The organism is Pseudomonas sp. NPDC008258 (genome assembly GCF_042956345.1).
Taxonomy (GTDB): domain Bacteria; phylum Pseudomonadota; class Gammaproteobacteria; order Pseudomonadales; family Pseudomonadaceae; genus Aquipseudomonas.
The window spans coordinates 112,865-169,386 of the sequence record NZ_JBIBGE010000009.1 but is presented as its reverse complement, the minus strand read 5'-3'; the positions used below and the strand labels follow the sequence as shown (position 1 = coordinate 169,386).

At 61.4% G+C, this 56,522-nt stretch carries 52 protein-coding genes, 1 tRNA gene and 2 pseudogenes (2 of these 55 running past the window's edge); 29 read left to right on the top strand and 26 right to left on the bottom strand.

The window, feature by feature from the left end:
* Positions 1–1,353, top strand: the 3' portion of a protein-coding gene (locus tag ACFY9W_RS09990) for a PAAR domain-containing protein (protein ID WP_391129129.1). The gene continues 48 nt to the left of window position 1, outside the view; the window shows 1,353 of its 1,401 coding nt (coding positions 49–1,401); the start codon falls outside the window, past its left edge; its stop codon occupies positions 1,351–1,353.
* A complete protein-coding gene (locus ACFY9W_RS09985; RefSeq protein WP_391129126.1) occupies positions 1,346–1,735 on the top strand; it encodes a hypothetical protein in 390 nt (129 codons plus the stop codon). The genes ACFY9W_RS09990 and ACFY9W_RS09985 overlap by 8 nt, the downstream gene beginning before the upstream one ends.
* Before the next feature lie 207 nt (positions 1,736–1,942).
* Here the strand turns inward: ACFY9W_RS09985 and ACFY9W_RS09980 are convergent, their stop codons facing one another.
* The 8 genes from ACFY9W_RS09980 to ribBA all read right to left on the bottom strand — a co-directional run bounded on the left by ACFY9W_RS09980 (position 1,943) and on the right by ribBA (position 11,531).
* Positions 1,943–3,295, bottom strand: a complete 1,353-nt coding sequence (locus ACFY9W_RS09980) for an SPFH domain-containing protein (protein WP_391129123.1) — start codon at positions 3,293–3,295, stop codon at positions 1,943–1,945.
* A gap of 141 nt (positions 3,296–3,436) precedes the next feature.
* A complete protein-coding gene (locus ACFY9W_RS09975; protein ID WP_391129120.1) occupies positions 3,437–4,498 on the bottom strand; it encodes a TerC/Alx family metal homeostasis membrane protein in 1,062 nt (353 codons plus the stop codon).
* Between the two features lie 166 nt (positions 4,499–4,664).
* Positions 4,665–5,972, bottom strand: coding sequence for a substrate-binding domain-containing protein (locus ACFY9W_RS09970; protein ID WP_391129117.1), 1,308 nt, complete (start codon positions 5,970–5,972; stop codon positions 4,665–4,667).
* Positions 5,973–6,204: 232 nt separating this feature from the next.
* A complete protein-coding gene (locus ACFY9W_RS09965) occupies positions 6,205–7,353 on the bottom strand; it encodes an ATP-binding cassette domain-containing protein (protein WP_391129113.1) in 1,149 nt (382 codons plus the stop codon).
* A 19-nt stretch (positions 7,354–7,372) separates the two neighbouring features.
* Positions 7,373–8,182, bottom strand: coding sequence for an ABC transporter permease (locus ACFY9W_RS09960; protein ID WP_132841412.1), 810 nt, complete (start codon positions 8,180–8,182; stop codon positions 7,373–7,375).
* 6 nt (positions 8,183–8,188) lie between these two features.
* Positions 8,189–9,106, bottom strand: coding sequence for an ABC transporter permease subunit (locus ACFY9W_RS09955; RefSeq protein WP_391129109.1), 918 nt, complete (start codon positions 9,104–9,106; stop codon positions 8,189–8,191).
* A complete protein-coding gene (locus tag ACFY9W_RS09950; protein WP_391129106.1) occupies positions 9,103–10,128 on the bottom strand; it encodes an extracellular solute-binding protein in 1,026 nt (341 codons plus the stop codon). Before ACFY9W_RS09950 ends, ACFY9W_RS09955 begins: the two co-directional genes overlap by 4 nt.
* A 281-nt stretch (positions 10,129–10,409) precedes the next feature.
* Complete coding sequence (ribBA, locus tag ACFY9W_RS09945; RefSeq protein WP_391129103.1) at positions 10,410–11,531, bottom strand: bifunctional 3,4-dihydroxy-2-butanone-4-phosphate synthase/GTP cyclohydrolase II; 1,122 nt, start codon at positions 11,529–11,531, stop codon at positions 10,410–10,412.
* Between the two features lie 78 nt (positions 11,532–11,609).
* Between ribBA and ACFY9W_RS09940 the strand changes: the two genes are divergently transcribed.
* Positions 11,610–11,924: a DUF1330 domain-containing protein gene (locus ACFY9W_RS09940; protein WP_391129100.1), complete on the top strand. Its 315-nt coding sequence runs from the start codon at positions 11,610–11,612 to the stop codon at positions 11,922–11,924.
* A gap of 17 nt (positions 11,925–11,941) precedes the next feature.
* Here the strand turns inward: ACFY9W_RS09940 and ACFY9W_RS09935 are convergent, their stop codons facing one another.
* On the bottom strand, positions 11,942–13,159 hold the full coding sequence (locus ACFY9W_RS09935; RefSeq protein WP_391129097.1) for a Bcr/CflA family efflux MFS transporter: 1,218 nt from the start codon (positions 13,157–13,159) through the stop codon (positions 11,942–11,944).
* A 188-nt stretch (positions 13,160–13,347) separates the two neighbouring features.
* Here ACFY9W_RS09935 and ACFY9W_RS09930 point away from each other — a divergent pair, with 188 nt between their 5' ends.
* The gene (locus tag ACFY9W_RS09930) at positions 13,348–13,944 is read left to right on the top strand and encodes a TetR family transcriptional regulator (protein WP_391129094.1); all 597 of its coding nucleotides are present in this window, start codon (positions 13,348–13,350) and stop codon (positions 13,942–13,944) included.
* A 280-nt stretch (positions 13,945–14,224) separates the two neighbouring features.
* On the opposite strand, the gene ACFY9W_RS09925 is transcribed toward ACFY9W_RS09930, so the two are convergent.
* Positions 14,225–15,313, bottom strand: a complete 1,089-nt coding sequence (locus ACFY9W_RS09925) for a type II asparaginase (protein ID WP_391129091.1) — start codon at positions 15,311–15,313, stop codon at positions 14,225–14,227.
* Positions 15,314–15,716: 403 nt separating this feature from the next.
* Between ACFY9W_RS09925 and ACFY9W_RS09920 the strand changes: the two genes are divergently transcribed.
* The 7 genes from ACFY9W_RS09920 to ACFY9W_RS09890 all read left to right on the top strand — a co-directional run bounded on the left by ACFY9W_RS09920 (position 15,717) and on the right by ACFY9W_RS09890 (position 22,768).
* Entirely contained in the window at positions 15,717–16,673 is a 957-nt protein-coding gene (locus ACFY9W_RS09920) for a substrate-binding domain-containing protein (protein ID WP_391129089.1), read from the top strand.
* Positions 16,674–16,694: 21 nt separating this feature from the next.
* Positions 16,695–18,248, top strand: coding sequence for an ATP-binding cassette domain-containing protein (locus tag ACFY9W_RS09915; RefSeq protein WP_391129086.1), 1,554 nt, complete (start codon positions 16,695–16,697; stop codon positions 18,246–18,248).
* A complete protein-coding gene (locus tag ACFY9W_RS09910; RefSeq protein WP_119370603.1) occupies positions 18,245–19,240 on the top strand; it encodes an ABC transporter permease in 996 nt (331 codons plus the stop codon). Before ACFY9W_RS09915 ends, ACFY9W_RS09910 begins: the two co-directional genes overlap by 4 nt.
* Positions 19,241–19,244: 4 nt before the next feature.
* Complete coding sequence (locus ACFY9W_RS09905; RefSeq protein WP_391129082.1) at positions 19,245–20,267, top strand: substrate-binding domain-containing protein; 1,023 nt, start codon at positions 19,245–19,247, stop codon at positions 20,265–20,267.
* 15 nt (positions 20,268–20,282) lie between these two features.
* Positions 20,283–21,191: a ribokinase gene (rbsK, locus tag ACFY9W_RS09900; RefSeq protein WP_391129079.1), complete on the top strand. Its 909-nt coding sequence runs from the start codon at positions 20,283–20,285 to the stop codon at positions 21,189–21,191.
* Positions 21,188–21,586: a D-ribose pyranase gene (gene rbsD / locus ACFY9W_RS09895; protein ID WP_391129076.1), complete on the top strand. Its 399-nt coding sequence runs from the start codon at positions 21,188–21,190 to the stop codon at positions 21,584–21,586. Before rbsK ends, rbsD begins: the two co-directional genes overlap by 4 nt.
* A 180-nt stretch (positions 21,587–21,766) precedes the next feature.
* Positions 21,767–22,768, top strand: coding sequence for a nucleoside hydrolase (locus ACFY9W_RS09890; RefSeq protein ID WP_391129073.1), 1,002 nt, complete (start codon positions 21,767–21,769; stop codon positions 22,766–22,768).
* Here ACFY9W_RS09890 and ACFY9W_RS09885 read toward each other — a convergent pair.
* The gene (locus ACFY9W_RS09885) at positions 22,740–22,952 is read right to left on the bottom strand and encodes a hypothetical protein (protein ID WP_391129070.1); all 213 of its coding nucleotides are present in this window, start codon (positions 22,950–22,952) and stop codon (positions 22,740–22,742) included. The two genes, ACFY9W_RS09890 and ACFY9W_RS09885, sit on opposite strands and share 29 nt — an antisense overlap.
* A gap of 260 nt (positions 22,953–23,212) precedes the next feature.
* Between ACFY9W_RS09885 and ACFY9W_RS09880 the strand changes: the two genes are divergently transcribed.
* Positions 23,213–23,533 carry an I78 family peptidase inhibitor gene (locus tag ACFY9W_RS09880; RefSeq protein ID WP_391129067.1) on the top strand — a complete coding sequence of 107 codons (321 nt, stop codon included), beginning with the start codon at positions 23,213–23,215 and terminating at the stop codon, positions 23,531–23,533.
* A 150-nt stretch (positions 23,534–23,683) separates the two neighbouring features.
* Here the strand turns inward: ACFY9W_RS09880 and ACFY9W_RS09875 are convergent, their stop codons facing one another.
* Positions 23,684–23,896 (bottom strand): cold-shock protein, encoded by a 213-nt coding sequence (locus ACFY9W_RS09875; protein ID WP_012273095.1) that lies wholly within the window; start codon positions 23,894–23,896, stop codon positions 23,684–23,686.
* A gap of 163 nt (positions 23,897–24,059) precedes the next feature.
* Positions 24,060–24,365: a hypothetical protein gene (locus ACFY9W_RS09870; protein ID WP_391129064.1), complete on the bottom strand. Its 306-nt coding sequence runs from the start codon at positions 24,363–24,365 to the stop codon at positions 24,060–24,062.
* Positions 24,366–24,704: 339 nt separating this feature from the next.
* On the opposite strand from ACFY9W_RS09870, the gene thrS reads away from it, so the two are divergent.
* The 9 genes from thrS (at position 24,705) to ACFY9W_RS09825 (ending at position 32,183) form a co-directional block, all read left to right on the top strand.
* Positions 24,705–26,627 (top strand): threonine--tRNA ligase, encoded by a 1,923-nt coding sequence (gene thrS / locus ACFY9W_RS09865; RefSeq protein WP_391129061.1) that lies wholly within the window; start codon positions 24,705–24,707, stop codon positions 26,625–26,627.
* Positions 26,627–27,178 (top strand): translation initiation factor IF-3, encoded by a 552-nt coding sequence (infC, locus tag ACFY9W_RS09860; RefSeq protein ID WP_012052879.1) that lies wholly within the window; start codon positions 26,627–26,629, stop codon positions 27,176–27,178. The genes thrS and infC overlap by 1 nt, the downstream gene beginning before the upstream one ends.
* A 61-nt stretch (positions 27,179–27,239) precedes the next feature.
* On the top strand, positions 27,240–27,434 hold the full coding sequence (gene rpmI / locus ACFY9W_RS09855) for a 50S ribosomal protein L35 (protein ID WP_003250667.1): 195 nt from the start codon (positions 27,240–27,242) through the stop codon (positions 27,432–27,434).
* Positions 27,435–27,461: 27 nt separating this feature from the next.
* Complete coding sequence (gene rplT, locus ACFY9W_RS09850) at positions 27,462–27,818, top strand: 50S ribosomal protein L20 (RefSeq protein WP_003250671.1); 357 nt, start codon at positions 27,462–27,464, stop codon at positions 27,816–27,818.
* 109 nt (positions 27,819–27,927) lie between these two features.
* The gene (gene pheS, locus ACFY9W_RS09845; RefSeq protein WP_016487883.1) at positions 27,928–28,944 is read left to right on the top strand and encodes a phenylalanine--tRNA ligase subunit alpha; all 1,017 of its coding nucleotides are present in this window, start codon (positions 27,928–27,930) and stop codon (positions 28,942–28,944) included.
* A 31-nt stretch (positions 28,945–28,975) separates the two neighbouring features.
* Positions 28,976–31,357, top strand: a complete 2,382-nt coding sequence (gene pheT, locus ACFY9W_RS09840) for a phenylalanine--tRNA ligase subunit beta (protein WP_391129057.1) — start codon at positions 28,976–28,978, stop codon at positions 31,355–31,357.
* Positions 31,358–31,361: 4 nt separating this feature from the next.
* Entirely contained in the window at positions 31,362–31,664 is a 303-nt protein-coding gene (gene ihfA, locus ACFY9W_RS09835) for an integration host factor subunit alpha (RefSeq protein WP_003250679.1), read from the top strand.
* Positions 31,645–32,001 carry a MerR family transcriptional regulator gene (locus tag ACFY9W_RS09830; RefSeq protein ID WP_003250681.1) on the top strand — a complete coding sequence of 119 codons (357 nt, stop codon included), beginning with the start codon at positions 31,645–31,647 and terminating at the stop codon, positions 31,999–32,001. Before ihfA ends, ACFY9W_RS09830 begins: the two co-directional genes overlap by 20 nt.
* 105 nt (positions 32,002–32,106) lie before the next feature.
* A tRNA-Pro gene (locus ACFY9W_RS09825) sits at positions 32,107–32,183 on the top strand.
* 253 nt (positions 32,184–32,436) lie between these two features.
* Here ACFY9W_RS09825 and ACFY9W_RS09820 read toward each other — a convergent pair.
* The gene (locus tag ACFY9W_RS09820; protein WP_391129053.1) at positions 32,437–32,607 is read right to left on the bottom strand and encodes a hypothetical protein; all 171 of its coding nucleotides are present in this window, start codon (positions 32,605–32,607) and stop codon (positions 32,437–32,439) included.
* A gap of 116 nt (positions 32,608–32,723) precedes the next feature.
* Between ACFY9W_RS09820 and ACFY9W_RS09815 the strand changes: the two genes are divergently transcribed.
* Positions 32,724–32,909, top strand: a complete 186-nt coding sequence (locus tag ACFY9W_RS09815) for a hypothetical protein (RefSeq protein WP_391129050.1) — start codon at positions 32,724–32,726, stop codon at positions 32,907–32,909.
* A gap of 132 nt (positions 32,910–33,041) precedes the next feature.
* On the opposite strand, the pseudogene ACFY9W_RS09810 reads toward ACFY9W_RS09815, so the two are convergent.
* The 12 genes and pseudogenes from ACFY9W_RS09810 to ACFY9W_RS09755 all read right to left on the bottom strand — a co-directional run.
* Positions 33,042–33,557: pseudogene (locus ACFY9W_RS09810) on the bottom strand (methyl-accepting chemotaxis protein); the annotation flags it as partial.
* Positions 33,558–33,899: 342 nt separating this feature from the next.
* Positions 33,900–34,880 (bottom strand): annotated as a pseudogene (locus tag ACFY9W_RS09805) (HAMP domain-containing protein); the annotation flags it as partial.
* 362 nt (positions 34,881–35,242) lie between these two features.
* Positions 35,243–36,406 carry an enolase C-terminal domain-like protein gene (locus ACFY9W_RS09800; RefSeq protein WP_391129047.1) on the bottom strand — a complete coding sequence of 388 codons (1,164 nt, stop codon included), beginning with the start codon at positions 36,404–36,406 and terminating at the stop codon, positions 35,243–35,245.
* A 49-nt stretch (positions 36,407–36,455) separates the two neighbouring features.
* Positions 36,456–37,682, bottom strand: a complete 1,227-nt coding sequence (locus ACFY9W_RS09795) for a hypothetical protein (RefSeq protein WP_391129045.1) — start codon at positions 37,680–37,682, stop codon at positions 36,456–36,458.
* 28 nt (positions 37,683–37,710) lie between these two features.
* Positions 37,711–38,205 carry a flavin reductase family protein gene (locus ACFY9W_RS09790; protein ID WP_102885534.1) on the bottom strand — a complete coding sequence of 165 codons (495 nt, stop codon included), beginning with the start codon at positions 38,203–38,205 and terminating at the stop codon, positions 37,711–37,713.
* Positions 38,206–38,251: 46 nt separating this feature from the next.
* Positions 38,252–39,688, bottom strand: coding sequence for an aldehyde dehydrogenase family protein (locus ACFY9W_RS09785; RefSeq protein WP_391129041.1), 1,437 nt, complete (start codon positions 39,686–39,688; stop codon positions 38,252–38,254).
* Positions 39,689–39,848: 160 nt separating this feature from the next.
* Positions 39,849–40,997: an MFS transporter gene (locus ACFY9W_RS09780; RefSeq protein WP_391129038.1), complete on the bottom strand. Its 1,149-nt coding sequence runs from the start codon at positions 40,995–40,997 to the stop codon at positions 39,849–39,851.
* 64 nt (positions 40,998–41,061) lie between these two features.
* Complete coding sequence (locus ACFY9W_RS09775; protein ID WP_391129035.1) at positions 41,062–42,714, bottom strand: GMC family oxidoreductase N-terminal domain-containing protein; 1,653 nt, start codon at positions 42,712–42,714, stop codon at positions 41,062–41,064.
* A 57-nt stretch (positions 42,715–42,771) separates the two neighbouring features.
* Positions 42,772–43,857 carry an ATP-binding cassette domain-containing protein gene (locus ACFY9W_RS09770; protein ID WP_391129032.1) on the bottom strand — a complete coding sequence of 362 codons (1,086 nt, stop codon included), beginning with the start codon at positions 43,855–43,857 and terminating at the stop codon, positions 42,772–42,774.
* A complete protein-coding gene (locus ACFY9W_RS09765) occupies positions 43,790–44,644 on the bottom strand; it encodes an ABC transporter permease subunit (RefSeq protein ID WP_391129029.1) in 855 nt (284 codons plus the stop codon). Before ACFY9W_RS09765 ends, ACFY9W_RS09770 begins: the two co-directional genes overlap by 68 nt.
* A gap of 2 nt (positions 44,645–44,646) precedes the next feature.
* On the bottom strand, positions 44,647–45,543 hold the full coding sequence (locus tag ACFY9W_RS09760; RefSeq protein WP_391129026.1) for an ABC transporter permease subunit: 897 nt from the start codon (positions 45,541–45,543) through the stop codon (positions 44,647–44,649).
* Positions 45,544–45,724: 181 nt separating this feature from the next.
* A complete protein-coding gene (locus ACFY9W_RS09755) occupies positions 45,725–46,831 on the bottom strand; it encodes an LLM class flavin-dependent oxidoreductase (protein WP_391129022.1) in 1,107 nt (368 codons plus the stop codon).
* Positions 46,832–47,342: 511 nt separating this feature from the next.
* On the opposite strand from ACFY9W_RS09755, the gene ACFY9W_RS09750 reads away from it, so the two are divergent.
* From ACFY9W_RS09750 to gcvT, 7 genes are all read left to right on the top strand, one after another.
* Positions 47,343–49,388, top strand: coding sequence for a sigma 54-interacting transcriptional regulator (locus ACFY9W_RS09750; protein WP_391129020.1), 2,046 nt, complete (start codon positions 47,343–47,345; stop codon positions 49,386–49,388).
* A 145-nt stretch (positions 49,389–49,533) separates the two neighbouring features.
* Entirely contained in the window at positions 49,534–50,475 is a 942-nt protein-coding gene (locus tag ACFY9W_RS09745; protein WP_391129017.1) for an NAD(P)-dependent oxidoreductase, read from the top strand.
* A 38-nt stretch (positions 50,476–50,513) separates the two neighbouring features.
* Positions 50,514–51,191 carry a 3,4-dihydroxy-2-butanone-4-phosphate synthase gene (gene ribB / locus ACFY9W_RS09740; RefSeq protein ID WP_391129014.1) on the top strand — a complete coding sequence of 226 codons (678 nt, stop codon included), beginning with the start codon at positions 50,514–50,516 and terminating at the stop codon, positions 51,189–51,191.
* 77 nt (positions 51,192–51,268) lie between these two features.
* On the top strand, positions 51,269–51,643 hold the full coding sequence (gene gcvH, locus ACFY9W_RS09735) for a glycine cleavage system protein GcvH (protein ID WP_391129011.1): 375 nt from the start codon (positions 51,269–51,271) through the stop codon (positions 51,641–51,643).
* Positions 51,644–51,648: 5 nt separating this feature from the next.
* On the top strand, positions 51,649–54,516 hold the full coding sequence (gcvP, locus tag ACFY9W_RS09730; protein WP_391129008.1) for an aminomethyl-transferring glycine dehydrogenase: 2,868 nt from the start codon (positions 51,649–51,651) through the stop codon (positions 54,514–54,516).
* Positions 54,517–54,566: 50 nt separating this feature from the next.
* Positions 54,567–55,820 (top strand): serine hydroxymethyltransferase, encoded by a 1,254-nt coding sequence (gene glyA, locus ACFY9W_RS09725; RefSeq protein WP_391129005.1) that lies wholly within the window; start codon positions 54,567–54,569, stop codon positions 55,818–55,820.
* Between the two features lie 18 nt (positions 55,821–55,838).
* Positions 55,839–56,522, top strand: partial view of a glycine cleavage system aminomethyltransferase GcvT gene (gene gcvT / locus ACFY9W_RS09720; RefSeq protein ID WP_391129002.1) — the 5' portion only. It continues 438 nt past the right edge of the window; only the first 684 of its 1,122 coding nucleotides appear in the window; the start codon lies at positions 55,839–55,841; its stop codon lies off the right edge, out of view.

Below are 56,522 nucleotides of genomic sequence, written 5' to 3'. Positions count from 1 at the left end.
ACTACAACGGGGGCGGTGTGTATTGCGACGGGTGCCGGCTATCTCGACGAGGGTCGAATGGTGCTGCGCGAAGGCGACCACACCACGGCATGCCCTGTTTGTGGGCAGGTGGGAATGGTCGCCGAAGGTGTGGACCATTTCATTTCCGATGGCCGCCGGGTGGCCATGGACGGTGCGCTGGTTCTCTGTGGTTGCTCGCCGGGCAGCAATCGGGTAGTTGCACCGGTAAATGAAGTACCGCCGTCCAGGCATTCCATTGCAGTGCGCGCGAATACCCACGTTGCCCAGCCATCAACCCCCGTTTACCCCGAACGGTTCTCCCAACCCATAGCCGTTGCGATGCCCGGTACCCTGGAGCCTGGCTTCTACGTTATTCCGCGACGCATGTCATTCGCACAGGTACTGCTGGAATTGGCCGAACACGATGCCACGTTGCCGATTTCCCGGCTGCAGCGGCTCAACCCTACGTTCGAACAGGGGTTCAAGGCCGGGGAAATTTTCGTTATCGGTGACCCTGACAATGGTGACGCCTGCACCCGCGAGGAAGGCCAGCTGATGGCGGCGGCGCAGCACGCACGCCGTGCGCTGGCGGTGCTCGATTTCGCCGAAGCGAACTTCATGATGAAGCATCAGGCCGAGATCGCGGGGTTGCTCAGCAACGCTAGCCTGTCCATGGGCGTGGGGAAGGACATGCTGGAGCAAGGCCTGAAGCAGGTCAGTCAGACGCTGACCAGTATCGAGCAACTGCACCAGCGGGAGTTCATGCGCCACGGCCACCTGAACAGTCCAAGCTTCTTTGCCGAACGGCGGCGGTTGCTAGGACTGCTGGATGGACAGTTGAAAACGGCATTGCTTAACAAACAGCTGAACTTAGGTAGCTATGAGCGGCTGAAGAAGAGCTTGAACATTTCGACCAAGAGCCTTGTGCACCACTGGTCGAAGGCCGGTGGGCCGGGGCAGATTCCGGGGTATGCGACGCATCTGGACAAGGTGGCGCGGCTGAGCAAGTACCTTGAATATGGAGGATATGCTGCGATTGGGTTAGGTGGCACTTCATCATATTTGAAAGTACAAGAGGTCTGTGGTGCAGGTGAAACTGAAGACTGCCGGAAAGTCCGATTCACCGAAACGGGTAGTTTCGCTGGTGGCTTAGGAGGAGGGATGGTGGGAGGTTACATCGCAGGTGCAGCCGCTACGACGCTATGCGGTGTTTTCGCGGTGGGTACCGGCGGCCTTGGGGTACCCGTATGCGGGATCGTCCTGGCTGGCGCCGGCTCTGCGGCAGGCTCTATTGGTATTGGCGCAGCTGGCGAGAAGATGGGTGAAATGATTTATGAGGTGAAGGGTGATTGACTTTGATAGCTGGTCGCCATACTTGCGAATAGCTTTCTTAGTTGCGCCCTTCATCATCGGCCTTGTCGGTATTGCTGTGAATGTTCAGATAGCGCTTTCGACGGATTTTGATATCGCTCTTTCAGCGATTACCAGCAATCCCTACCTGGAACAGATGAAGCCCGTATGGGGCGGAGGGAATCTGAGGTCTCGATGTCTACTGCTGAGCGCGGTAAGCGCTTTGGTCACATTTCCTTGGCTTCATTTGCGTTTGGGATGGTTGGACGAGGCGGAACTTGAAAGGTTTCCGCCCAAGTTGAGGCGAAAATTAGGGGCAGCTCTTTGGCTGATCCTGATCTCATCAGTCTGGGCGGCGGTGGGTTATTTCATTATCAAGAAATGATCACCGCTCAGGCCCGTCAATTCTCATTAGAGCGGCTTCCAGGTGGCGGTACGTCACCTGGGAGCGCTCTAGTGGTGACAGAAGTTGACTCTTCGCCAGCCCGTACTGGCCTCTTCGCGGCTTAAGCCGCCCACAGGTACTGTGCAAGTCTTGGGCGTACTCGATCCCTGTGGGAGCGGCTTCAGCCGCGAAGAGGCCAGCGAAGGCTTACTGAGTCTTCAGGTCAATCACCAGATCTTTGGCGGCCTTCGTAGCCAGTACACTCATTAGCTTGCTCATTTCATCCTGCCGCCCAATGCCTGATTCGGGGCTCCCCATCATTACGCTCGGCACTGGTGCCCTTGCAGCAGCCTCTGCCCAGGCCCGGTTGATCTTCACCATCGCATCCAGCTTGGTTTGCAGGGCGCCATCCGCCTTGAGCGTGGCCTCACGGGCGTAGGCTTCGGCATCGGCCGTGATCTTGGTCGCTTCTGCCGTGACACGGGCCTTGTCCCGAAGCAATTCGGCCGTCTGTTTGTCGATCTCGGCGCGACGCTTCTCACGTTCCGCGTTGATCAGCGCAAGCTGTTTCTCGGTCTCGGCTTCGGTGGTACGTTCGATTTGCTGGCGCAGGCTTTCCTGACGTTTGGCCTCGACGTCTTTGGCGCCACGGGCAGAGACCAGTTCCTTCTCTTCTTCTTCCTTGAGCCGGTTTTGCCGGGCCACGGCCAGTTCGGCCAGCGCCTGTTGTACGCGGACCATACGTTGCTGATATTGCGGGTTAGGGTCGATATGAGTGACACGCGCGTCGACTACTTCGACGCCAAACAGGCGGAATTGCTGTTGCTTGCGCAACTCCCGACCATCTTTGTCGAGCTTCTTTTCGATGACGAAACGGGTAGCGCTGTTGTCGCCGAAACTACCCTGTTCGGTGCCGGCCTGCAGAATCGCGGTTTGGGCCGGATGATTTTCGCGTTGAACGCGGATCTCCTTGCGGCTGGTCAAGTACAGGCCGTTGCGCAGCTGATTTTCGAACTCGGCACCGAAGTGGCTACGGTTACCCGCATAGTAATCGTCGGCACTCATCAGTGAGGCCGTGGCTTGCAGTGTTTCCTTCACCGCTGGCAACAATGCACGTTGCAGGAAGTTGTCTGGCGTGCGGTACTCTTGGGCGATTTTCAAGAAGGCTTCACCTGAAGGCAGGCGAAACTGGGTACTGAATTCTGCCTTCGCATCGACATTGCCCAGAAACACGATGGGCAGATTGTCCAGTGTGATGGACGGATGCCCGCCGCGAGTGTCCTCCGGATTGTCCATGCGCAAGGAAGATTGGACGCCGATGGTACGGCGCCAGGCTGTACTGCGGCCGAACCATTTCGTGGCGTAGCCAACGTCTTCGACCACTTTCTCTTCGCCAAAGATCGTGCGTACGTGGGTCATTTGACCCGCTTCGTTGTAGAAAAACACTTCATTGAACATTGCTGCGAGTAAGCCAGCGGCCAGGATCGGGATGCCAACGACTGCAACCAGCTTGCGGTTGATACGAAATTGGGAAAGGTCAGGAACAGACAGCTTTTGCATGGAGCACTCCTTGTGCGGAAAGTCACCATGCTGGCGAAGCTGTCCCTGTGTTCACAATCAGGCCACACGCATACCTTGCGTAGGAAAAATCGTTGGATTGATTAGGAAAAAACCACCCTCGTTAGGCGGCTTCACAGCAACTCAGACCCGCAGTTGCGGGTCTTCGTCTTTTTCTCGTGCGATGGCCGCATTCGAAACAGGATTCGGTTGCTCAGACTCGGCCGCCACTTTCTGTCCTCTGGTCTTCACCAACGAAACCACCACCCCACCAAGCAGCAACCCGAACGTCACCCCCAGCGACAGCAACGCCGGCACCTTACCTACCATGCCGTGGTAGAAAATCTTGCAGCCAATAAAGATCAACACCAACGCCAGCGCGTACTTCAGGTAAACGAACCGGTGCATCAGCGCCGACAGCGCAAAGTACAGCGAGCGCAGCCCAAGGATGGCGAAGATGTTGGAGGTGTAGACGATGAACGGGTCCTGGGTAATGGCGAAGATCGCAGGCACGCTGTCGACGGCGAACACCAGGTCGGCCAGTTCGATCAGCACCAGTGCCAGAAACAGCGGGGTGGCATAGCGCAGTGCCTTGCTGTGCCCGGGCGGGGCCTGGCGTATGAAAAAGTGCGAGCCGTGGATCTGGTCGGTGACCCGCATGTGCCGGCGCACGAACCTGATGACCGGATTGTTGGCAAGGTCCGGGTGGCTGTCTTCCTTCGACAGCGCCATCTTCACCCCGGTAAACAACAGGAAGGCGCCGAAGAGGTACAGCACCCAGGCAAAGTTCTGCACCAGCGCGGCACCCACGCCGATCATGATCGCCCGCAGGAAGACCACCCCCAGGATGCCCCAGAACAGCACGCGGTGCTGGTAGCGGCGGGGGATGGCGAAGTAGCTGAAGATCATCGCCATGACGAACACGTTGTCCATCGAAAGCGACTGCTCGACCAGGAAACCGGTGTAGAACTCCAGCGCCGACTGCGCGCCCAGCTGGTACCAGACCCCGACGCCGAACAGCACGCCGACGCTGAAGTAGCCTGAATACAGCAGCAGGCTTTCTCGCATTTCGATTTCCCGGTCGTGGCGGTGCAGCACGCCCAGGTCGAGCACCAGCAAACCGATGACGATGGCCATGAATACCAGCCACAACCAGGCGCTGGTACCGAGTACAGGGGTGGTGAGGAATGCTTGCAGAGCTGTCATGAGCCCCTCCTTGAATGTCGACGTTGCATGGCAACAGTGATCCGACATCACGGCTTGGCAGCCGTCAGAGGGGCCCGGTATCACATGAATTTGAGCCTAGACGCGTTTGCAGGGGATACCGAATGGGGAGCTGTTACATTTCTTTGCCAGGGCCCTGATCGGGCCTTCAATACACCCACACTTCGACCCGGCGGTTACGCAGCCGCCCCTGCTCAAGCTCGTTTCCGGCCACCGGCAGTTCATCGCCCATCCCGGTCACCTCCAGTACCTCTACGCCATCGCGCGCCAGTTCGCGGCGCACTGCCTGGGCCCGCAGGCGCGATAGCAGCGCGGCTCGCCCGGGTGTTTCCTTGGGGTCGCCGAACCCTACCAGCACCGCCTTGCTCTGCAACTTGCCGGCCTGGCGCAGGTATTCGACCACCCGCTGCACATCGCGCAGGGCCTTGTTGTCGAGGCTGGCGCTGCCTTCCTGGAAGCGGAAGTTCACGCTCAACCGTTGCGCTTGCTGGGCCAGGGTACGGTAGCGTGGCGGCATATCGGCCTGAAGCGAAACCGGCTGGGCGTTGATCTGCTGCGACACAAAACCCTGCTGGGCGACGATTGCCTGGCCGGCCGGGCTTTGGGCGAAGTCGGCCAGCGCCTTGGCCTGCGGCTTGGGGTTGGCTGGCAGGTACACGTACAGCCGGCGCGACAGCGGGTAGTCCTCACTGGCCACCAGCGCACGCTCTGGCAACATGGCTGGCGCGTCGCCTTCGGCCACCGCCAGCACCTTGGCACCGTGAACGGCGGCCAGGCTGCTGAAACCGATTGCCTGGCGGTCGGTGGCCACGCGCAAAGCCAGTTCGTCACTGGACTCGAAGCGCTGGGCCTTGCTCCACAGCTCAGCGTGCTGGGGCTCCAGTACCAATGCCTTGAAGGTTTCGTAGGTGCCGGAGCGGTCGTCACGGGCGTACAGGTGGATGGCACCGCCGGCAACGCCCAATTGCTCCCAGCGCTGGATCTGCCCGGAGAAAACCAGTGCCAGTTGCGCCGTGGAGAGTTGTGGTAGCGGGTTGTCGGGGTGAACGATAACCGCGACGCCATCCAGGCCGATGACCTGTTCGGCGCTGGGCGCACGCAGGTCACCCAACGCCCGCAGCTGGTGTACTTCGCTGTCGCTGACCGGGCGTGAGGCGGCGGCCAGGTCGGCGTCGCCACGGCCAAGGGCGGCGAAGCCGGTGCTGGAGCCGTGGGCGGCGATATCGATGCGCACCGGCTGGCCATTCGCGTCCTGCGCGGTGATCACGGTTTCGTTGGCAACGTTGCCAGGTTGCTGGGCAATGGCGGTGGCGTGCCGTGCGCGCAGTTGCCCCTGGACAAGCGCCGGCAGCAAGGCCGCGCCGATGGTGTTGGAGCCTTGCACGCGCAGGTGAACGGGCTCGGCCAGGGTCGCCAGTGGTAGCAAGGTAAGCAGCAAGACAAGCAGGCGAGGCATGCCGGGTGGCCTATGGCATAGAGTTGGCCGGCAGATTACGACAGTGGCGTGATGATAATGTGACAGTCAGTGGGGCCTGAATCCAAGAACTGGCAGTCCGCGTTATTGGGGCTGCTTTGCAGCCCATCGCAGGCAAGCCAGCTCCCACAGGTAGCGTGTTGCCTTCAAGACAGGCACTAAACCTGTGGGAGCTGGCTTGCCTGCGATGGGCCGCAAAGCGGCCCCGGCGATCTCAATGCGCCCCGGCCGACTTGCTCAAGTCACTCTCGGCCCACTCGGTATAGATGCAGGCATCCGCCACTGCCCAGCGCACTTTCACGCTATCACCCGGCTGCATCGGCATGCCCGCCGCCGAAAGCGCCTTCACCGTCAATTCGGTACCGCCCGCCGTCACCACATGGCAGGTCTGGCTCTCGCCCAGGAACAGCACTTCGCCAACCTTGGCGCTGACTTCGTTCCAGCCCGCTGGCAGCGGCTCGCGCGCGGCCTGAGCGGCGGTCAGGGCCAGGGCTTTTTCCGGGCGCACCATGATCAGTGCATCCTGTGCGGCGGTAAGACCCGGGGTCAGGCGAATGGCCACCGGCTGGCCTTCGAAGCTGCCCGCGCCATTGCTGCTGGCCTTGATCCGCAGGAAGTTGGAGTTGCCCAGGAACGAAGCGACGAAAGCATTCGGCGGGTTCTGGTACAGGTCGTAGCCGGTGCCCAGGCCGACGATCTTGCCATGGCTGAAGATGGCGATGCGCTGGGACAGGCGCATGGCTTCTTCCTGGTCGTGGGTGACGTAGACGATGGTGATGCCAAGCCGGCGGTGCAGCTGGCGCAATTCGTCCTGCAAGTCTTCACGCAGTTTCTTGTCCAGCGCGCCAAGTGGTTCGTCCATCAGCAGGATGCGTGGCTCGTACACCAGCGCCCGGGCAATGGCCACGCGTTGCTGCTGGCCACCGGACATTTGCGAGGGTTTGCGGTGGGCGAACTTCTCCAGCTGCACCAGCTTGAGCATGGCGTCGACGCGCTTGGCGGTCTCGGCAGCGTTGAGCTTGCGGATGGCCAGCGGGAAGGCGATGTTGTCGCGCACGTTCAGGTGCGGGAACAGCGAGTAACGCTGGAACACCATGCCAATATCGCGCTTGTGCGGCGGCACGTTCACCAGCGACTGGCCATCGACCAGGATCTCGCCGCTGCTGGGCGTCTCGAAACCGGCCAGCATCGACAGGGTGGTGGACTTGCCCGAGCCGCTGGAGCCGAGGAAGGTCAGGAATTCGCCGTCCTGGATTTCCAGGTCGAGGTTGTCCACGGCGGTGAAGTCGCCGTAGTGCTTGTTCAGGCCGCGCAGGCTGACCAGGGTCTTGGCGGGCGCGTTGTCTTTGATCACTGCACTCATTGTTGTTTTCTCCGCGCGCTCAGGCGTTTGTTTCGGTGCGCCGGCGCAAGGCGGCGGCAATGAACATCACGAACAGCGACAGGCCGATCAGCAGGGTCGAGGCCACGGCGATGACCGGGCTGAGGTCCTGGCGCAGGGTGGTCCACATCTTCACAGGCAGGGTCTGCAGGTCGGGGCTGGCCATCATCACGCTCAGCACCACTTCATCCCACGACACCAGGAAGGCGAACAGGCCGCCGGCGATCATCCCCGGGCGAATGGCCGGGAAGGTGACCTTGAAGATGGCCTGCAGGCGCGAGGCACCGCAGATTACCGCGGCATCCTCGATCGACTGGTCGAACAGCTTCAGCGAGTTGATGATCGAGATGATGGTGAAGGGCAGGGCGACGATCACGTGGCTGACCACGAAGGCGAACAGCGTGCCGGTGTAGCCGAGCTTGAGGAACAGCGCATACACCGCCACGGCAATGATCACCAGCGGCACGATCATCGGCATGGTGAACAGCCCGTACAGCAGCTCACGGCCCGGGAAGCGGCCACGCACCAGCGCAAATGCACTGGGCAGGCCCAGCAGCACGGCAGCGACGGTGGTCAGCACGGCTACCTTCAAACTGGCCAGTGCGGCGTCCATCCACTCCGGGTTGGAGAAGAACTGGCCGTACCACTTGAAGGTCCAGCCAGGCGGCGGGAAGACCAGCCACTGCGACGAGCCGAACGACAACAACACGATGAACACCACCGGCAGCAGCAGGAAGGCCGCGATGACCCCGGTGGTCAGGTACAGGCCCGTACGCAGCGGGCGACCCATGGCATTGGGAGACAGGAGCATGGCGGTTTACCTCGCGTTGCCAACCGGGGATTCCGGCTGCAGCTTCAGGTACAGGTAGAAAAGCACCAGGGTGATGACCACCAGCAGTGCGGCGGCGGCGCTGGCCAGGCCCCAGTTGAGGAACGACTGCACCTGCTGGATGATGAATTCGGGCAGCATCATGTTCTGCGCCCCGCCCAGCAGTGCCGGGGTGACGTAGTAACCGAGCGACATCACGAACACCATCAGCGCCCCGGAGAACAGCCCCGAACGGCACAGCGGCAGGAACACCTTCCAGAAGTTGGTCCACGGGCTGGCGCCGCAGATGGAGCCGGCTTGCAGCACCATCGGGTCGATGGCGTGCATGGTCGCCTGCAGTGGCAGCACGATGAACGGGATCATGATGTAGCTCATGCCGATCACCACGCCGGTGAGGTTGTGCACCATTTCCAGCGGGGTATCGATGATACCCATGGCCATCAACGCCTTGTTGATCACCCCCGAGCTTTGCAGCAGAACCAGCCACGAGTAGGTGCGCGCCAGCAGGCTGGTCCACATCGACAGCAGCACGATGTTCAGCAGCCAGCGGCCCCAGCCTTTGGGTACCAGGGTGATCGCCCAGGCCAGCGGGAAGCCCAGCAGCACGCTGATCAGGGTGACCACACCGGCCACCGAGAAGGTGTTGAACAGCACCCGTGCGTAGGCCGAGTTGGCGAACAACTGCTCGTAGTTGCCCAGCCCCGGCGTAGGCTCCAGCACCCCGCGCAGCAACAGGCCGACCAGCGGGGCGAAGAAGAACAGGCCAAGGAACAGCAGGGCCGGCAGCAGGTTGCGGCTGCCTTTCCAGCGCTGGGTCAGGCTGGCGCGACGGGGGGCCGTACCCGGGGCGCCGGCGCCCGTGGGGGCACCTTGCGCGTTATGCAGGGCGTTGATGGCGACTTTCATTTGACCAACCACTCATTCCAGCGGGCAGCGATGGCCTGGCCGTTCTTCGCCCAGTAGGCGAAGTCCAGGGTGACCTGGTCCTGCACGTAGGCGGTTGGCAGGTTTGGTGCCAGGTCTTTGTCGAGCTTGGCCACGCTGTCGACGTTCACCGGCGCGTAGGCGGTCTTGTTGGCGAATTCGGCCTGGCCTTCGGCGCTGCTGGCGTTGGCCAGGAACTTCATGGCCGCGTCCTTGTTCTTGGCGCCTTTGGGGACGACCAGGAAGTCGGCCATGACCAGGTTCTGCTTCCAGCTCACGCCCACTGGCGCGCCATCTTGTTGCAGGGCGTAGACGCGGCCGTTCCAGAACTGGCCGAGCGAGGCTTCACCCGAGGCCAGCAGCTGTTGCGACTGGGCGCCACCGCCCCACCAGACAATGTCTTTCTTGATGGTGTCGAGCTTCTTGAAGGCGCGGTCCAGGTCCAGCGGGTACAGCTTGTCGGGCGTTACGCCGTCGGCCAGCAGGGCCAGTTCCAGCACGCCTGGGCTCGGCCATTTGTACAGGGCGCGTTTGCCGGGGTAGGTCTTGGTGTCGAACAGCGCGGTCCAGTCCACCGGCTTGTTGGCGCCGAGCTTGCCTTCGTTGTAGCCCAGCACGAAGGAGAAGAAGAACGAGCCCACGCCATGGTCGGAAACGAAACGTGGGTCGATCTTGTCGCGTTTGATCTGGTTGAAGTCGAGGGGTTCCAGCAGGCCTTCGCTGGCGGCGCGCAGGGCAAAGTCGGCTTCGACATCGACCACGTCCCATTGCACGTTGCCGCTTTCGACCATGGCCTTGAGCTTGCCGTAGTCGGTGGGGCCGTCCTGGACGACTTTGATGTCGGTGGCTTTGGTGAAGGGGACTGCCCACGCTTCTTTCTGGGCGTCCTGGGTGGTACCGCCCCAGCTGACGAAATTCAGGCTGTCAGCGGCCTGGGCGGCCTGACATGCCAGGGTCAGCAGGCTGGCGGACAGCACTGCGGTTACACGTTTGCTCAACAGCATGGTTACGCCCTCGTTGCTTTTGTTATTCGAGGCGGGCTTTTGGTGCGCCCGCCAACAGTGTTCGGGGAGCAGCTAAAACAAAGTGTCTGGGTGGCCGTTTGTAATTGTAGGTGCCGGCCTGCAGATTCAAGGTCTACGGGATATCATATTATGGTATTCCAAACTTTTCGCAAGAGGCATGAGGCGACCGGCCATCACTCCGTCCTCCAGAATTTGTCGCGGTCTGCTTTTGTGGGAGCGGCCTTGTGTCGCGAAAGGGCCGCTCCCACAAGGGGATGGTGTCAGATCAGGGAGGCTGGCTCGAAGGGAATGCTCTGCACAACCTCCAGCTCGTACCCCGCCAACCCCGCATATTTCAGCGGTGGCCCCAGATGGCGCAGCTTGCCCACGCCCAGGTCTTGCAGAATCTGTGCCCCGGTGCCCACTTCGGAGTACACCTTCGACTGCCCACGCTGATACGGCCGCACCGGCTGGGTCAGCTGCGGTACGCGTTCCAGCAAGGCTTGGGAGGACTCATGGTTGGCCAGGATCACCACCACGCCAGCCCCTTCCTCGGCCACCTTCTGCAAGGCCGCCCACAACGTCCAGTTGGCCGGGCCGGCGTATTCGGCACCCACCAGGTCACGAAGCGGGTCGATCACATGCACCCGCACCAGGGTGGGTTGCTCGCGGCGGATGTCCCCCATGACCATGGCCATGTGCACGCCACCTTCAATACGGTCTTCATAGGTGACCAGGCGGAAGGTGCCGTGCACGGTCGGCAGCTCACGTTCGCCGATGCGCTTGATGGTCTGTTCGGTGCTCAGGCGGTAGTGGATCAGGTCGGCGATGGTGCCGATCTTGATGCCATGCTGTGCCGCGAATACCTCAAGGTCCGGGCGGCGGGCCATGGTGCCATCGTCGTTAAGCACTTCGACAATTACCGAGGCCGGGCTGAAACCGGCCAGGCGGGCCAGGTCGCAGCCGGCTTCGGTGTGGCCGGCGCGGGTCAGTACGCCGCCTTCACGGGCGCGCAGGGGGAAGATGTGGCCGGGTTGCACCAGGTCTTCGGGGCGGGCGTTGGCGGCCATGGCAGCGGCCACGGTGCGTGCCCGGTCGGCGGCAGAAATGCCGGTGGTCACGCCTGTGGCGGCCTCGATCGACACGGTGAACGCCGTGCTGAATACACTGCCGTTGGCCGGCACCATTTGCTCCAGGCCCAGGCGCTGGCAGTGTTCGTCGGTCAGGGTCAGGCAGATCAGGCCACGCGCTTCGCGGGCCATGAAGTTGATGGCCTGGGCATCGCAACGCTCGGCGGCAATCAGCAGGTCGCCTTCGTTTTCCCGGTCCTCGTCATCCACCAGCAGGACCATCTTGCCTTGCCGGTAGTCCTCGAGAAGTTCCTCGATGGTGTTGAAAGCCATGTTGCACGCTCACTGTGGTGGGGTGATTTTTATGGTATACCATCATACACAAATATCGCCGAAACAGGAGAGCAGCGCATGAAGGCCTATTGGATCGCCCACGTGAACGTGACCGACCCCGAGCAATACCAGCAGTACACCCAGCGCGCCCCGGCTGCCTTCAAGGCGTTCGGCGGCCGCTTCCTGGCCCGTGGCGGGCGCAGCGAGGCGATGGAAGGGCGGCCTACCCCTCAGCGTAGCGTGGTGATCGAGTTTGATTCGTACGAGCAGGCGGTGGCGTGCTACCGGTCCGCGCTGTACCAGGAGGCGTGCAGCCATCGCCAGGGAGTGGCGACGGCCGAGGTGATCATTGTGGAAGGGTTCGAGCCGTTAGCCAATAATCAGGCGAATTAGCCCTCAGTGCCTAGGCATCAATGCCCGGCGAGGGAAAAGCTGGCAGGGGTGTCGCGCAGGCTCTGGGCGGTCAGCAGGCACACCACCAGGGTGCACAGCGCCAGCAATGCGGCCCAGGCGGTGGGGCCGTGGTTGAGTACCACTGCGGCCAGGGGTGCAGCACTGGCAGACACCGACAACTGGATGGCACCCAGCATGGCCGCTGTAGAGCCCAGCGACTTCTGCTGCGAAGCCATCACCAACGACATCAGCGTCGATTCGGCAATACCCAGGCCGAACAGTGCCACCACCATGCCACCGGCCACACCTGGCAGGCCCAGGCCGGTGAGGGCGCCGAGCAGGCTGGTGCAGGCACCGCCGGCCATGCACAGCACGCCCAGGCGTGTCAGCGTCTTCAGGCCCAGGCGGTTGATCAGGCGGCTGGCGGCCATGGCGCCGACCAGGACCGATACGCCGGTGGCGCCGAACAGCAGGCCAAAGGCTTGGGCGCTCAAGCCGTAGTGGGCCTGGTACACCAGCGTGGCGCCGCCAATGTAGGCGAACAGGAAGAAGAACACCGCCGCCACTGCCAGGGTCGGCCGTAGGAAGCGGCGGTCGGCCAGAAGGGCAATGTAGGTGCGGCAGGCGTGGCCCAGGCGCAGGGGTTCGCGTTTGCCGGGTGGCAGGGTTTCCAGCAGGTTGAACAGGCTGTTGGCCAGCACCGCCAGGCCCATGCCGGCGAGTACCAGCATCACCGCACGCCAGCCGAAATGGGTGTCGATCATACCGCCCAGAGCCGGCGCCAAAATGGGGGCCACACCTTCGATGGTCATCAGCAGGGCAAACAATTTGGTGGCTTCGACGCCCTGGCTTACATCCCGGACCATGCTCATGATCACCACCAGGGTCAGTGCACTGCCCAGGCCCTGGAAGAAGCGCAGCGCGATCAAGGTGTCGAGGCTGGGGGCGGCTGCGGCGCCGAGCGAGCAGAGGATGAACAGCATCAGGCCGGCCAACAACGGCTTGCGTCGGCCGCAGGCGTCGACGATGGGACCGAAGACCAGCTGGCCGGCGCCCATGGCCAGCAGGAAGAAGGTGAGTGTCAGCTGTACCTGGGTAAAGCTGGCCTGATAGTGGTTGGCGATTTCCGGCAGGCTCGACAGGTACATGTCGACGGCGGATGGGCCAAGCGCGCCGACCAGGCCAAGGCCCAGGGCGAAGCGGAAGGGTAGCGGAGGAGAGGGGTTTGCTTGCATGGTTTTCTCTGACTGATTTTTATCCTACCGTCCGGTAGGTTGGCGGATATTATGCGCCGAGTCTGGCAAGGTCAAACAGGGGCTTTCCATGGGCTGTCAAATTTCCTTAGAAGCATTGACCCGTGCGATTTCGATCACCACAATCCCTGCTCAAGACGCACGCGGCCCGCCGCGCCCCTGACGGAGCGATGCAGTTGAAAGACCTTTCCCCTTCTGCGGTACGCGTGTGCGATGCCGCCGTCGGCCACTTTGCCGAGTACGGCTACGACGCTTCTTCGCTAAACGAAATTGCCCAGCTGGCCGGCATGCGCAAGGCCTCCCTGTATGCGCACTTCGCCAACAAGGATGCCTTGTTCGTGGAGGTGTTCGAGCGAGCTCTGGCGCAGGAAACGGCCTTTGTCGAGCACGCATTCGAGCAGGAGGCCGACGACGGCCTGGCGCCCGGGCACTGGCTGGCCTTGCACCTGGCCGAACGTTATTGCGGCTCGGCCCAGCTGCGCTTCGTGCTGCGCACCGCATTCCTGCCCCCAGCGAGCATCAAGCCGATTGTTACATCGGGATTTGAACAATATCTGGACGGCATCCGTGAAGGGTTCTGCCAGGCCCTGCAAGCTCGCCACGGCCGGACAGCCGGGTACGATCGCGTGGCGCTGTATGCCGATGCCTATCAGGGCATCATCGACAGCCTGTATGTGGAACTGATGTACGCCGGCCCCGCCGCCTATGAACGGCGAGCTGCCGCGTTGCTGAGGGTGCTTGAAGACTCGCTGTCACTCAACCGCTGACTCCCTCTGCGTCTAGCCGTTGAGCGTACGTTAGCTGTGTACGCCGGTGGCCGTCCGTCGAATCCTCGGCACTTAATGGCAAGCCTCATATCCCACTTCATACACGCAGGCAACCTGCGCCCCTGATGGGATAACTGTTATGGCGATTGATCACAATGGCCCAGACGCTGCGTAACTTGGGCCAGCTGCCGCCAGAATGGCAGATGAATTCCGGTAGAGCCTAGATCTGCCTCGTGAGGTGGCCGACGCCGATGTATGCGCCGGCACACCCTATCAGGGCTCAATATTCCCAAAAGATCCGCTGCAACTCTTTGCTGTCCTGAGTCCTGGTCATCGCCACCATCGCCAGAATCCGCGCTTTCTGCGGGTTCAGGTCATGGGCCACGACCCAGTCGTTCTTGTCATCTGGCTGTTCGGCGTTGCGCAGCACGAACCCGCCCTGGTTTACGTGCGACGAGCGAATGATCTGCACGCCATTCTTGCGCAGCTCCTGCAACGCCGGCACCACCCGCGACGACACCGAACCGTTGCCCGTACCGGCATGGATCAGCGCCTTGGCACCGTTTTGCGCCAGCGCCTTGTAGGCGGTGTCGGTGACGTTGCCATAGCCATAGGCAATGTCCACCTGGGGCAGGCTGCTGATCTGCTTGATGTCGAACTCGGAGTTGACCGTGTGGCGCTTGGCCGGCAGGCGGAACCAGTAGGACTTGCCTTCCACCACCATGCCCATCGGGCCCCAGGCGCTCTTGAAGGCTTCGGTCTTGATGTTGACCGACTTGCTTACGTCACGGCCGGACTGGATCTCGTCGTTCATGGTCACCAGTACGCCCTTGCCACGCGACTGCTTGTCGCTGGCCACGGCCACGGCGTTGTACAGGTTGAGCATGCCGTCGGCAGACATGGCGGTGCCCGGGCGCATCGAGCCGACCACCACGATCGGCTTGTCGGTCTTTTCCACCAGGTTGAGGAAGTAGGCGGTTTCTTCCAGGGTGTCGGTGCCGTGGGTGATGACGATACCGTCGACGTCCTTGCTGTCGGCCAGTTCGGCGACACGCTTGCCCAGCTTCAGCAGGTCTTCGTTGCTGATACTTTCCGAGGCAATCTGCATCACCTGTTCGCCGCGTACGTTGGCAATGTCGGCCAGTTCCGGTACGCCGGCAATCAGCTTGTCGACGCCCAGCTTGGCGGCCTGGTAAGTGGCACTGTTGGCGGCACTGGCGCCGGCGCCGGCAATGGTCCCGCCAGTGGCGAGGATGACCACGTTGGCCAGTTTCTGTTGGGTTTCGGCTTCTTTGGCCGAGGCGGTGGCGGGCAGGATCAGCAGCAGGGCAAGGGCGCTGGGGGCGAAGGTTTTCAATGCGGCATTCATCGTTATTGTTCTCTCTCTTCCTAGTGAGATGATTTTTGAGTCGCACAGGCTTGGAGGCATCTTTCATACCAGCTTGCGCGTACTGCTTTTGTGGGAGCGGCCTTGCGTCGCGAAAGGGGTGCGAAGCGCCCCCGAAGTCGGTGCCTTGACACACATCCCGGGGCTGCTGCGCAGCCCATCGCGACACAAGGCCGCTCCCACAAAGGGCAAGTATTCCATTCGTGAATCCGAACAAGCATAGGAAAAGGTGTTCGGCTTTTCGGAAAAATTCTGGATAATCAGCACCAGTAGTCTTTTGCCTCCGACCGCAAAACGGATTTGACAAACCCCGGTCCTGTTTCCATAGTTAGGTACCGCAAACGTTTGCGATCCGATAAAAAAACAAGATTCGGAGTCATCGTCCATGAAACTGCCGTTCCCCGGCCGTCTGCTGGCCCTCGCTGTCGTTTCCACCCTTTCGCTCGCCCTGCCATTGTCTGCCGCCCATGCCGAAGACAAGCCCAAGGTCGCCCTGGTGATGAAGTCACTGGCCAACGAGTTCTTCCGCACCATGGAAGACGGCGCCAAGGACTACCAGAAGGCCCATTCCAACGAATTCGACCTGATCGCCAACGGCATCAAGAACGAGACCGACACCGGCGAGCAGATCCGCATCGTCGAGCAAATGGTCAACGCTGGCGCCAAGGCCCTGGTGATCGCCCCGGCCGACTCCAAGGCGCTTGTGTCGGCAGTGAAGAAGGCCATGGACCAAGGCGTGGTGGTGATCAACATCGACAACCGCCTGGACCCTGACCTGCTCAGGAGCAAAGGCATCAGCGTGCCCTTCGTCGGCCCCGACAACCGCAAGGGTGCGCGTCTGGTTGGCGACTACCTGGCTAGCCAGAAACTCAAGGCCGGTGACCAGGTAGGCATCATCGAAGGTGTGCCGACCACCACCAATGCCCAGCAACGCACGGCCGGCTTCAAGGAGGCCATGCAAGCCGCACAGATGAACATCGTCTCGGTGCAAAGCGGCAACTGGGAAATCGACAAAGGCAACGCCGTCGCGGCCTCCATGCTCAACGAATACCCCGACCTGAAAGCCCTGCTGGCCGGCAACGACAGCATGGCCCTGGGCGCGGTGTCGGCCGTGCGCGCCGCCGGCAAGGCCGGCCAGGTGCAAGTGGTGGGCTACGACAACATCAACGCCATCAAACCCATGCTCAAGGATGGCCGTGTGCTCGCCACCCTCGACCAGGCAGCCAGCCAGCAGGCGGTGTACGGCATCCAGGCCGCGCTGAAAATGGTCAAGGGCGAGAAACCGGATGTGGACGCCGACAACGTCATCCAGACCCCGGTCCAACTCATCACCAAGCCCTGATTGCTGGCAGGAGAAGCGGCCATGGCTGCATCGGCCAATGAAGTGGTACTCGCCGCCAGCGGGTTGGGCAAGACCTACTCCCAGCCCGTGCTCGGCGAGGTCAGCCTGAACCTGCGGGCCGGCGAAGTGCTGGCCCTTACCGGTGAAAACGGCGCGGGCAAGAGCACCCTGTCCAAGCTCATCAGTGGCCTGGAAACCCCCACCACCGGGCACATGACCTATCGCGGCCAGGCTTACGCGCCCGGCAGCCGCAGCGAGGCCGAGCGCCTGGGTGTGCGCATGGTCATGCAGGAGCTCAACCTGCTGCCCACGCTGACCGTGGCGGAAAACCTGTTTCTCGACAACCTGCCCAGCCGCTTCGGCTGGATCAGCCACAAACGCCTGCGCCAGTTGGCCACGGCCGCCATGGCCCGGGTCGGGCTCGATGCCATCGACCCGGACACCCCGGTCGGCGAGTTGGGCATCGGCCATCAGCAGATGGTCGAGATCGCCCGCAACCTGATCGGCGACTGCCATGTGCTGATCTTCGACGAACCCACCGCCATGCTCACCGCCCGCGAGGTGGAGCTGCTGTTCACCCAGATCGAACGCCTGCGCGAGCGCGGCGTGGCCATCGTCTACATATCGCACCGCCTTGAAGAGTTGCAGCGTGTGGCCCAGCGCATCGTCGTGCTGCGCGACGGCAAACGGGTGTGCGACGAGCCTATCCAGCGCTACAGCAGCGCCGAGCTGGTCAACCTGATGGTCGGCCGCGAGCTGGGCGAGCATATCGACCTGGGCCGCCGGCAGATCGGTGCGCCACTGCTCAAGGTCGACAGGCTCAGCCGTGCCGACAAGGTGCGTGAGGTGTCATTCGAAGTCAGGGCAGGGGAGATCTTTGGCATCTCCGGCCTGATCGGCGCCGGCCGTACCGAGCTGCTGAGGCTGATCTACGGTGCCGACCGCGCCGACAGCGGCAGCATTGCGCTGGGTCAGCCCCTACAAGCGGTCACCATCGATTCGCCAAAGGCCGCAGTACGGGCTGGTATTGCACTGATTACCGAAGACCGCAAAGGCGAAGGCCTGCTGCTTACGCAATCGATCAGCGCCAATATTGCCCTGGGCAACCTGGGCGCGGTATCGCGTGCCGGGGTGCTGGACGGCGAGGCAGAAAAGGCCCTGGCCGAGCGCCAGATCCAGGCCATGCGCATTCGCAGTGCCGGCGCGCAGCAAGTGGTGGGCGAGCTGTCTGGCGGTAACCAGCAGAAGGTGGTGATCGGCCGCTGGCTGGAGCGCGACTGCCAGGTGCTGCTGTTCGACGAGCCTACCCGTGGCATTGACGTTGGCGCCAAGTTCGACATCTATGGCCTGTTGGCCGAACTGGCGCGCCAGGGCAAGGCCTTGGTGGTGGTGTCCAGCGACCTGCGCGAGCTGATGCTGATTTGCGACCGCATCGCCGTGCTGTCTGCCGGTCGCCTGATCGACACCTTCGACCGCGACCACTGGAGCCAGGACCAGCTGCTGGCTGCTGCCTTTGCCGGTTATCAGAAACGTGACGCACTGCTGCACGATGCAGCCCCCAGGATGGATGCATGAAAACCACCCCGCTTGACAGCCAAGGCGCCGCCCCCGTGCGCCGCAGTGGCACCTACTTTGGCCTGGGCACCTACCTGGGCCTGGCCGGCGCCTTGCTGGCGATGATCGTGCTGTTCTCGTTCCTCAGCAGCCACTTCTGGTCGTACAACACCTTCAGCACCCTGGCCAACCAGATCCCCGACCTGATGGTGCTGGCGGTGGGCATGACCTTTGTGCTGATCATCGGCGGCATCGACCTTTCGGTAGGCTCGGTACTGGCCCTGGCTGCCTCCACGGTGAGCGTGGCGATTCTGGGCTGGGGCTGGGGCGTACTGCCCTCGGCGTTGCTGGGCATGGCCGTGGCTGCGCTGGCCGGCAGCATTACCGGTGGCGTCACCGTGGCCTGGCGCATTCCGTCTTTCATTGTCTCGCTTGGCGTGCTGGAAATGGCCCGGGGCCTGGCCTACCAGTTCACCGACTCGCGCACCGCCTACATCGGCGATGCCTATGCCTGGTTCTCCAACCCGGTCGCCTTTGGCATATCACCCGCGTTCATCATTGCCTTGCTGGTGATCGTGCTGGCCCAACTGGTACTGACCCGCACCGTGTTCGGCCGCTACCTGATCGGCATCGGCACCAACGAGGAGGCCGTGCGCCTGGCCGGTATCGACCCGCGCCCTTACAAGGTGCTGGTGTTCGCCCTGATGGGCCTGCTCGCCGGCCTGGCCGCACTGTTCCAGATTTCGCGCCTTGAAGCGGCCGACCCCAATGCCGGCTCCGGCCTGGAGCTGCAGGTGATCGCCGCCGTGGTGATCGGCGGCACCAGCCTGATGGGCGGGCGCGGCTCGGTCATCAGCACGTTCTTTGGCGTACTGATCATTTCGGTGCTGGCCGCCGGGCTGGCGCAGATCGGTGCCAGCGAACCCACCAAACGCATCATCACCGGGGCGGTGATTGTCATCGCCGTGGTGCTCGACACCTACCGTAGCCGGCGTGCAGGCCGGCGGAACTGAAGACATGGCAACCATCAAAGACGTCGCGGCACTGGCGGGTATCTCCTACACCACCGTGTCCCATGTATTGAACAAGACCCGACCGGTCAGCGAGCAGGTGCGGGTGAAGGTTGAAGCCGCCATCCTCGAACTGGACTACGTGCCCAGCGCCGTGGCGCGCTCACTCAAGGCGCGCAGCACGGCCACCATCGGCCTGCTGGTGCCCAACAGCGTCAACCCGTACTTTGCCGAACTGGCGCGGGGCATCGAAGACGCCTGCGAGCGCAACGGCTACTGCGTGATCCTGTGCAACTCCGACGACAACCCGCAGAAGCAGCGCAACTACCTGCGCGTGCTGCTGGAAAAGCGCGTCGACGGCCTGGTGGTGGCCTCGGTGGGCCAGGACTGCGACCTGCTGCAAAGCCTGGCCAGCGTGCGCACACCGATGGTGATCGTCGACCGCGAGCTGGAAGGTGTCGATGCCGACCTGGTGCGCATCGACCACGAGCAGGGCGCCTACCTGGCTACCCGGCATCTGCTGGAGCAGGGGCACCGGGACATCGCCTACATCGGCGGCCCCGTCGAAACCGGGGTTACCCAGCTGCGCCTGGGCGGTTTTCGCCGGGCCATGGCCGAGGCCGGGGCGCAGGTGCAGGGTAACCGCGTGCTGCATTGCGATTTCACCAGCCCCGGCGGCCATGCAGCGGCGGCGCAGCTGCTGGAGGGCAAGCGGCCCACGGCGATTTTTGCCGGCAATGACATGATCGGTTTTGGCGTGCTGCGCGCTGCGGCCGAGCGCAATATCAACGTGCCCGGCGAGCTTTCGGTCATCGGCTTCGACGACATCGAACTCAGCCGCTACGTGTACCCGCCGCTGACCACCGTGGGCCAGTCCATCCGCGAGCTGGGCGAAAACGCCGCGTCGCTGTTGCTGGCGCGCATCGTCACGCCCCGCCAGGGCGTGGCAGAGCAACGCATCGTTGCCCCGCGCATCGTATTGCGCGAGTCCACCGGGCCGCGCCCGGATCTGTTCAACGATTACCGCTAACGCTAAGGAAATGTCATGAGTGCCAAGGTCGTCGTAGTGGGTAGCCTGAACATAGACCTGGTGGCCCGGGCCCAGCGCCTGCCCCGGGCCGGCGAAACCCTTCCCGGCGAGCATTTTTTCACCGTGCCGGGCGGCAAGGGTGCCAACCAGGCCGTGGCTGTGGCGCGGCTGGGTGGCAGCGTGGCGATGATCGGTAATGTGGGTGACGATGATTATGGTCGGCAACTGCACCGGGCGTTGTACGTTGAGGGTATCGATTGCCAGGGCGTCAGCACCTGCCCTGGGGTGTCCAGTGGCGTGGCGCTGATTATCGTGGACGCTGCCAGCCAGAACTGCATCGTCATCATTCCCGGCGGCAACGGCCTGCTGACGCCGCAGTCGGTGCAGCGCTTCGATGCGCTGTTGCAGGCGGCCGAGGTGGTCATCTGCCAGCTGGAAGTGCCAGCCGACACCGTGGCTTGGACCCTGGCCAGGGCACGCGAGCTGGGCAAGCAAGTCATCCTGAACCCGGCACCTGCCACAGGCCCCTTGCCGGCAGACTGGTTCGCCCGCATCGATTACCTCACGCCCAACGAAAGCGAGGCCGAAACCCTGACCGGTATGCCCGTGACCGACCAGGACAGTGCCCGGCGCGCAGGCGAGCGCTTGCTGCAACTGGGGGCAGGCAAAGTGATCATCACCCTGGGGGCGCAAGGGGCGTTGCTGGTTACAGACCAAGGCCACCAGCACTTCCCGGCGCCGCAGGTACAACCGCTGGATACCACGGCGGCAGGCGACACCTTCATCGGGGGCTTCGCCGCAGGCCTGGTGCGGGGCCTGGGGGAGGGCGACGCCATCTCCTTCGGCCAGCGTGCGGCGGCATTGTCGGTGACCCGTGCTGGCGCCCAGCCATCGATTCCCTACCTGGCGGAGCTTGCACCATGAAGAAAACCCCGCTGCTGAACGTTGCCCTGTCGCGAACCATCGCGGGCATGGGGCACGGCGACATCCTGGTGATCGGTGATGCCGGCCTGCCGGTGCCGCCGGGTGTGGAACTGATCGACCTGGCCGTTACAGCAGGCTTGCCGGATTTCGCCAGTGTGTTGCGCGCAGTGCTAAGCGAATTGCAGGTAGAACGGCATGTGCTGGCTGAAGAAATGCAGAAAGTGGTACCGCCGGCACTGGTCGAGATCGAACGGTTGAAGGGCAAGCTGGGCAAGCGCGAATGGCTGAGCCATGAAGAATTCAAGGTGCTGTCACGCAGTGCCCGCGCCGTGGTGCGCACGGGGGAGTGCCAGCCTTATAGCAATATTTCCCTGATCTCCGGCGTTACGTTCTAGCTTACAGTCCTCGCCTGAGAAGCCTCCTGTGGGAGCGCTTTCACCGAGGCGTCGAACTGCCGTTAGCATCGGCGAAGCCGGTGCCATCCACCGCGCTGGAATCTTCGCGGGTTAACCCGTTCCCACAGGGTGTTGCGGTTATTCAGGAATATTTCTTCAGGCAACGCGGAGTGACACCCCATGCTCAAACCTTTGCTACAAGGACTCGCCCTCATGGCCACAGCCACCACCCTCCAGGCCGCCCCGATCGACCTGATCATCGACACCGACCCCGGTGCCGACGACGTGGTCGCGCTGTTCCTTGCCATGGCCTCGCCCGACGAACTCAACATCCGCGCCATCACCACCGTGGCCGGCAACGTGCGCCTGGATAAAACCTCCCGCAACGCCCGGCTGGCCCGCGAATGGGCCCGCCGCGAAGACATTCCCGTGTACGCCGGCGCCGGCCGCCCACTGGTGCGCTCGCCCATCTACGCCGCTGATGTCCACGGCGAAGAAGGCCTGACCGGCGTACAAGTACATGAACCGAAAAAGCCCTTGGCCCAAGGCAATGCCGTGCAATACCTGGTCGACACCCTGGGCGCGGCCGAACCCCACAGCATCACTGTCGCCATGCTCGGCCCGCAGACCAACCTGGCCCTGGCGCTGATTCAGCGCCCGGACATCGCCAAAGGCATCAAGGAAGTGGTGGTCATGGGCGGCGCCCATTTCAACGGTGGCAACATCACCCCGGCCGCGGAATTCAACCTTTACGCCGACCCGCATGCTGCACAGGTGGTGCTGGCCAGTGGCGTGCAACTCACCTACCTGCCACTGGATGTCACGCACAAGCTGCTGACCAGCGATGCCCGCCTCAAACAGCTGGCCGCCGTGAACAACCAGGCCAGCAAACGGGTGGTGGATATACTCAACGCTTACATCACCTACGACATGAACCTGTACGGCATGCCCGGCGGCCCGGTGCATGACGCCAGTGTCATTGCCTATCTGCTAAAGCCCGAACTGTTCAGCGGCCGGCGCATCCACATGAGCATCGACAGCCGCGAAGGCCCAAGCTTCGGCCAGACCCTCGCTGACTGGTACGGCGTGCTCAAGCAGCCCGCAAACGTGCTGTGGGTGGAGCAGGGCGATGCGCAAGGCCTGTTCGACCTGCTCAGCGCCCGTTTGGCGCGATTGGAATAGCCGCGTGCGGCGCGTAGCGCTCGAACACCTGGTCGATGAAGCTGCGTGCCGCTTCGGCACCGTTGTCGCGCACCAGCAGGTCGATGGCGATCAGCAGCAACTCCTCCGGCGTGCCAGGGCTGTACGCGCTCTGGCCCTCGGCCCATTTGACCTTGATATCGGCATCGATGCTGTGGTTGCTCATGAAAGGCTCTCGCTTGGGGCCCGGGGCGGAGGGGCGAATACCGGATCCTAGTATTCGGGGGAAGGCACTGTGCCTTCACTTCCTAAAGTAAATCATGACTTTGCAGCGCAAACCAAGCGCCTCGTCGGCCGACCGGTAAAATTCGGTCACGATTGCCTTTCGCTCAGGGCGCCTGGTTCAGGCAGACTTGCGCGGTTTTGCAACGAATTCTTGGTGGAGCTGTCGGAACAGACAGTTCCCAGATCGATTTAGGAGGCTTCATGTTCCGTACCCGTGCTTACCTGGCAACCCTGGCGGTGGCTGCTGTCCTGGCTGGTTGCAGCACTGGTGGTAGTTCTGATGGCGGCAACGCGCCTGCGGCGTCGGCCGGCAACGATGGCCGCTGCGAAGCCAGCGGTGCCGATTTTGCCATTGGCAAGCAGGGCAGTGCCGAACTGCTGGAGCAAGCGCGCAAGGCCAGCGGCTCGCAGATGGCACGCATTCTCAAGCCAAATGATGTGGTAACACTGGAGTACCGCTCCGAGCGGCTGAACCTGAATGTGAACGAGCAAGGTGTGGTGACCCGCGTCAACTGCGGTTGATGCAAAGGCCTCTTCGCGGGTAAACCCGCTCCCACAGGCTAGGCACAAGGCCCTGTGGGAGCGGGTTTGCCCGCGAAGACGTCAGGGCAGGGTGGTGCAACGCCCATAAAAAAACCCGCCACAAGGGCGGGTTTTTTCGCAGCTTCCGAATTACTCCGGACGAACCTGAGCAGCCTGCATGCCCTTCTGGCCGCGCTCGGCGACGAAGGAAACAGTCTGACCTTCTTTCAGGCTCTTGAAGCCGTCGGATTCGATGGCTTTGAAGTGAACGAACAGGTCGTCGCCGCCGCCTTGTGGGGTGATGAAGCCGAAGCCTTTCTCATCATTGAACCATTTGACGGTGCCGGTTTGGCGATTGGACATGGGATGAATCTCCAGAAACTTGATATTTTTCGAAGTGCCATAGACGCCTGAGCAGTCTGGCACAGGTGACATCATAGTCTAATTCTGCGGATGTAGCCCCTTTTACCTCCATCGGATGTTGATCCAGCGCAAAAAAAAGCTGATCAGCCCCAGCTTTAAGGGTTCAGCTCTTCGGCGCGCAGGCCTGTTGCACGACCGTTTGGGCCTTCTGCATCAGCTTGGCATCTACGCCATCTTTGCTGTCCAGGTCAGCAATCTCTGCGTCGGTAAAATTCTTTTTGATCGCCTGGGCGCCACATTCGCAGTGTTTTTTTGCGGTGGCAGCGTCAACGCGCTGGCCGCTGGCCACTTGCGTGCACTGAGCCATATAGCCAGCTTCCCTGCCTGGTGGGAAGTTGCCAGCATTCGCGGCCATGGGCAGCAGCAGGGCCCCAGCGGCCGCCAGGGCCAGAAGAGACGGAACTCGCATAACCAGTTACTCCTTGGGTTAAGGTCTCATCAAGAGTAGGTTGCCTCCCAAGGTCTGATAGGAATTTTTCCGCGTTAGTTCACCCGAAAGCTGCAATTACCAAATATTTCTGCCTGGGGTGCAACCCGCGTGCTAGCATGCCCGGCCTGCAGCTGACAACTTCCAGCCTGCAGCTATCTTTATTTCTTTCCAGTCACTCTGGTTCGTCCCTTGCAAGCCGAAAGGCTTCTGCCACTGTGAGGCAGGCTTCCTTATTCAGGAAGGCAGGTCGGATCTTGTACTGGCTCATCCCAACCCACGTGACCTTTGGTAGGGGTCACCACTAGGAGAGGAGGCGCCATGCCCGTTATTACTCTTCCCGATGGCAGTCAACGTTCGTTTGATCACGCCGTATCCGTAGCCGACGTTGCCGCGTCCATCGGCGCCGGCCTGGCCAAGGCCACCGTGGCCGGCAAGGTCGATGGCAAACTGGTCGATGCTTGCGACCTGATCAGCCACGACGCCACCCTGCAGATCATCACCCCTAAAGATGAAGAGGGACTGGAGATCATCCGTCACTCGTGCGCCCACCTGGTCGGCCACGCGGTGAAGCAGCTGTACCCGACCGCCAAGATGGTCATCGGCCCGGTCATCGACGAAGGCTTCTATTACGACATCGCCTACGAGCGCCCCTTCACCCCTGAAGATATGGCCGCCATCGAAAAGCGCATGATGGAGCTGATCGAAAAAGACTACGACGTGGTCAAGAAAGTGACCCCGCGCGCCGAAGTCATCGACGTGTTCAAGGCCCGTGGCGAAGACTACAAGCTGCGCCTGGTCGAAGACATGCCGGATGAGCAGGCCATGGGCCTGTACTACCACGAAGAATACGTCGACATGTGCCGCGGCCCGCACGTGCCGAACACCCGCTTCCTCAAGGCATTCAAGCTGACCAAGCTGTCCGGTGCCTACTGGCGCGGCGATGCCAAGAACGAGCAGCTGCAACGCGTGTACGGCACCGCCTGGGCCGACAAGAAGCAGCTGGCTGCGTACATCCAGCGCATCGAAGAAGCCGAAAAACGCGACCACCGCAAGATCGGCAAGCAGCTCGACCTGTTCCACCTGCAGGAAGAAGCCCCGGGCATGGTGTTCTGGCATGCCAACGGCTGGACGGTGTACCAGGTGCTCGAGCAGTACATGCGCCAGGTTCAGCGCGCCAACGGCTATCTGGAAATCAAGACCCCGCAGGTTGTCGACCGTATCCTGTGGGAGCGTTCCGGCCACTGGTCCAACTACGCCGAGAACATGTTCACCACCTCGTCGGAAAGCCGTGATTACGCGGTAAAACCGATGAACTGCCCGTGCCACGTGCAGGTGTTCAACCAGGGCCTGAAAAGCTACCGCGACCTGCCGCTGCGCCTGGCCGAGTTCGGTGCCTGCCACCGTAACGAGCCGTCCGGCGCCCTGCACGGCATCATGCGAGTGCGTGGCTTTGTGCAAGATGACGCGCACATCTTCTGCACCGAAGAACAGGTGAAGAAAGAAGCCGCCGACTTCATCAAGCTGACCCTGGATGTGTACAAGGATTTCGGCTTTACCGACATCGCCATGAAGCTGTCGACCCGTCCGGCCAAGCGTGTGGGCTCCGAAGAGCTGTGGGACCGTGCCGAAAGCGCACTGGCCGACGCCTTGAACGAATCCGGCCTTGAGTGGGAATACCAGCCAGGCGAGGGCGCCTTCTACGGCCCGAAAATCGAGTTCACCCTGCGCGACTGCCTCGGCCGTAACTGGCAGTGCGGCACCCTGCAGTACGACCCGAACCTGCCAGAGCGCCTGGACGCCAGCTATATCGCCGAAGATAACAGCCGAATTCGCCCGGTCATGCTGCACCGCGCCATCCTCGGTTCGTTCGAGCGCTTCATCGGCATGCTGATCGAGCACTACGCTGGCGTGTTCCCGGCCTGGCTGGCACCTACCCAGGCCGTGATCATGAACATCACCGACAAACAGGCCGATTTCGCCCTTGAGGTTGAGAAATCTCTGAACGGTAGCGGTTTCCGTGCCAAGTCGGACTTGAGAAATGAGAAGATCGGCTTTAAAATCCGCGAGCATACTTTGCTCAAGGTCCCGTACCTTTTGGTTATAGGGGACCGCGAAGTCGAAACGCAAACCGTCGCAGTGCGTACTCGCGAAGGCGCAGACCTGGGCTCCATGCCCGTCGCCCAATTCGCCGAGCTTCTGACACAAGCGGTTTCCCGGCGTGGTCGCCAAGAATCGGAGTAATGACTATTAAGCGTGAAATGAGAAACGATAAGCGTGCTGTACCGAAGGCCCCGATCAACGAGAATATCTCGGCCCGCGAGGTTCGGTTAATTGGCGCAGACGGCGAGCAGGTTGGCATCGTCTCGATTGATGAAGCGCTGCGTATCGCTGATGAAGCGAAGCTGGACCTGGTAGAAATCTCTGCAGACGCGGTACCACCGGTCTGCAAGGTCATGGACTACGGCAAGCACCTCTTCGAAAAGAAGAAGCAGGCCAACGAAGCCAAGAAAAACCAGAAGCAGATCCAGATCAAAGAAATCAAGTTTCGTCCAGGGACGGAGGATGGGGATTACCAGGTAAAACTACGCAACCTGGTACGTTTCCTTACCGATGGGGACAAGGCCAAGATCTCTCTGAGATTCCGCGGCCGTGAGATGGCCCACCAGGAGCTGGGCATGGAGCTGTTGAAGCGGGTCGAAGCCGACCTCGCCGAATACGGCACCGTTGAGCAGCATCCGAAGATGGAAGGACGCCAGCTTATGATGGTCATCGCCCCCAAAAAGAAGAAGTAATCTCCCGGGCACGGCAGGCCTGATGATTATTGTGTAATTTTTTTCGAATGCGGAGTTCAACATGCCAAAAATGAAAACCAAGAGCGGTGCTGCGAAGCGCTTCCTGAAGACAGCTTCGGGCTTCAAGCACAAGCACGCTTTCAAGAGCCACATCCTGACCAAAATGTCGACCAAGCGTAAGCGTCAACTGCGCGGTGCCAGCTTGCTGCACCCGTCCGACGTGGCAAAAGTCGAGCGCATGCTGCGCGTTCGTTAATTCTGGTTAAGATAGAGGAAGTTACTCATGGCTCGTGTTAAGCGCGGCGTTATCGCTCGTAAGCGTCACAAAAAAATTCTGAAACTGGCTAAAGGTTACTACGGTGCACGCTCGCGCGTATTCCGCGTAGCCAAGCAAGCGGTCATCAAGGCAGGCCAATACGCCTACCGCGACCGTCGCCAGAAGAAGCGTCAGTTCCGCGCACTGTGGATCGCTCGTATCAACGCCGGTGCCCGCACCAACGGTCTGTCCTACAGCCGTCTGATTGCTGGCCTGAAAAAGGCTTCGATCGAAATCGACCGTAAGGTTCTGGCCGATCTGGCAGTGAACGAAAAAGCGGCGTTTGCTGCGATTGTCGAGAAAGCTAAAGCCGTTCTGGCTTAAGTACCCGCGACAATCACCCGGCGGCGCTGGCGCCGTCGGGCATTGAACGTCATCGATAGGGGAAGAGCCTTCAAAGCTCTTCCCCTATTTTCGTATCTGGAGTCTGTACATGGAAAACCTGGATGCGCTGGTCTCCCAAGCCCTAGAGGCCGTGGAACGCGCTGAAGACATCAACGCCCTGGAACAGATCCGGGTTAATTATCTCGGCAAGAAGGGCGAGCTGACCCAGGTGATGAAGACCCTGGGCAACCTGCCAGCCGAAGAGCGGCCGAAAGTCGGCGCGCTGATCAACGATGCCAAAGAGCGCGTCACCGTTGTGCTCAATGCCCGCAAGGCCGCCTTTGAAGAAGCCGAGCTCAGCGCTCGCCTGGCAGCCGAATGCATTGACGTCACCCTGCCAGGCCGCGGCCAGGCCACCGGTGGCCTGCACCCGATCACCCGTACACTCGAGCGCATCGAGCAGTTCTTCACCCACATCGGCTACGGCATTGCCGAAGGCCCAGAGGTTGAAGACGATTACCACAACTTCGAAGCGCTCAACATCCCCGGCCACCACCCGGCCCGGGCGATGCACGACACCTTCTACTTCAATGCCAACATGCTGCTGCGTACCCACACCTCGCCGGTGCAGGTACGGACCATGGAGTCCACCCAGCCGCCTATCCGCATTGTCTGCCCTGGCCGCGTATACCGCTGCGACTCGGATATCACCCACTCGCCGATGTTCCACCAGGTCGAAGGCCTGCTGATCGATCGCGACATCAACTTCGCCGACCTCAAGGGCACCATCGAAGAATTCCTGCGCGTGTTCTTCGAAAAAGAACTGGCGGTACGTTTCCGCCCATCGTTCTTCCCCTTCACCGAGCCGTCCGCCGAAGTCGACATCCAGTGCGTGATGTGTTCCGGCAACGGCTGCCGCGTATGCAAGCAAACCGGCTGGCTGGAAGTGATGGGTTGCGGCATGGTGCACCCAAGCGTGCTGCGCATGTCTGGCATCGACCCTGAAGAGTTCCAGGGCTTCGCCTTCGGCATGGGCGCCGAGCGCCTGGCCATGCTGCGCTATGGCGTCAACGATTTGCGTCTGTTCTTCGACAACGACCTGCGGTTCCTGGCGCAATTCCGCTAGGCCCAATCGACGCAACTTTCAGGAGAACAGCATGAAATTCAGTGAACAGTGGCTGCGCGGTTGGGTAAACCCGCAAGTCTCCCGTGACGAACTGGTCGCCCGCCTGTCCATGGCCGGCCTCGAAGTCGACAGCGTAACCCCCGCTGCCGGCCAGTTCAGCGGCATTGTCGTGGGCGAAATCCTCGCCACCGAACAACACCCGGACGCCGACAAGCTGCGCGTGTGCCAGGTATCCAACGGCCAGGAAACGTTCCAGGTCGTGTGCGGCGCGCCTAACGCCCGCCCAGGCATCAAGATTCCATTCGCCATGATCGGCGCCGAGCTGTCTGGCGACTTCAAGATCAAAAAGGCCAAACTGCGTGGCGTCGAGTCCTTCGGCATGCTGTGCTCGGCAGCCGAGCTGGAAATCAGCGAAGAGAACGACGGCCTGCTGGAACTGGCAGCCGACGCCCCGGTAGGCGAAAACATTCGCACCTACCTCAACCTGGACGACGCCAGCATCGAAATCGGCCTTACGCCGAACCGCGGTGACTGCCTGTCCATCGCCGGCCTGGCCCGCGACGTCAGCGCCCTGTACGACACCCCGGTCACCCGCCCGGTGGTGCCAGCGGTAGCGCCTGCCCACGACGAAGTGCGCCCGGTGGAAGTCAGCGCCCCGGCCGCCTGCCCACGCTACCTGGGCCGTGTTATCCGTAACGTCGACCTCAGCAAGCCGACCCCCCTGTGGATGGTCGAACGCCTGCGCCGCAGCGACGTACGCAGCATCGACGCCGCCGTCGACATCACCAACTACGTGATGCTCGAACTCGGCCAGCCGATGCACGCCTTCGACCTGGCAGAAATCAACGGCGGCATTCGCGTACGCATGGCCGAAGAGGGCGAAAAACTCGTCCTGCTCGACGGCCAGGAAGTTGCCCTGCGCGCCGACACCCTGGTCATCGCCGACCACACCCGCGCCCTGGCCATCGCCGGCGTCATGGGTGGCGAGCACAGCGGTGTAAACACCGAAAAAACCCGCGACCTGTTCCTGGAAAGCGCCTTCTTCGAGCCGATTTCCGTCGCCGGTAAAGCCCGTTCCTACGGCCTGCACACCGATGCCTCGCACCGCTACGAGCGCGGCGTCGATTCGCAACTGGCCCGCGAAGCCATCGAACGCGCCACCCAGCTGGTGCTCGACATCGTCGGCGGCGAAGCCGGCCCGGTAGTCGAAGCCGTCAGCGAACAGCACCTGCCACAAGTGGCCCCGGTCGTCCTGCGCGACGAACGCATCACCCAGATGCTCGGCATGCAAATGGACCCAGCCCAGGTCGAGCAACTGCTCAACGCACTGGAACTGACCACGACCAAGAGCGGGGAAGGGCAGTGGACCGTCAACGTCCCAAGCCACCGCTTCGATATCAGCCTGGAAGTGGACCTGATCGAAGAGCTGGCCCGCCTGTACGGTTACAACAACCTGCCGGTACGTTACCCGCAAGCCCGCCTGGCCCCACAGGGCAAGCCGGAAACCCGCGGTGACCTGCCAACCCTGCGCCGCCTGCTGGTTGCCCGCGGCTACCAGGAAGCTATCACCTACAGCTTCATCGACCCGAAACTGTTCGAACTGTTCAGCCCGGGCGTAGAGCCACTGCTGCTGGCCAACCCTATCTCCAGTGACATGGCCGCCATGCGCGCGTCGCTGTGGCCGGGCCTGGTCAAGGCACTGCAACACAACCTGAACCGCCAGCAAGACCGCGTGCGCCTGTTCGAAAGTGGCTTGCGCTTCGTTGGCCAACTCGGCGACCTGCAGCAGCAGCCAATGATTGCCGGCGTCATCACCGGCAGCCGCCTGCCAGAAGGTTGGGCCAACGGCCGCGACGGTGTCGACTTCTTCGACGTTAAAGCCGACGTGGAAGCCCTGCTGGGCTACTCTGGCGCCCTGAGCGACTTCACCTTCAGCGCCGGCAAACACCCCGCCCTGCACCCAGGCCAAACCGCCGCCATCGAACGCGACGGCAAACTGGTCGGCTACCTCGGCGCCATCCACCCGGAGCTGGCCAAGGCCCTGGGCCTGGACCGCCCGGTGTTCCTGTTCGAGCTGGTGCTGGGCGATGTGGTCGAAGGCCGCCTGCCGAAGTTCAGCGAGCTGTCCAAGTTCCCGGAAACCCGCCGCGACCTGGCGTTGATCGCCGGCCGTGACGTGGCTGCCAGCGCGGTGCTTGAATTAATTCGTGACAATGCAGGCGAATGGCTCACAGACCTCAGGCTGTTTGATGTCTACCAAGGTAAAGGCATTGATCCTGATAGAAAAAGCCTTGCCGTTGGCTTGACCTGGCAGCATCCATCGCGCACTCTTAACGACGATGAGGTGAACACTACCCTGCAAAACATCCTCACCTCGCTCGAACAAAGGTTGAACACCACGTTAAGGAAATAACGGCATGGGTGCTCTGACGAAAGCTGAGATGGCCGAAAGGCTGTACGAGGAGCTGGGGCTTAACAAGCGTGAGGCCAAGGAGCTGGTCGAGCTGTTTTTCGAAGAAATTCGGCACGCACTTGAAGAGAACGAGCAGGTGAAGCTGTCCGGTTTCGGCAACTTCGACCTCCGCGACAAACGCCAGCGGCCGGGCCGCAACCCCAAGACTGGGGAAGAGATCCCGATCACCGCACGGCGCGTCGTCACCTTTCGTCCAGGGCAGAAGTTGAAGGCCCGGGTTGAGGCCTATGCTGGAACCAAGCCATAACGACGAACTGCCCCCCATACCGGGCAAGCGCTACTTCACCATTGGTGAAGTAAGCGAGTTGTGTGCCGTCAAGCCGCACGTGCTGCGGTATTGGGAGCAGGAGTTCGACCAGCTTAACCCTGTGAAGCGGCGGGGGAACCGGCGGTATTACCAGCGGCAGGATGTGCTGATGATTCGCCAGATTCGTGCGCTGCTGTATGACCAGGGGTTCACCATTGGCGGGGCGCGGTTGCGGCTTTCCAGTGATGAGGCTAAAGATGAATCCAGCCAGTACAAGCAGCTGATTCGGCAGATGATTGTTGAATTGGAGGATGTATTGGTGGTGTTGAAGAAGTGAGCCTGGGCTTTTCGGATGAGTGGAAATTTTTTTGAGAAAAAGCTTTCATTTATCAAAAGGTTAGGGTAGATTCTTCATCGTTCTCAGAGGTTGTGAGAATGTAGTCGGGGCGTAGCGCAGCCCGGTAGCGCACTTGCATGGGGTGCAAGGGGTCGAGTGTTCGAATCACTCCGTCCCGACCAAATAACTCCAAAGAATCCAGTCACTTAGCGGTGACTGGATTTTTTTATGTCTGTTCGTTTTTCTCTGGTTGGCAATTTTGCCCCACTTTTTGCCCCACCGAGATGTTGATCAGATTCTTCATGCTACTTAGCACAATAAAATCTGTGGCTGACAGCTGTTAAGGGCCGATTACCTCTCCCGGTTAATAGTCAGCTGCTTCAGCTCAATCGCTTTTTGGATTTTAGGTGGCCGGTCTCGACTCATCGCAGCCCTTCACGAAGTCAGCAACCGGCCAAAAGAGCCAGTCGAAGGTGTCCTGGAAATCAGCGGCGATTCACCTAGCTTGATCGCTTGATCCAGCATGTCGGCAACTTCGCAGAAGGTCTTCATGGCCTCATTCCTCGTTTCTTCAGTAATCCGCGAGGAGAGGGTCAGGGCGGCCATGGTCTGATGCTTCTGAGGGTAAGCCATCCACACCAATCCACTTAACTTTTCCAAACACACCATAGCTGGGTTCTGAGCGAGTCGGCCATCGCTATTGGGCTCTCCCGAAGATCTGCATGAAGCTGTCCCTTGAGTTCCAAGTTGAGCTGGTTCAAGAGGTCAGCTTCGCTCGGGAACCAGACAAAGACGGTGCCCTCAGACACACCGCCGCCTTGGCAATCTTTGCAGTCGAGGCGCTGCTCAAGCAGGGCGTCGCCACCTCTGCTCCCACTGCTGTTGCCCCATTGAACTCAGCTCCCTAACAAGCCAGAGATGATCGCTCCCCAAACCGTTGGCTAGCAATAGGGCATCCATTACACCTTGAACTTCCAACCTGTACCGGTCCGCAAAGCGCCGCTGATCGAGCGTAAATCAGCGGCGTTTGCAGGTTCATGTCACGCCTTGAAAGCGGCCATCAGCTGCTGTTGCTGGTTGGCCAGCTCTTTGAGGCTACTGCCGATCACCGCCGCCCGCTCCGAGTTCGCCGCCAGCTCACGGGTGACGTCACGGATGGCGATCACGGTCTTACTGACCTCTTCCGAGACCGCACTTTGCTCTTCGGCGGCGCTGGCGATTTGCAGGTTCATATCGCTGATGAGGTCGACCGCGCCGCCGATCTTGCCCAGCACCAGGCTGGTCTGGGTGACGTGTTCGACGCTGGTGGCAACCTGCGCATGGCTGTGCTGCATGGCATTGACCACCGACAGTGTGCCGCTTTGCAGTTTCTCGATCACCTCACGGATTTCGCTGACCGACTCTTGCGTTCGGCGAGCCAGGTGGCGCACCTCGTCCGCGACCACTGCGAAACCTCTGCCTGATTCTCCGGCCCGTGCAGCCTCGATGGCTGCATTGAGCGCCAGAAGGTTGGTCTGCTCGGCAATCGAGCGGATGACGTCGAGCACGCCGCCGATCTGTTCACTGCTGCTGGCCAGGTCGGAAACGTCAAGCCGGGTGTCTTCAATGCGCTTTGCGAGTTCGGCGATCATCACGTTGGCGTGCTCGATGGCGAGCAGGCCTTCCTGGGCCGCGGCTTCCACCCGGGTGGTTGCTTCGGCGGCCTGCGCTGCGCTGCGCGCCACATCATGGGAGGTCGCGGTCATTTCCTGGGAGGCGGTGGCGACCATGTCGATCTCGCGGAACTGCTGCTGCATGCCGTTCGAGCTGTCCGCGGCGATCGAGGCTGCCTGCTGAGCGGTGTTGCGTGTTTCGTTGGACGAGCGGGATACCGCAGCGATGATCGGCTGCAGTTTGTCGAGGAAGCGATTGAACGCTCCGACCAGCTTGCCGACTTCGTCCTGGCGTATGTGCTGCAGGCGGCGGGTCAAATCACCATCACCGTCGGCGATGTCATTCAGTGCTCGCGCCACTTCGGTGATCGGGCGGCTGATCGACTGACCGAGCCAGGCGATCAGTACCAGAGCGATCAAGGCCACCAGTGCGCCTAGCAGCAGTTGTGTGCGGACATTGCCCGCAGAAACATCGTCCAGATGACTGGACAGGGCGGCAGCGGGTGCGAGCAGAGTAGACGCCGGCACCATCAGCACGGCTGTCCAGCGGCTGCCACCGAGGGCATCGAAGGTCGCGGTCGCCAGCATGTCCCGCCCATATTGCTGAACGCTGACCGGCGCAGATTGCGAGCTGACCCGTTGACTGAGGCCAGGGTCGATCACGTTCAAGGCTTTGGCCAGATGCTCTGGATAGCGGCTATCGGCCGCAATGGTGCCGTCCGCGCTGATCAGCAGCACACGGCTGTCACCTGCGTAGAGTTGCCTGGCGAAATCTGCTGCACGCATCTGCAGGCTGGCAAGGCTGATGTCAACGCTCATCACCCCTTGCACGCTACCAGCGCCGGACAACGGAACGGCAATAGTGGCCATCAGGGTGTTTACGCCGGAGGAGTCGGTATAGAGATAGGGGGCCGTCAGGCAGGTGCGGGCCAGCTGCCGCGCACACTTGTACCAGTAAGTGGCATTGCTGCCATCATCGAGGATTTCCTTTTCCGGGATGGTGTAGCTGGGAATATGGGTCGATTGATAGACCGCGAACCGCCCCTTTTCGTTGCCGGCAAAAGGTTTGTTGACGAATGCAGGGTCAAGGGTGCCGGGCTCCAGTGCCACGCCCACACCGAACGGCAAGGGGTTGGCCTTGACGTGCTCGGCTAGCGCTTCGCTGATGGCCTGGCGAGCATCGGCTTCATGGAGTTCGCTGACGGGTTTGAGCGTGCGTTCACGCATCAGTTGCCGCGTCAGTGTCTCGCCAAAGTCCGCCGCTCGTTGGAAGTACGCCGAGGCTTGGCGCGACTGGGAGCGGGCGACTTCTACCAGATAGCGCTGCGCGTCTTCGCGCAGCATGCCGGTGCTGGTGCTTTTGACCAGGGTTGCGGTCTGTGCTGAAAGATAAAGCGACGTCCCGACGAGCGCCAGAGCGGTCGCCGCCATGCACAGGCCTGCCAGCAGGCAGATGCGCAAGCGGATCGATAACGTGTTGAATGCTTCCATGAAGGTGTTTCCGCCAAGTGCTGTTGTCGTTGTAGGTTCGGCACATGCGCAACGAAAAAAGGCCGCGGCTGCGACCTTTTTCTCTTCATTGCACAGTGTTACTGCGCTTTGCACTCGGCCCACAGGAACGGTGCGATGGCTTCCTGGTTGAGCGTCACACCCAGGCCTGCGTCAGCGGTGATGCCCAGCTTGCCGTTGGCGATCCGGTCCTCAGGGGCGTTGTTCAGGATCTGCACATACTTCGGCGAGTCGCTGAAGTACGGGTAGATTTCCATGGTCATGAAGTTCGGCAGGGTAACGCCGACCTGCATGGTTGCTGCGGTGCACAGCGAGCTTGCGCAGTTGTGCGGCGCGACCAGCATGTTATAGGCCTCGGCCATGGCGGCGATCTTCTTGGTTTCGCCCAGGCCTCCGGTGTTGCCAACGTCCGGCTGGACGATGTCGACGATCTGTTTTTCGATCAGGCGACGGAAGCCCTGACGGGTGTACAGGCGTTCGCCAGCCGCCATCGAGGCCTGGGTCGACTTGGAGATCTTTTCCATGGCGCCGACATCGAAGGCATCGCAAGGTTCCTCGATCCAGGTGATGCCCAAGTCTTCGTAGCGCTTGCACAGGCGAATGGTTTCACCGGTGGTCATGCCGCCGCTCAGGTCGATGTACACCTCGGCGGCATCGCCGGTCACCTCGACCAGTTGCTTGACGCGCTGATAGGCCAGCTCCATGAACTCACGGTCATGGGCGCGGCGCTGCACGTGTTGCAGGCGGCCTTTTTCGTCCTGGGTGGCCAGCGGGTAGCACTTCAGGGCTTTGTAGCCGTCTTTCATCGGGCGTTCTGCAGCCTTGGCCCAGTCGTTGGCGTTGTAGCAGTGGTAGTTCCAGCCGTTGGCGTAGACCGGCACTTCATCGAACACCTTGCCGCCGAAGAACTCGTAGATCGGCAGGTTGCTGGCCTTGCCCTTGATGTCCCACAGCGCCGTCTCGATGGCGCTGATACCGGCGAACACGATGGCACCGCCACCCTTGGCCCAGAACGAATTGTCGTACATTTTCGAGTACAGCTGCTCGATGCGGAACGGATCCTGGCCGACGATCACACGCTCGCACAGGTCCTTGATCATGCCGGCTGCGGCAGTGGCCCCAAGGCCATACGCGATGGCGGCCTCACCAATACCGGTAATGCCTTCGTCAGTAGTCAGTTCGACGATGATCGGTTTGACGTAGCCGCTTTCAACGAGAAAGACTTTTGCCGAGATAACTTTCATGTGTGCTCCAGTTTGACAGCGAAAATGCAGGTCGAAGACTTGCCGGTTGTTATTGAAGGTTCAGATGGTCCATGGCCGTGGCCAGCGGCGGGTAATCGGTGCACAGGCGATCGATGGTGCCGACGCCCTGTGCGACGGTTTTCAGTTCGTTGTGGCGCAGCAGGCAAGAGCCCAAGGCTGTGGCCAATGTCTGGCAGGCCTGTGCGTCCATTCCCCGTGCGCTGACCGGGAAGGTGTTGATGAGCAGGTGAGTGCTTTCGCGGCGCTCCACGCTTACACCCAGGCGGGCGAGGGTTGCGGCCGCTTGTTGGTGCGTCATCGCGAGAGGGCGCAGATCGAGCGCGACCGTCTGCACATCGGTGCCAGCGCAGTGCACCTGCAGGCCTAGGTCGCTGAAAGCCCGAGCCATCGCACGTGCGTTGGTCATCGACAACTGCTGGCGGGCCACTTGCAGCGGGGCGTCGGCCTGGCGAAGGCTGTTGATCAGCGCCAGTTTCAAGCGATGGGGAATGCTCAGGTGGCCAAGGCCGTGCAGCGATTCGCAGAATTTCTGGTAAAGCGCAGGTTCGCGGGTCATGAAGAACCCGCCACGTGGACCCTGCAGGGATTTGTGGGTCGCGCCGGTAATGACGTTGGCATAGGGCAGGGGATTGGCCAGCAAATCTGCGGCAATCAACCCGGCAACTCGGGAAATATCGATGACCAGGCTGGCGCCGACGCTGTCGGCGATTTTGCGCAACACCTGGTAATCCAGGTTGCGGGTGTACGCGGTGTAGCCGGCGACGATGCAGCGCGGGCGTGTCGTCGCTACCTCGCTTGCCAAGCGGTTATAATCGATAAGCCCATTGCTGTGGCAGGGCGCGGCGGTACGTTGCAGGCGCGCAGTGGTGGCGGCAACGTAGAGCGTGTCCAGTATCCCTTCAAGCTCCGGGTCCGCCAGGCAGATGACCGGCTCGCCTGGTTGCAGGAGTGCCTTGAATACCGCTCGGTTGGCCTGCTGACCGTTGTGCGCATTGAAGCTGGCCAGGCGTGTGCCGAACAGCCGCTGCGCCAGTTCGAGCAAATGCCGGTCAACCTCCTTGAAGCCGATGCGCACGGCGCGACGCCCGATGACGGTCATCTGCGTCGCGCAATGGACCTCGGAAACTGTCCAGCGCTGCGTAAGGGCGTCGCTCGCGGTCAGGTTGATTCGGCCGCGATCGGCGCCCCAGCCGACCTTGACGCTGGACAGCATCTGCTGAATGAGCCCTTGCAGCGGCACTGTCATCAGAGTCATAAAAGCCCCTCACTCATCCTGGCGCTGCTTAGCGGTTGATCACGTATTCGACGGCCTGGTGCAGGCCACGGCCTTTCCACAGCAGGCATTCGTTGAGGTCCGCGTCGCACAGGGCGATCGACTCGATCAATCCGACGAAGATGGTGTGAGAGAACCCATCGAAGCAGTTGCCGATCCGGCAGACCATCCCGACAGGTGCATTGAGCAGCACCGGCGCCTTGCCGTTGTCCAGCTCCCAGTCGTCCAGGGCAAAGCGGTCGGCGCCTTTGGCGGTATTGAACTGGTTGACCACATGGGCGTGGCCCGGGGAGAGCAGGCTGACGCCGAAGTAGCCGTTGTTGAGGATCAGGTCGTGCGCGGATGCGCTTTTGTTCACGCAGACGATCACCGAAGGTGGCTCGGCCGACAGGCTGCATACCGCAGTGGCGATCAACCCGGCGGGCTGATCATCGGCAAAGGTGGTGATGGCGGTGATAGCGCCGGCAAAGCGGCCCATGGCTTCTTTGAATTGTTGTTCGATCATGGCGATTTCCTCAGGTAAAGCTGGCCGCAGGGCGGCCAGCCAGGGGTCAGGCATGCAGGCAGGAAATGAAGTGGGTATGCAGGTAGCCGTCGAGCGCCTCGCTGCCGCCCTCGGAGCCATGGCCCGAATCCTTGATGCCGCCATACGGTGTTTCCGGAAGGGCAAGGCCCAGGTGGTTGATGGTCAGCATGCCGGCTTGCACACCCTGGCTCAGTGCATGGATGTCGGCTTGGCGGCGGGTCCAGGCATACGAGGCGAGGCCGAATGGCAAGCGGTTGGCTTCGGCGATCGCTTCATCGATGTGGGTGAACTTGACGAACAAGGCGACCGGGCCGAAAGGCTCTTCGTTCATGATCTCCATGTCGGTGGTCAGGCCACTGAGCACGGTAGGAGCGAAGTAGTGGCCAGGTTGCTTGAGTCGCGAACCCCCGCATTCCAGACGTGCACCCTTGGCCACAGCGTCCTCGACCAAGCGCTGCACCGCCTCCAGGCGACGCTCGTTGATCAGTGGGCCTACTTGGGTTGCAGCTTGCAGGCCATCGCCCACGCTCAGCGCAGCGGCGGCATCCTTGAACATCTCGACGAAGCGATCATGCACGCCTTCCTGCACAAGGAAGCGGGTGGGCGAGATGCACACTTGACCGGCATTGCGGAACTTGAAAGCGATCAGCGCCGCACAGGCACTTTCAAGATCGGCGTCGTTGCAAATGATCACCGGCGCATGACCGCCGAGCTCCATGGTGGCCGGCTTCATGTGCTTGCCTGCCAAGGCCGCGAGGTGTTTGCCTACCGGAACGGAGCCGGTGAACGAGACCTTGCGGATGATTGGGCTGGGAATGCAGTGCTCCGAGATGTGCGCGGGTACGCCATAGACCAGTTGCAGGGTACCGGCAGGTACGCCGGCGTCCTGGAAGCATTCGAACAAGGCCGCAGGGGCAGCTGGGGTTTCCTCCGGGCCTTTGATGATCATCGAGCAGCCTGCCGCCAGGGCTGGGCTGATCTTGCGCAGGATCTGGCTGACCGGGAAGTTCCAAGGCGTGAAGCCAATCGCCGGACCGACCGGCACGCGCACGGCGTGTTGGGTCACGTTGCTGGCGCGCGATGGAATGATACGGCCGTAGGTGCGGCGCGCCTCTTCGGCGAACCAGTCGAGCAGATCCGCGCCGCCGTTGACTTCCATGCGTGCTTCGGCCAGTGGCTTACCTTCTTCAAGGGTAATCAGCGTGGCGATCGCTTCGGCACGTTCGCGCAAGAGGCCTGCGGCCTTGCGCATGATCTTGCTGCGCTCGAATACCGAAATCGCCTGCCAGGCCTTGAATCCGCTGGCCGAGGCGGCCAGCGCCTGATCAAGGTCGGCGGAACTGGCGTGGGCAAAGGCACCGATGCGTTCGCCGTTTGCCGGGTTGAACACATCTCCACGCACGCCTTCACTGCCTTCACGCCATTGGCCGTCGATGAGCAGTTTGACCTCTGGATAGTTCATGCAATCTCCTGACTCGTCAGTGCAACCCTCAGGGGCTGCGGATCTTTTGTAGTCAGGACTGAGCAAGCGCTGTGCCAGTTTTTTTGTTGTTTAAAAACAGTAAGTTAGATGTGTTTGACAATAAATTCTCAAGTTTGAGAAAACCCAGGATCAAGTTTGCTCATGCTGATTCGGCACCGCGGGTGACCGCTGGGCGGGCCAACAGGCAGAGTGCTGCGAGGGTCACGCAGAGGAACCAGAACGCGGTATGCAGCGACGTGACCTCGGCAATATGGCCGATGAAACCTGGCCCCAGCAGCACGCCGAGGTAGCCGATCGTGGCCACGGCGCTCAGGCTGGCTGCGGCCGGCATGCGGTTTTGTTGAAGGGCGGCGCGAAACAGCACTGGCACGGCGTTCGCCAACCCCACGCCGGCCAGCGCGAAACCGGCAAGTGCCCCGGTCAGCGACTGAGTTTGGGCAAGCCCCAGGCCCAGCAGTGCCAACAGGGCGCCACCGGCCAGCAGAAGCGGGTCCCCCAGCAGGCGTGCCAGTCGATCACCGGCAAAACGAGCGCCCGCCATCGCCAGGGTGAAGGCGCTGTAAGCGATGCCGGCTGACTCCAGCGGTACCTGGTGTGCGCCTTGCAGGTAGAGGGCGCTCCAATCGAGCATCGCGCCCTCCACCAGCAGGCAGATGAACGAGAGGGCGGCGATCAGCATCACCACGCCCCGGGGCCATTTGAATACGGCGTTGTCCAGCGCATCCAGGCGTACGATCTGGTGGCGCCAGGCCAGGGCTAGGCGAAGCACCGCCAGCACGGCTGCGCAACTGGCTGCTTGCAGAGGTGAGGCGCCTAGGTTCAGCAGCAGTGTCATGCCGGCGGCGCCGACGAACGTGCCGACACTGAACAGCGCGTGGAAGCCGGACATCAGCGGTTGTTGTGCCGCCTTTTCGACCATGGCGGCCTGCAGATTGACGCATATGTCACCCAGCCCGAGGCAGGCCCCGAACACGAGAAGTGACAAGGCGCACAGCCAAGGCGATGCCACGGTGCTCAGCGCAAGCAGGGCGGCGCAGAAGCACAGGCCCGAGAGCTGCATCAGCAGGCGCAAGCCCACACGCTGGGCGATGCGCCCTGCAAGCGGCATGCTGATCAGCGACCCCAGACCAATGCACAGCAACAAACTGCCGAACAGCCCGTCAGCCAGGCCCATCCTGGTTTTGGCAAAGGCCACCAGCGGGGCCCACGCAGCCATGGTGAAACCGACCGCGAAAAAGGTCAGGCGGGTAGCGCAGCGGTAGGCCGGTGCAGCGAAGGATTCGGTCATGAAATCTCTTTGAATGAAAAAGGCCACCTGGTATCAGGTGGCCTTGGTCAGGTACCCAGCAGTGTCAAACCGGGGTTTTGGCGCTGGTCAGCGGCATCACCAGCGTGGAGGCTTTTTCGGGCTGAGGCAGCAGCGAACGGCGGCCTTTGATGAAGTCGGCCAGGCGTTCACCCAGCATCATCGAGGGCGCACTGGTGTTGCCCGAGACCAGCGACGGCATGGCGGAAGTGTCGCAGACCCGAAGGCCCTTGAGGCCGTGGACACGGAACTCAGGGTCGACCACTGCCATGGCGTCCACCCCCATCTTGCAGGCCCCGGAGGGGTGCAATGCACCTTGGGCGGTTTCCCTCACGAAGCGTACTCGGTCCTCATGGGTGGTCAGCGGTTGGCGTGGACGATGAACGTGGGCCACGTACGGTTTGAGTGCCGATTGCTCCATGATTTCCATGCCCAGGCGTACGGCCTCGGCGAGCATGTCGACATCGTACGGGTCCGACAGGTAGTTGGGGTCGACACGCGGCGGCGAGTCGGGATTGGCATTACGCAGGCGCACGGTGCCGCGCGAGCGTGGTCGAGTCTGGTAGACGTTGACCGTGCAGCCGTTGCCGCTTGGCGTGGTCTCGGCACCTTCCTCCACGCCTGCGCCCGGCAGGAAGTGGAACTGCAGGTTGGGCAGCGGATCGTTGGGATCGGCATACCACACCAGGCCACCCTCGCAGATGTTCGAGGTGATCGGGCCATTCCGGAACAGCAGGTATTGCAGCCCCGCCCAAGCCTGCCAGTGCAGTTTCTTGTACTTGTCGTAGCTGTGGGCGCCGGTGAGCTCGTAGATCAGGAACATGTCCACATGGTCCTGGAAGTTTTCGCCGACCCCGGGCAGGTCGTGCACGACCGGAACGCCGACCGAGCGCAGGTGTTCGGCCGGGCCGATGCCCGAGCGCAGCAGCAGGGTAGGGGAGCCGACTGCACCGGCGCTGACGATCACCTCTTTTTCGGCGCGCAGCACTTTGACCTGGCCGCTCTCACGGTACTCCACACCACAGGCGCGGCCGTTTTCGACCAGTACGCGCAGCACCTGGCAGCCGGTCTTGATTTTCAGGTTGCTGCGGCTGCGCGCCGGGTTCAGGTAGGCCACGGCCGCGCTGCAGCGCAGGCCATTGCGCATTTTGACCTGGTAGAAACCCACGCCTTGCTGCTTGCCGGAGTTGAAGTCCGCGGTGAAGGGAATGCCCAACTGTTGCGCGGCCTTGACCCATGCCTTGGTCAGGTAATGGGTATGGCGCTGATCGGAAACGCCCAGTGGGCCACCTTGGCCGTGTGCCTGGTCGGCGAAGCGCTCGTTGTCTTCGCTGCGCTTGAAGTACGGCAGCACTTCCTTGTACGACCAGCCGGTGCAGCCCTGGGCCTCCCAGTTGTCGTAGTCCTCAGGGCAGCCGCGCATGTAGACCATGGCGTTGACCGAGCTGCCGCCACCCAGCACTCGGCCCTGGACCATTTCCGGTGCGACGTCGTTCTGGTGCTTCTGTGGTTCGAGCTTGTAGCGGGTGAGCAAGTTACCTTTGGCGGTCTTGAAGTAGGTGACCGGCATATGGATATAGGGGTTCCAGTCCCGCGAGCCTTGCTCGAGCAGGGTCACCGAAACGTTCGAATCCTCTGTAAGCCGGGAAGCCACTGCACAGGCAGCGGGGCCTCCGCCTACCACGATGTAATCAACCACGTTTGACTCCTTATTATTGCTGAAACAGATTGCACGCAACTCGCGCCAGGCGCGAACTCATTGTGTGAGAACCACCACCGCCTGCTCAGGCCAGCTCATGTGGACCAGGCTGCCAGGTGCGTGTTCAATGCCGGTTACCGGGCGTGTCTGTTGGCAGGTAAAGAGACTTTCGCCTTTTTTTACCTGATAGACCACCCGGTTGCCGATGAACACCACGTCATGCACCGTTCCGGCCATTGCATTGTGAGCTTCCAGCACGCCCGGGGCTTGGCCTGCTGCGGTAAGGCGTATGGCCTCCGGCCGTATCGACAGCGAGACCTGATCCCCCGCACTGGCACTGGCCACCGCCCCGCGCGCCTGGAAGTGCGCGGTGGAGATATTTCCAAGACCGTCCATCACGTTGCTCACGCGGCCTTCAACGATGTTGGTGTCGCCGAAGAACCGGGCACAGAACAGTGATTTGGGTGCCGCATACAGGTCCTGCGGCGAGCCCAGTTGTTCGATCTCGCCACGGTTCATCAGCACCACACGGTCTGACAGGATCATCGCTTCGTCCTGGTCGTGGGTGACGTACACGAACGTGGTACCGGTTTCTTCGTGGATACGCTTGAGCTCCTTGAGCATGTGATGGCGGATTTTCAGATCCAGTGCTGCCAAGGGTTCATCGAGCAGCAGTACGTCTGGCCGGTTGACCAGCGCCCGGGCCAAGGCCACCCGCTGACATTGGCCGCCGCTAAGTTCATGGATCCAGCGACTGGCGAAGTTGTCCAGTTGCACCAGGTGCAGCATGGCCCTGACCTTCTCGTTGATCTGAGCCTTGGATAGCCTTTGCAAGCGCAGGCCAAACGCCACGTTGTCGAACACATCCAGGTGCGGGAACAACGCGTAACGCTGGAATACCATGTTCACGCTGCGCTTCTCCGGCGGCAGGGCGATGGCGTCCTTGCCGCCGATCATCAGGGTGCCCGAGCTTGGCGCCTCGAAGCCTGCGATGATGCGCATCAAGGTGGTCTTGCCGCAGCCGCTGGGCCCCAGCAGGGTCAGGATCTCGCCCTGGCGGATGTCGAGATTGATGTCATTCAAAGCCTTGAATGGGCCGAACGTCTTGTGCACGTTTTTCAATTGCACGATCGACTGGTTCATGGGCATCGACTCCGTTAGCGGTACGGTAAGAGGTTTTCGCGCGCTGTTGCAGCCAGAAGGCAGCACCTGCGGCAAGGATCACGATCAGCGAAAGGGCAAAGGCCACCATCGAGGCGGCATTGATGGTGGGGTCGACGGTACGGCGCATCATCGACCAGACCATCATCGGCAAGGTCGTCTCGTTGCCACTGACGAACACAGTGATGATCAGTTCGTCGAACGACAGCGCGAAGACCAGAATTGCCGCACCGATCAGGCTCGGGCGCAGGATCGGCAGGGTGACCATCCGGAACGCCTGCAAGGGGCTCGCCCCCAAGTCCCTGGCTGCTTCTTCGAGCGAGCTGTCGAAGTAGTCGATTCTCGAGCGCAGCGTGGCGACGAAAAACGGCAACGCGTACAGGGTGTGGGCTATGGTCACGGTCACCAGCGAGCGGTTTAGGCCCAGCTGTGCGAATGCACTCAGCAGCGAGATCCCCAGGAACAAGCCCGGCAGTGCGATGGGTGCGGCGCACAGGGTTGCGACCGCTTCGCGCACCTTGCCTTTCATGCGGATCAGCGCCAGGGCCACGCTGGCCCCAAGCACGGTGGTGGCCAGCGACGCCAAGGTTGCGACCAGCAAGCTATTGTAAAGCGAATCCTTGAAGGTCTGGCTGTCGAAGATCTGCGCATACCAGCGCAGGCTCCAGCCTTCGAAAGGAAACACCAGCGAGGGCGAGCTATGGAAGCTGAACATGCCGATCACCACGATGGGTGCATACAGGAACAATAAGTAGAGCCACAGGTACATTCTCAGCATGACGGCGTCTCCTGTGGGTGATAACGCAGGCCCGGAGCAAGCCTGAGCACACGCAGCAACTGGGTGAAGGCCAGGTAGATCGCCACGAACAGGACCAAGGTGATAAACGCCATCGCGGCGCCCAGAGGCCAGTTGCCGGCACTGCGGAACTGGTTGGCGATCAACAGCCCGTTGGTCACCCCTTCGCGGCCACCGAGCAACTGCGGGGTGATGTAGTCGCCTGCTGCCAGGATGAAGGTGAACATGAAGGCCGAGACGATGCCTTTGTAGGCCATCGGCACGATCACCCTCAGCAGCACTTGGGTGCGGGTTGCGCCCAGGTCCCGAGCCGCGTCCAGGTAGTCCGGCTTGACGTCCCGCAATGCCGATACCAGGAGCAGCAACGCGAACGGGAACATGATGTGCACGAGCGTGATGATCGACGCGAACGGGCTGAACAGCAGAAACTCCAGTGGCGAGTCGATCACCCCCCATTGCAGCAGGGTACTGTTGATCAGGCCATTGGTGCCCAGGATGGTTCGCCAGGCGTAGACCCGAACCAGGTAGCTGGAGAACCAGGAAAGCAGAATCAAGTAGAACGCGGCACTGCCACGGGCTTGGTAGACGATGTAGTACGCGGCCGGAAAGCTCAGCACCACCGAGATGACGGCAGTCCACAGGCCGTTGTTCAGACCAGTGAGCCCGGTTCGCCAAAAGCCAGCGGCAGCTAGCGTGCGTGCGTAGTTGTCGAGGTTGAAGGTCGGGTCGATCACGAAAGATCGCGCCGTCCAGAAGCTATAAAGCAACAACAGGATGCAGGGGAAAACGAAGAACACCAGCATGAACAGCATTGACGGTGCGGCAAGCACCGTACCCAGCGCCCTTTGGCGCTGGGTAATGTCCAAACCCATGGCAACTCCTCGGCCGCAAGGCCACAGCAGCCTCGTCCGCAAGGACGAATTGATCGAAACCTCATTGTTGTAGTGAGCGCTCCCCGCAAGGGGGTAGCGCCGTGCTTCTTTGGCAGTTCAAGGTGAAACCGATCAGGCGACTGCTCCGGTCGCCAGCGCCTGGCTCAAGGCCCGGCTTGCATTACGCCAGGTGTTTCTTGGTGGCGCAGTAGTCACGCAGTTTCGGCATGACCTGCTCGCTGAGCAGGCGCAGCGACTTCTGGTGCAGAGCAGGGTTCTCCCAATCTTTCTGAGTGGTCAGCAGGGTGCCGAACGGCACGCCAACGTAGTCGACGAAGGCCACCAGCTTGTCCAGGACGGTTTTCGGCGAGCCCGACATCACCATCCAGTCCAGGCAGTTCTTGCGGTTGACTTCGCTGTCCGGAATTTCCTGGTTTGGCTTGAGGATGCGCAGCATGTTGAAGGCCGCCATATCTTCGACGATGTAGTCGTAGTACCAGCCGTAGGTGCTGTCCGGGCTGGCCAGGTAGTCGGCTGCCTCTTGGTCGGAGTCGGTGACCAGGATCGAACGGGCGATGCGCCATTGGGCCGGATCCGGGCGACGGCCGGCATTCTCGCAGCCAATCACGAACTGTTCCCAGTGGGATTTGACGTAAACTTCCGGGATGAAGTTGGCGCTGACGATGCTCCAACCACGTTCACCGGCCTGGCGCGCACTGCTCGAAGAGGGGCTCATGACCGAGATGGCCACCGGTGGATGCGGCTGCTGGTACGGTTTGAGCATCGGGCCAAAGCCCAGGCCAGGAATAACGTTCTTCTCCAGCTTCACGTTCCAGTATTTGCCCTGGATGTTGTAAGGCGGGTTGGAGGCCCAGATCTTGTGGATGATATCCACCGACTCGGTGGTCATCTCGGCACGGTTCATTTCCAGGGTGCCGAACAGCTCCATGTCCGATACCAGGCCGCCAGGGCCCACACCCATGATGAAGCGGCCTTTGCTGAGGTGGTCGAACTGCGCGACATCACCGGCCACGGTGGCAGGGTGGTGTTGTGGCAGGTTGAGAACACCCGTGGCGAACTTGATGTTCTTGGTGGCATCCAGGAGCGTGGCGAAGAACTGCAGCGGGTTGGCTACCGGTTCGGAACTGCAGCTGTAGTGCTCACCGACCCACACTTCGCTGAAACCCAACTGGTCGGCGAGAATTGCGGCCTCGCGATCCTGTTGCAGCATTTCGGTGTAATTACGCCGCGGATCATGCAGCGGCATCATGAACAGACCCAGTTCCATAGTTAACTCCTGGCTTCACTTATTGTTTGCTTCAGGTGCTCGCCACGCGATGCACTTGTGCGGTTGTGACGTCAGGCCTCACCAGCGATGCGTGGTCGCCGATGGCCGTCGGTAACAGGGATTAGCAACAACGATGCCAGAGTCTACTTTGTGTTTTATCTTATTGATTTTAAAAGAATAATTTTTTACCTGTGAGCGTTTTCATGGAGGTGGCTGGCGCTTGGCGCAGAGTTGAGACAAGGTCTTTGCCAGGCGTTCTCGAAAGTGAGAAACGACGAAGGTGGGCACCTGTCGGTAACTTTTTGGGTGCTGGGGTTCATCCAGGTGCGTGAACGCGTAACGGTGGTCGCCTAGCGAAAATTTAATCTGAGATGGAAGTGTTGAATATCAATGGCTTACACGCTCTACCGACTGACTGTGATTGACTGGTGTATTTCTTGCTGTAGCTTGAGCAGGTACCGGCATTGCGTTCCAGTCGGTAACTTCTCGATATCGAGCAGGTACAATAATTATGAGCGTGCAGCAACATCTCACTCGAATTCGTTCGGGTGCCAATGGCATTCCTCAACAGGATGCCTCGGCTTCTGGATACGGTCTTGGAGGGTTTGGCAGGGAAAGCTGTGAGCAATCATGGAAGCGGTGCCTGGACAAAGGGCTAAGCCCTGACCAGAAAGCGGCGGTGCCTAGTGTCGATCTCGCACAGGTCAGGCAACTGCAGCGAGAGTTCGGCGAACAAGCGTTTGAGTTGGCCCTCGGTACGCTCAATGGGCTGATGAACCTTGTCAGTGACGTGGGGTATCACGCCAGCCTTGCCAACGCGCAGGGTGTGATCATCGCCGAGAGTGTCAAGCCGGCCCAGGCGTTCTATTGCGAGAGTGACCGGATCGGGTCGATCTGGCATGAGGATGTAGGAGGTACCAACGGTATCGGTACCTGCATCGCCGAGCAGCGCCCGGTTGCGGTCTTTCGCGACGATCACTTCTATTACGACCTGGCCTCGCAAGCCTGCGTCGCCGCACCATTCTATGCGCCGAACGGCGAGCTTCAGGGCGTGTTGAACCTTACCACGTGCAACCCTGGGGTCGATCTCTACGCTCATCACATCGTCTACAAGCTGGCCATGCAGAGCTCCAGCAAGCTTGAACTGCGGCTGTTCCGCGCGCATTTCGGCGTGTGCTCGATCCTTCAGGTGACCCATGTCTCGCTAGGTGCCCAGGTCAGTTGGATTGCGGTGGATGAAAACGGCGTGGTGCAGGGCGCGACGCGGGGTGCGAGGCAGATTCTGGGCTTGGATGCAGCGCATGTCGGGCGGCGCCGGCTGTGGGAAGTGATTGACTGTCCGCAATCGGCGCTTTCACTGGAAATCTTCCGCTCGGTCGCTTGTGTGCAGGCATTGCAGCGCAATGAGCACCTGGAGTTGTTACTGGTCGGGTCGCCTGCTGTTCAGGCATCGCTGGAGGATGATCAACGGAGTCGCGTACGCGCTAGGCCTGCGCGTGAGGTCACCGGTTCCCTCGCACGCTGTGCCGGGCAGGACTCATGCATGCAAGGGAATGTGCGGCTGATCCGCAAGGTTTTGAACAAACGGCTGCCGTTACTATTGCTGGGCGAGACCGGCGCCGGCAAGGACACCCTCGCCAAGGCGATCCATCAGGAAAGCGACCGAAGTCGAGCGCCTTTTGTTGCCTTCAACTGCGCCGCCGTGCCGGAGTCGCTAATTGACAGCGAGTTGTTCGGCTATAGCAAGGGCGCGTTCACTGGCGCCAGCAAGGAGGGTAGCCAAGGGCGCTTCCAGGAAGCGGACGGTGGCACGCTGTTCCTCGATGAGATTGGTGACATGCCGTTGCCGCTGCAGACGCGCCTGTTGCGCGTTCTGGAGACGGGTGAAGTATCGCCGCTGGGAGGAGGCAAGGCTGTGCGGGTGGATGTGCAGATCATCGCCGCGACCAACCAGCGATTGCATGAGAAAGTCACCGATGGCAGTTTCCGGGAAGACCTGTTTTTCCGCCTGGCAGGGATGATCATCGATATTCCAGCGCTGCGTGACCGAGAGGACAAGGCTCAGCTGATCGAGACCGTATTGGAGGTGGTATGTGAAGAAGGGCCGGTTCCGTTCATCAAGCCATCGGCATGGAAGAAACTGTTGGCCTACCCATGGCCAGGCAATGTCCGAGAGTTGCGCCACGTGCTGCATCGTGCCTCGCTGTTTGCCGAGGACGGCGAGATCCGTGCCAGTGACATCGTACTGCCGTTCGAGAGTCGGGTCAGGCCAATTGGTGAGCGCGTCGCTGCGCCTGCCTTCAGTGCTGTGCGGCGCGATGATGATGACGAACGTGCGCCGCGTGCGTCCGAGGATGGCGCCAGTGAGGGCGTCGATGATGTGCTGGTGCATGTCACTGGCGTCAACGCGCGTACCACGCTCGAGCATGTCGAGGCGAAGGCGATCGAGCAGGCGCTTGCCTCAAGCAGTGGCAATGTCGACTTGGCGTGCAGGGCGCTGGGCATGAGCAAGGCTACCCTCTACCGCAAGATAAAACGCTACGGCGTTCGCAGCTGATACAGCGTGTTGCAAGAATGAGCCTGCCGTCTCAAAACTGAGGTGCGGCAGGCTCTTTATCTTTAACTTAATGTTTTTTATAGTTTTTTTTAAGTGGCACGGCACTTGCTGATACCTCTTCGACTTGACTCGGGAGAAGAGCGAGATGTCCATGTCACCCATGCCGGCGGTATTGCTGACTGATCACGACAGTGCCGATTACCGTGCGCTGTTGCAGCACCAGAACAACGGAATTGTCGTACGCACACTTGAGGATGGCGCCGCGCTGCGCGCTGAGTGCGACGTCTGGCTGGGCGCGCCAGAGGGCGTCATCGACCAGCTTCGCGAAGGTCTGCTGCCACGCTGGGTGCAACTGACCTGGGCTGGGATCGCGCCGATGCTGGATCCGACCCTGCCAAGAGGCTTTCAACTGACCCGGGCATCCGGCGTGTTCGGTGCGCCAATGCTCGAGTACCTCCTTCACCACATGCTTGCGCATGCCTGGCAATCGGCGGACTACCCCGCAGCACAGAGCCGTTTCTGCTGGCGACCGGCTAGCACTGGTCGCTTGTCAGGCAAGTGCGTGGTGGTCGTGGGATTGGGAAGCATTGGCCTGCACATTGCGCGAGCGCTTGCAGCACTGGGCATGCACGTCAAAGGCGTCCAGCGGGTGCCTCGCCAGGTCGCTGGTATCGAACGTGTCGGGAGCATGGATGCGCTGCTGGAGTTCGCCAGCAGTGCCGACTACGTCATTAACGTGCTGCCGGATACACCCGCCACACGGGATCTTTACGACAGCCGATTCTTCGCGGCCATGTCCGGCAGCGGCGTGTTCATCAATATCGGGCGCGGCTCTGCAGTCGTCGACCAGGCCTTGATCGATGCGCTCGGGCAGGAGCAGATCGCCGCTGCAGTGCTGGATGTCTTCCGCAAGGAGCCGTTGCCGCCCTCCCACCAGTTCTGGGTCACCCCGAACCTTACGTTGACACCTCACATTGCCGGCCCCACGAACACCGCGGCAATGATCGAGTTCTTCCTTAACAACCTGAGCAACTATCAGGCCGGTCAATCCCTGGAGGGATTGGTCGACCTCGAACAGGGTTACTGAGGCGCCACGCCTTCGATGCTTTCCGGAGACAACAAAAAATGAACCCCTACATATCCTCGCGCTTTCGTAATGTTCAAGCCGCTGTCGATGCTTATCTTCGTGGCCGGCCGGTCATCCTGCTGGACGACGATGATCGAGAGAACGAGGCTGACTTGGTGGTTGCCGCGCAGAACATGAACCTGCAGTCGATGGCCATGATGATCCGCGACGGTAGCGGCATCGTCTGCCTTTGCCTTGATGAGGCGACGGTGGACATGCTCAGGCTCAAACCGATGGTGCCGCACAACGAGTCGCGTTTCTCAACGGGGTTCACCGTCAGTATCGAAGCGGCAGAGAACATCACTACTGGCGTTTCGGCACAGGATCGCCTGACCACGGTCCAGGCCGCCCTGGACTCGACCTCGCTCAAGCGCAAGATCGTCAGCCCCGGCCATATGTTCCCCCTGCGCGCCCGGCACGGGGGGGTGCTGGAGCGACGTGGACATACTGAGGGCAGCGTCGAGATCGCCATCCTTGCAGGCATGCGCCCGGCTGCGGTGTTGTGCGAGTTGATGAACCCCGACGGGACGATGATGCGCGGGGCGCAGATTGATGCGTACGCCGCGCAGTACAACCTGCCCATTCTCACCATCGCCGAACTGGTCGAGTGCCGCTTGCAGATGGAAATGGCTTCGCGGGCCGAAGCGCCTGCCCGAGTGGCAGCGTTGAGCCTATGAACACCTACCGAAAGTGAGTACAGCCCGCCAGTTGCGTGGCGGGCACTTAACACTACCAATCCAACAGGAATCTTTTTATGAGCGTGCGTTTCACTCTTGATCATGAATGGCTGCGTCTTGAGCAAAACGGCGAGCTGACCGTTGGCATCACTGATTTCGCCCAAGCTGCCCTAGGTGATGTCGTCTACGTCCAGTTGCCGCAGTTGCAGGCTTACAGCGCCGGCCAGGAAGTTGCTGTGCTGGAGTCGGTCAAGGCCGCCAGCAACATCACCATGCCGTTGGACGGCGTGGTGATAGCGGTCAACGATGCCGTCGAGCAAGAGCCCGAGTTGGTCAATGCTTCTGCCGAGGGACAAGGCTGGTTCTTCCGCTTCATGCCTTCGGACATCAGTGGTCTGGCGGGGCTCATGGACGTGGCGGGTTACCAGGACTACGTCCGTCAGCAGGAGTGAGCAGCATGAGCCAGCGTGTGAAACTCGATACCCGCAATGAATTCCACGGCCGTCATCTGGGCCCAAACGACGACGAGATCCAGACGATGCTCGCGGTTGTCGGGCACGATAGCGTCGACAGCCTGATCGCCAGTGTTGTGCCATGTTCGATCAGCGACAGCAGCGTCCTCGAACTGACCGATGGGCAGGGCGAAGCGCAGGCCCTGGCGAACCTCAAGCGCATCGCTGAACAGAACCGCTTGTTCAGCCAGCATATCGGCCAGGGTTATTACCCCTGTTTCACGCCGTCGCCGATTTTGCGTAACTTGCTGGAGAATCCGGCCTGGTATACCGCTTACACTCCATACCAGCCGGAGATCTCCCAAGGTCGACTTGAGGCATTGCTGAATTTCCAGACATTGGTCAGTGACCTGACCGGCATGGAGATTGCCAACGCTTCGCTGCTCGATGAAGCCACCGCGGCAGCCGAAGCCATGACCTTCTGCAAGCGCCTGGCACGTAACAAGGCTCCTGCGTTCTTCGTTTCCAATCATTGCCACCCTCAAACCATCGATGTACTGCACACACGGGCCGAGCCGCTGGGCATCGAGGTGGTGGTCGGCGACGAGTTCGAGCTGTCCGGGGAAGACTTCGGTGCGTATTTCGGCGTGCTTTTGCAGTACCCGGCCAGTACCGGTGCGATTCATGACTACCAGAATCTTGCTGCAAGTACTCACGAGGCCGGCGCTTTGTTGGCGGTGGCCGCGGACCTGCTGGCGCTGACCGTGATTGCGCCGCCGGGCGAATTTGGCGCGGATGTGGTAATCGGTACTGCCCAACGCTTTGGCGTACCCCTAGGTTATGGCGGGCCGCATGCAGCCTACTTCGCCACTCGCGATGCGTTCAAGCGCGATATGCCGGGGCGCCTGGTGGGCATCTCGGTGGACCGCCACGGCGCTGCCGCGCTGCGCCTGGCCATGCAGACCCGCGAGCAACACATTCGCCGCGAGAAAGCCACGAGCAACATCTGCACCGCCCAAGTGTTGCTGGCCAACATCGCCAGCATGTACGCCGTCTACCACGGCCCCGATGGCCTCAAGGCGATCGCCCGGCGCACCCATACACTTACTGCCATCCTCGCCAAAGGCCTGGAGCGACTTGGTCATCACGTCGAGCAGCACTATTTCTTCGATACCATCAGCGTTATCCCCAGCGTTGCAGCCTCGGTTTTCGTGCAGCGCGCTGTGGCGGATGGCATCAACCTTCGGCTGATCGACCGGCAGCGCCTGGGGATTTCCCTCGACGAAACTACCACGCCCGAAACGGTCGTTCGCCTGTGGCAGGTGTTTGCAGCAGGTGCCCAGCCTGCGCCGCTGTTCGAAGACATGCAAGACTTGGCAGCCTGCCGGCTGCCGGAGCAGCTCCGCCGTCGCTCGGCGATCCTGCAACATGCCGTTTTCAACCGCTATCACTCCGAAACCGAGCTGATGCGCTATCTGCGCCGCCTGGCGGACAAGGACCTGGCTCTGGACCGCAGCATGATCCCGTTGGGTTCCTGCACGATGAAGCTGAACGCCGCCAGCGAGATGATTCCGGTCACCTGGCCTGAGCTCGGGAGTCTGCACCCGTTCGTTCCAGCCGATCAGGCACAAGGCTATACGGCGATGCTCGACGAGCTGCAGGCCATGCTGTGCGCCGCGACCGGATACGATGCGGTGTCCTTGCAACCGAATGCCGGCTCCCAGGGTGAGTACGCAGGCCTGCTGGCCATTCGTGCCTATCACCAGAGCCAGGGGCAGGGCGGTCGCGATGTGTGCCTGATCCCGTCTTCGGCGCACGGAACCAACCCGGCGACCGCACAGATGGCCGGCATGCGCGTCGTGGTGGTGAACTGTGACAGCCGCGGCAATGTGGATATCGAGGACCTGAAGGCCAAGGCGCATCAGTATGCGTCCAAGCTGGCGGCGCTGATGATCACCTACCCATCGACCCACGGTGTGTTCGAAAGCCGCATCCGTGAGATTTGCGACGTCATCCATGCGGCCGGCGGACAGGTCTATATCGATGGGGCGAACATGAATGCGATGGTCGGGTTGTGCGCGCCAGGCCAGTTTGGTGGTGACGTGTCCCACCTTAACTTGCACAAGACATTCTGCATTCCCCACGGTGGTGGTGGCCCAGGTGTCGGGCCGATCGGGGTCAAGCAGCATCTGGCACCGTTCCTGCCAGGGCATGGTCATCTGGCCGAAACCAAGGGCGCCGTTTGCGCAGCGCCGTTCGGCAGCGCAAGTATTCTGCCGATCACCTGGATGTACATCCGCATGATGGGCGGAATAGGGCTCAGGGAGGCTTCACGCCTGGCGATTCTGAATGCCAACTACATTGCGCGCCGCCTCGAGGAGCACTACCCGGTGCTCTACACCGGTGAGAATGGCCTGGTAGCGCATGAGTGCATCTTGGACCTGCGCCCGCTCAAGGAGAGCAGCGGCATCAGCGTCGAAGACGTGGCAAAGCGCCTGATCGACTATGGCTTCCATGCGCCGACCATGTCGTTTCCGGTGGCTGGCACCCTGATGGTCGAGCCCACCGAGAGCGAGTCGCTCTACGAACTTGACCGCTTCTGCGACGCGATGATCGCCATCCGCGAGGAGATTCGCGCGGTGGAGTCTGGTGAACTACACCGCGATGACAACCCGCTGCGCAATGCACCGCACACCGCCCGTGAGCTGGTCGGGGAGTGGAATCACAGCTACAGCCGCGAGCAGGCGGCGTATCCAAGCGACCACCAGCATGCCGACAAGTATTGGCCGCCCGTGGCCCGGGTCGACAACGTCTACGGCGACCGTAACCTGACCTGTGCCTGCCCGCCGCTTTCGGCATACCAGGACGCCTGATCCTCCCTTCTTGATAGGCGAAGGCCCCTTGCCTTCGTCGGAGATTCGTCATGTTCAGCAAAAGTTTGACCTTGTCCGATTTTGACCCGGCCTTGGCTGGCGCGATAGACAGCGAGACGCGCCGTCAGGAAGACCATATCGAACTGATCGCTTCGGAAAACTACACCAGCCCACAGGTCATGGCGGCCCAGGGTACGGCGTTGACCAACAAGTACGCCGAGGGCTATCCCGCCAAGCGCTACTACGGCGGTTGTGAGTACGTGGATATAGTCGAGCAACTGGCAATCGACCGCGCCTGCGCACTGTTTGGCGCTGACTATGCCAACGTTCAGCCGCACTCAGGCTCGTCGGCCAATGCCGCGGTGTACCTGGCACTGCTCAGTGCTGGCGATACTATCCTGGGAATGAGCCTTGCCCATGGCGGGCACTTGACCCACGGTGCCAAGGTCAGCGCCTCCGGCAAACTCTACAACGCCGTGCAGTACGGCATCGACGAGCAGGGCTTGATCGATTACAACGAAGTGGAGCGCCTGGCGCTGGAGCACCGTCCGAAAATGATCGTGGCAGGGTTCTCTGCCTACTCTCAGGTCCTCGATTTCCCGCGTTTTCGTCAGATTGCCGACAAGGTGGGTGCTTATCTGTTTGTGGATATGGCCCATGTGGCTGGCCTGGTCGCTGCAGGTCTGTACCCCAACCCGATCGCCCTGGCTGATGTGGTGACCACCACCACCCACAAGACGCTGCGCGGGCCGCGGGGCGGACTGATCCTTGCGCGCCGCAACCCGGATATCGAGAAGAAACTGTCCTCGGCGGTGTTCCCTGGCGCCCAGGGCGGCCCGCTGATGCATGTGGTGGCGGCCAAGGCTGTCTGCTTCAAGGAAGCGCTGGCGCCATCGTTCAAGGTCTACCAGCAACGGGTGCTGGATAACGCCGTGGCAATGGCCGAGGTGTTCCAGGCGCGAGGTTACGAGGTGATCTCGGGCGGCACCCGCAATCACTTGTTCCTGGTCAGCCTCATTCGTCAGGGCATCACTGGCAAGGATGCAGACGCCGCGTTAGGGCGCGCGCGCATCACGGTCAACAAGAATGCGGTGCCCAACGACCCGCAGTCGCCGTTTGTGACGTCCGGCATCCGCATCGGTACACCAGCGATTACCACCCGTGGTTTCGGCGTAAGTGAGAGCAGTCTCTTGGCAGGCTGGATTTGCGACATCCTCGATCATCTCGGTGATGCCGATGTCGAGGCTCAAATCGCAGTCCAGGTTGCGGGCCTGTGTAAACAGTTCCCCGTTTATGGCCGCTGAGTCTGCAGGAGCGATGTGATGACTGATTGCGCTTTAAAGCAAACCCCTCTGCACGCGCTGCATCTGGCCCTCGGGGCCAAGATGGTGCCATTCGCCGGTTATGAAATGCCGGTGCAGTATCCGGCCGGCGTGATGAAAGAGCACCTGCACACCCGCGAGCAGGCTGGACTGTTCGATGTCAGCCACATGGGGCAGATCCGTCTGCACGGCGCCGGCGCCGCGAAGGCCCTGGAACGTCTGGTTCCGGTGGATATCATCGACTTGCCGGTGGGCATGCAGCGGTACGCGCTGTTTACCAATGAGCAGGGCGGGATTCTCGATGACTTAATGGTGGCGAACGCCGGAGATCACCTGTTTGTGGTCGTCAACGCGGCTTGCAAGGAGCAGGACTTGGCTCACCTACGTCAGCACCTCGAAGGCCAGTGCGAGGTCGAGCCGCTGTTCGACAGCAGGGCGCTGCTGGCGCTCCAGGGCCCGGCAGCCGCCACTGCGCTGGCTCGGCTCGCGCCGCAGGTGGTGCACATGACCTTCATGCAGTTCCGCACCCTGGAAATCCTCGGAGTTGCCTGCCATGTCAGCCGTTCTGGCTACACCGGCGAAGACGGCTTCGAGATTTCCGTGCCGGTCGAACATGCCGAGGCGCTGGCCAAGGCTTTGCTGGAGCAGCCTGAAGTCCAGCCGATCGGCCTCGGGGCGCGTGAC

Coding starts and splice junctions, on each gene's coding strand:
- ACFY9W_RS09815 (WP_391129050.1), top strand. CDS start 32,724: ATGAAGCTGTCCCTTGAGTTCCAAGTTGAGCTGGTTCAAGAGGTCAGC.
- ACFY9W_RS09980 (WP_391129123.1), bottom strand. CDS start 3,295: ATGCAAAAGCTGTCTGTTCCTGACCTTTCCCAATTTCGTATCAACCGC.
- infC (WP_012052879.1), top strand. CDS start 26,627: ATGACTATTAAGCGTGAAATGAGAAACGATAAGCGTGCTGTACCGAAG.
- ACFY9W_RS09960 (WP_132841412.1), bottom strand. CDS start 8,182: ATGCTCCTGTCTCCCAATGCCATGGGTCGCCCGCTGCGTACGGGCCTG.
- rbsK (WP_391129079.1), top strand. CDS start 20,283: ATGAGTGCCAAGGTCGTCGTAGTGGGTAGCCTGAACATAGACCTGGTG.
- ACFY9W_RS09780 (WP_391129038.1), bottom strand. CDS start 40,997: ATGACCGAATCCTTCGCTGCACCGGCCTACCGCTGCGCTACCCGCCTG.
- ACFY9W_RS09965 (WP_391129113.1), bottom strand. CDS start 7,353: ATGAGTGCAGTGATCAAAGACAACGCGCCCGCCAAGACCCTGGTCAGC.
- ACFY9W_RS09800 (WP_391129047.1), bottom strand. CDS start 36,406: ATGAAAGTTATCTCGGCAAAAGTCTTTCTCGTTGAAAGCGGCTACGTC.
- ACFY9W_RS09795 (WP_391129045.1), bottom strand. CDS start 37,682: ATGACTCTGATGACAGTGCCGCTGCAAGGGCTCATTCAGCAGATGCTG.
- ACFY9W_RS09930 (WP_391129094.1), top strand. CDS start 13,348: ATGCAGTTGAAAGACCTTTCCCCTTCTGCGGTACGCGTGTGCGATGCC.
- ACFY9W_RS09940 (WP_391129100.1), top strand. CDS start 11,610: ATGAAGGCCTATTGGATCGCCCACGTGAACGTGACCGACCCCGAGCAA.
- rplT (WP_003250671.1), top strand. CDS start 27,462: ATGGCTCGTGTTAAGCGCGGCGTTATCGCTCGTAAGCGTCACAAAAAA.
- pheT (WP_391129057.1), top strand. CDS start 28,976: ATGAAATTCAGTGAACAGTGGCTGCGCGGTTGGGTAAACCCGCAAGTC.
- ACFY9W_RS09830 (WP_003250681.1), top strand. CDS start 31,645: ATGCTGGAACCAAGCCATAACGACGAACTGCCCCCCATACCGGGCAAG.
- rpmI (WP_003250667.1), top strand. CDS start 27,240: ATGCCAAAAATGAAAACCAAGAGCGGTGCTGCGAAGCGCTTCCTGAAG.
- gcvH (WP_391129011.1), top strand. CDS start 51,269: ATGAGCGTGCGTTTCACTCTTGATCATGAATGGCTGCGTCTTGAGCAA.
- ACFY9W_RS09885 (WP_391129070.1), bottom strand. CDS start 22,952: ATGAGCAACCACAGCATCGATGCCGATATCAAGGTCAAATGGGCCGAG.
- ACFY9W_RS09910 (WP_119370603.1), top strand. CDS start 18,245: ATGAAAACCACCCCGCTTGACAGCCAAGGCGCCGCCCCCGTGCGCCGC.
- ACFY9W_RS09790 (WP_102885534.1), bottom strand. CDS start 38,205: ATGATCGAACAACAATTCAAAGAAGCCATGGGCCGCTTTGCCGGCGCT.
- ACFY9W_RS09975 (WP_391129120.1), bottom strand. CDS start 4,498: ATGACAGCTCTGCAAGCATTCCTCACCACCCCTGTACTCGGTACCAGC.
- ACFY9W_RS09770 (WP_391129032.1), bottom strand. CDS start 43,857: ATGAACCAGTCGATCGTGCAATTGAAAAACGTGCACAAGACGTTCGGC.
- ACFY9W_RS09955 (WP_391129109.1), bottom strand. CDS start 9,106: ATGAAAGTCGCCATCAACGCCCTGCATAACGCGCAAGGTGCCCCCACG.
- thrS (WP_391129061.1), top strand. CDS start 24,705: ATGCCCGTTATTACTCTTCCCGATGGCAGTCAACGTTCGTTTGATCAC.
- ACFY9W_RS09745 (WP_391129017.1), top strand. CDS start 49,534: ATGTCCATGTCACCCATGCCGGCGGTATTGCTGACTGATCACGACAGT.
- ACFY9W_RS09890 (WP_391129073.1), top strand. CDS start 21,767: ATGCTCAAACCTTTGCTACAAGGACTCGCCCTCATGGCCACAGCCACC.
- ACFY9W_RS09870 (WP_391129064.1), bottom strand. CDS start 24,365: ATGCGAGTTCCGTCTCTTCTGGCCCTGGCGGCCGCTGGGGCCCTGCTG.
- ACFY9W_RS09920 (WP_391129089.1), top strand. CDS start 15,717: ATGAAACTGCCGTTCCCCGGCCGTCTGCTGGCCCTCGCTGTCGTTTCC.
- ACFY9W_RS09915 (WP_391129086.1), top strand. CDS start 16,695: ATGGCTGCATCGGCCAATGAAGTGGTACTCGCCGCCAGCGGGTTGGGC.
- ACFY9W_RS09950 (WP_391129106.1), bottom strand. CDS start 10,128: ATGCTGTTGAGCAAACGTGTAACCGCAGTGCTGTCCGCCAGCCTGCTG.
- ACFY9W_RS09905 (WP_391129082.1), top strand. CDS start 19,245: ATGGCAACCATCAAAGACGTCGCGGCACTGGCGGGTATCTCCTACACC.
- ACFY9W_RS09935 (WP_391129097.1), bottom strand. CDS start 13,159: ATGCAAGCAAACCCCTCTCCTCCGCTACCCTTCCGCTTCGCCCTGGGC.
- ACFY9W_RS09760 (WP_391129026.1), bottom strand. CDS start 45,543: ATGGGTTTGGACATTACCCAGCGCCAAAGGGCGCTGGGTACGGTGCTT.
- rbsD (WP_391129076.1), top strand. CDS start 21,188: ATGAAGAAAACCCCGCTGCTGAACGTTGCCCTGTCGCGAACCATCGCG.
- gcvP (WP_391129008.1), top strand. CDS start 51,649: ATGAGCCAGCGTGTGAAACTCGATACCCGCAATGAATTCCACGGCCGT.
- glyA (WP_391129005.1), top strand. CDS start 54,567: ATGTTCAGCAAAAGTTTGACCTTGTCCGATTTTGACCCGGCCTTGGCT.
- ACFY9W_RS09925 (WP_391129091.1), bottom strand. CDS start 15,313: ATGAATGCCGCATTGAAAACCTTCGCCCCCAGCGCCCTTGCCCTGCTG.
- ACFY9W_RS09880 (WP_391129067.1), top strand. CDS start 23,213: ATGTTCCGTACCCGTGCTTACCTGGCAACCCTGGCGGTGGCTGCTGTC.
- ACFY9W_RS09765 (WP_391129029.1), bottom strand. CDS start 44,644: ATGTACCTGTGGCTCTACTTATTGTTCCTGTATGCACCCATCGTGGTG.
- ACFY9W_RS09755 (WP_391129022.1), bottom strand. CDS start 46,831: ATGGAACTGGGTCTGTTCATGATGCCGCTGCATGATCCGCGGCGTAAT.
- ACFY9W_RS09875 (WP_012273095.1), bottom strand. CDS start 23,896: ATGTCCAATCGCCAAACCGGCACCGTCAAATGGTTCAATGATGAGAAA.
- ihfA (WP_003250679.1), top strand. CDS start 31,362: ATGGGTGCTCTGACGAAAGCTGAGATGGCCGAAAGGCTGTACGAGGAG.
- ACFY9W_RS09970 (WP_391129117.1), bottom strand. CDS start 5,972: ATGCCTCGCCTGCTTGTCTTGCTGCTTACCTTGCTACCACTGGCGACC.
- ribB (WP_391129014.1), top strand. CDS start 50,514: ATGAACCCCTACATATCCTCGCGCTTTCGTAATGTTCAAGCCGCTGTC.
- ACFY9W_RS09750 (WP_391129020.1), top strand. CDS start 47,343: ATGAGCGTGCAGCAACATCTCACTCGAATTCGTTCGGGTGCCAATGGC.
- ACFY9W_RS09820 (WP_391129053.1), bottom strand. CDS start 32,607: ATGGCCGCCCTGACCCTCTCCTCGCGGATTACTGAAGAAACGAGGAAT.
- ribBA (WP_391129103.1), bottom strand. CDS start 11,531: ATGGCTTTCAACACCATCGAGGAACTTCTCGAGGACTACCGGCAAGGC.
- pheS (WP_016487883.1), top strand. CDS start 27,928: ATGGAAAACCTGGATGCGCTGGTCTCCCAAGCCCTAGAGGCCGTGGAA.
- ACFY9W_RS09785 (WP_391129041.1), bottom strand. CDS start 39,688: ATGAACTATCCAGAGGTCAAACTGCTCATCGACGGCCAATGGCGTGAA.